52 protein-coding genes (2 of these 52 only partly in view) are annotated in these 56080 nt (G+C 70.1%); 21 read left to right on the top strand and 31 right to left on the bottom strand.

Going from position 1 to position 56080, the window contains the following annotated elements; genetic code table 11:
* The 7 genes from ACZZZB_RS09405 to ACZZZB_RS09375 all read right to left on the bottom strand — a co-directional run.
* On the bottom strand, positions 1–640 hold the beginning of the coding sequence (locus ACZZZB_RS09405) for a DUF5605 domain-containing protein (protein ID WP_463529522.1). 1103 nt of this gene lie to the left of the window's left edge; the window shows 640 of its 1743 coding nt (coding positions 1–640); its start codon is at positions 638–640; its stop codon lies off the left edge, out of view.
* An 89-nt stretch (positions 641–729) separates the two neighbouring features.
* Positions 730–3558 (bottom strand): family 78 glycoside hydrolase catalytic domain, encoded by a 2829-nt coding sequence (locus ACZZZB_RS09400; protein WP_191940053.1) that lies wholly within the window; start codon positions 3556–3558, stop codon positions 730–732.
* Entirely contained in the window at positions 3555–6032 is a 2478-nt protein-coding gene (locus ACZZZB_RS09395) for a beta-glucosidase (RefSeq protein WP_463529521.1), read from the bottom strand. Before ACZZZB_RS09395 ends, ACZZZB_RS09400 begins: the two co-directional genes overlap by 4 nt.
* Positions 6033–6261: 229 nt before the next feature.
* Positions 6262–7113 carry an ATP-binding cassette domain-containing protein gene (locus ACZZZB_RS09390; RefSeq protein ID WP_426738586.1) on the bottom strand — a complete coding sequence of 284 codons (852 nt, stop codon included), beginning with the start codon at positions 7111–7113 and terminating at the stop codon, positions 6262–6264.
* On the bottom strand, positions 7110–8969 hold the full coding sequence (locus tag ACZZZB_RS09385; RefSeq protein ID WP_137242779.1) for a dipeptide/oligopeptide/nickel ABC transporter permease/ATP-binding protein: 1860 nt from the start codon (positions 8967–8969) through the stop codon (positions 7110–7112). Before ACZZZB_RS09385 ends, ACZZZB_RS09390 begins: the two co-directional genes overlap by 4 nt.
* On the bottom strand, positions 8966–9907 hold the full coding sequence (locus ACZZZB_RS09380; protein ID WP_079704501.1) for an ABC transporter permease: 942 nt from the start codon (positions 9905–9907) through the stop codon (positions 8966–8968). The genes ACZZZB_RS09385 and ACZZZB_RS09380 overlap by 4 nt, the downstream gene beginning before the upstream one ends.
* Positions 9908–10068: 161 nt before the next feature.
* Positions 10069–11589: an ABC transporter substrate-binding protein gene (locus ACZZZB_RS09375; protein ID WP_085511321.1), complete on the bottom strand. Its 1521-nt coding sequence runs from the start codon at positions 11587–11589 to the stop codon at positions 10069–10071.
* Positions 11590–11836: 247 nt separating this feature from the next.
* Between ACZZZB_RS09375 and ACZZZB_RS09370 the strand changes: the two genes are divergently transcribed.
* Positions 11837–12397, top strand: coding sequence for a TetR/AcrR family transcriptional regulator (locus ACZZZB_RS09370; RefSeq protein WP_240043986.1), 561 nt, complete (start codon positions 11837–11839; stop codon positions 12395–12397).
* 96 nt (positions 12398–12493) lie between these two features.
* On the opposite strand, the gene ACZZZB_RS09365 is transcribed toward ACZZZB_RS09370, so the two are convergent.
* A complete protein-coding gene (locus ACZZZB_RS09365; RefSeq protein ID WP_137242776.1) occupies positions 12494–13624 on the bottom strand; it encodes a VanZ family protein in 1131 nt (376 codons plus the stop codon).
* 117 nt (positions 13625–13741) lie between these two features.
* Here ACZZZB_RS09365 and ACZZZB_RS09360 point away from each other — a divergent pair, with 117 nt between their 5' ends.
* The gene (locus ACZZZB_RS09360) at positions 13742–14341 is read left to right on the top strand and encodes an NAD(P)H-dependent oxidoreductase (RefSeq protein ID WP_463529520.1); all 600 of its coding nucleotides are present in this window, start codon (positions 13742–13744) and stop codon (positions 14339–14341) included.
* Positions 14342–14512: 171 nt separating this feature from the next.
* Here ACZZZB_RS09360 and ACZZZB_RS09355 read toward each other — a convergent pair whose 3' ends face one another.
* Positions 14513–15250, bottom strand: a complete 738-nt coding sequence (locus tag ACZZZB_RS09355) for a FadR/GntR family transcriptional regulator (protein WP_064295407.1) — start codon at positions 15248–15250, stop codon at positions 14513–14515.
* A 227-nt stretch (positions 15251–15477) separates the two neighbouring features.
* Here ACZZZB_RS09355 and ACZZZB_RS09350 point away from each other — a divergent pair, with 227 nt between their 5' ends.
* The 8 genes from ACZZZB_RS09350 (at position 15478) to ACZZZB_RS09315 (ending at position 24559) form a co-directional block, all read left to right on the top strand.
* Entirely contained in the window at positions 15478–16857 is a 1380-nt protein-coding gene (locus tag ACZZZB_RS09350) for an MFS transporter (RefSeq protein WP_240043985.1), read from the top strand.
* Positions 16854–18638, top strand: coding sequence for a dihydroxyacetone kinase family protein (locus tag ACZZZB_RS09345; RefSeq protein ID WP_463529519.1), 1785 nt, complete (start codon positions 16854–16856; stop codon positions 18636–18638). The genes ACZZZB_RS09350 and ACZZZB_RS09345 overlap by 4 nt, the downstream gene beginning before the upstream one ends.
* Complete coding sequence (locus tag ACZZZB_RS09340; protein ID WP_064295405.1) at positions 18635–19105, top strand: ribose-5-phosphate isomerase; 471 nt, start codon at positions 18635–18637, stop codon at positions 19103–19105. The genes ACZZZB_RS09345 and ACZZZB_RS09340 overlap by 4 nt, the downstream gene beginning before the upstream one ends.
* On the top strand, positions 19105–19959 hold the full coding sequence (locus ACZZZB_RS09335; protein ID WP_463529518.1) for a triose-phosphate isomerase family protein: 855 nt from the start codon (positions 19105–19107) through the stop codon (positions 19957–19959). Before ACZZZB_RS09340 ends, ACZZZB_RS09335 begins: the two co-directional genes overlap by 1 nt.
* The gene (locus ACZZZB_RS09330; protein WP_463529517.1) at positions 19956–20753 is read left to right on the top strand and encodes a sugar phosphate isomerase/epimerase family protein; all 798 of its coding nucleotides are present in this window, start codon (positions 19956–19958) and stop codon (positions 20751–20753) included. Before ACZZZB_RS09335 ends, ACZZZB_RS09330 begins: the two co-directional genes overlap by 4 nt.
* Entirely contained in the window at positions 20750–21622 is an 873-nt protein-coding gene (locus ACZZZB_RS09325; protein ID WP_079704514.1) for a phosphogluconate dehydrogenase C-terminal domain-containing protein, read from the top strand. The genes ACZZZB_RS09330 and ACZZZB_RS09325 overlap by 4 nt, the downstream gene beginning before the upstream one ends.
* 221 nt (positions 21623–21843) lie before the next feature.
* Positions 21844–22596 (top strand): SDR family NAD(P)-dependent oxidoreductase, encoded by a 753-nt coding sequence (locus ACZZZB_RS09320; protein ID WP_064295403.1) that lies wholly within the window; start codon positions 21844–21846, stop codon positions 22594–22596.
* Positions 22597–22606: 10 nt separating this feature from the next.
* The gene (locus tag ACZZZB_RS09315) at positions 22607–24559 is read left to right on the top strand and encodes a hypothetical protein (RefSeq protein ID WP_463529516.1); all 1953 of its coding nucleotides are present in this window, start codon (positions 22607–22609) and stop codon (positions 24557–24559) included.
* Positions 24560–24800: 241 nt separating this feature from the next.
* On the opposite strand, the gene ACZZZB_RS09310 is transcribed toward ACZZZB_RS09315, so the two are convergent.
* Positions 24801–25316 carry a GNAT family N-acetyltransferase gene (locus ACZZZB_RS09310; protein ID WP_229940045.1) on the bottom strand — a complete coding sequence of 172 codons (516 nt, stop codon included), beginning with the start codon at positions 25314–25316 and terminating at the stop codon, positions 24801–24803.
* Between the two features lie 242 nt (positions 25317–25558).
* Between ACZZZB_RS09310 and ACZZZB_RS09305 the strand changes: the two genes are divergently transcribed.
* Complete coding sequence (locus ACZZZB_RS09305) at positions 25559–25837, top strand: hypothetical protein (RefSeq protein WP_138945899.1); 279 nt, start codon at positions 25559–25561, stop codon at positions 25835–25837.
* Between the two features lie 10 nt (positions 25838–25847).
* Positions 25848–27167 (top strand): MFS transporter, encoded by a 1320-nt coding sequence (locus ACZZZB_RS09300; protein WP_229940044.1) that lies wholly within the window; start codon positions 25848–25850, stop codon positions 27165–27167.
* 24 nt (positions 27168–27191) lie between these two features.
* Here the strand turns inward: ACZZZB_RS09300 and ACZZZB_RS09295 are convergent, their stop codons facing one another.
* From ACZZZB_RS09295 to ACZZZB_RS09265, 7 genes are read right to left on the bottom strand one after another with little or no spacing between them, the layout of a single operon-like run.
* Entirely contained in the window at positions 27192–28247 is a 1056-nt protein-coding gene (locus tag ACZZZB_RS09295) for a HoxN/HupN/NixA family nickel/cobalt transporter (protein WP_191940065.1), read from the bottom strand.
* Positions 28248–28255: 8 nt separating this feature from the next.
* Positions 28256–28990, bottom strand: coding sequence for an urease accessory protein UreD (locus ACZZZB_RS09290; protein ID WP_229940042.1), 735 nt, complete (start codon positions 28988–28990; stop codon positions 28256–28258).
* 49 nt (positions 28991–29039) lie between these two features.
* Positions 29040–29864 (bottom strand): urease accessory protein UreG, encoded by an 825-nt coding sequence (ureG, locus tag ACZZZB_RS09285; protein ID WP_463529515.1) that lies wholly within the window; start codon positions 29862–29864, stop codon positions 29040–29042.
* Positions 29830–30564 (bottom strand): urease accessory protein UreF, encoded by a 735-nt coding sequence (locus ACZZZB_RS09280; protein ID WP_463529514.1) that lies wholly within the window; start codon positions 30562–30564, stop codon positions 29830–29832. Before ACZZZB_RS09280 ends, ureG begins: the two co-directional genes overlap by 35 nt.
* Before the next feature lie 9 nt (positions 30565–30573).
* Positions 30574–32277 (bottom strand): urease subunit alpha, encoded by a 1704-nt coding sequence (locus tag ACZZZB_RS09275; protein ID WP_463529513.1) that lies wholly within the window; start codon positions 32275–32277, stop codon positions 30574–30576.
* Positions 32258–32614, bottom strand: coding sequence for an urease subunit beta (ureB, locus tag ACZZZB_RS09270; RefSeq protein ID WP_229940040.1), 357 nt, complete (start codon positions 32612–32614; stop codon positions 32258–32260). The genes ACZZZB_RS09275 and ureB overlap by 20 nt, the downstream gene beginning before the upstream one ends.
* Before the next feature lie 11 nt (positions 32615–32625).
* Entirely contained in the window at positions 32626–32928 is a 303-nt protein-coding gene (locus tag ACZZZB_RS09265) for an urease subunit gamma (RefSeq protein ID WP_191940070.1), read from the bottom strand.
* Positions 32929–33132: 204 nt separating this feature from the next.
* On the opposite strand from ACZZZB_RS09265, the gene ACZZZB_RS09260 reads away from it, so the two are divergent.
* The 3 genes from ACZZZB_RS09260 (at position 33133) to ACZZZB_RS09250 (ending at position 37953) form a co-directional block, all read left to right on the top strand.
* Complete coding sequence (locus ACZZZB_RS09260; RefSeq protein ID WP_191940071.1) at positions 33133–34842, top strand: purine-cytosine permease family protein; 1710 nt, start codon at positions 33133–33135, stop codon at positions 34840–34842.
* 100 nt (positions 34843–34942) lie between these two features.
* Entirely contained in the window at positions 34943–36637 is a 1695-nt protein-coding gene (locus tag ACZZZB_RS09255; protein WP_194643115.1) for a purine-cytosine permease family protein, read from the top strand.
* Positions 36634–37953: a TetR/AcrR family transcriptional regulator gene (locus tag ACZZZB_RS09250; RefSeq protein WP_229940039.1), complete on the top strand. Its 1320-nt coding sequence runs from the start codon at positions 36634–36636 to the stop codon at positions 37951–37953. The genes ACZZZB_RS09255 and ACZZZB_RS09250 overlap by 4 nt, the downstream gene beginning before the upstream one ends.
* Here ACZZZB_RS09250 and ACZZZB_RS09245 read toward each other — a convergent pair.
* Positions 37907–38932, bottom strand: coding sequence for a diacylglycerol/lipid kinase family protein (locus tag ACZZZB_RS09245; RefSeq protein WP_229940038.1), 1026 nt, complete (start codon positions 38930–38932; stop codon positions 37907–37909). The genes ACZZZB_RS09250 and ACZZZB_RS09245 overlap by 47 nt on opposite strands.
* 170 nt (positions 38933–39102) lie before the next feature.
* Between ACZZZB_RS09245 and pdxY the strand changes: the two genes are divergently transcribed.
* Positions 39103–39951 carry a pyridoxal kinase PdxY gene (pdxY, locus tag ACZZZB_RS09240; RefSeq protein WP_229940037.1) on the top strand — a complete coding sequence of 283 codons (849 nt, stop codon included), beginning with the start codon at positions 39103–39105 and terminating at the stop codon, positions 39949–39951.
* 563 nt (positions 39952–40514) lie between these two features.
* On the opposite strand, the gene ACZZZB_RS09235 is transcribed toward pdxY, so the two are convergent.
* The 8 genes from ACZZZB_RS09235 to ACZZZB_RS09200 all read right to left on the bottom strand — a co-directional run bounded on the left by ACZZZB_RS09235 (position 40515) and on the right by ACZZZB_RS09200 (position 49695).
* Positions 40515–42023 (bottom strand): PucR family transcriptional regulator, encoded by a 1509-nt coding sequence (locus tag ACZZZB_RS09235; protein ID WP_229940036.1) that lies wholly within the window; start codon positions 42021–42023, stop codon positions 40515–40517.
* Positions 42020–43075: a DUF917 domain-containing protein gene (locus ACZZZB_RS09230; protein ID WP_229940035.1), complete on the bottom strand. Its 1056-nt coding sequence runs from the start codon at positions 43073–43075 to the stop codon at positions 42020–42022. Before ACZZZB_RS09230 ends, ACZZZB_RS09235 begins: the two co-directional genes overlap by 4 nt.
* 9 nt (positions 43076–43084) lie before the next feature.
* Complete coding sequence (locus ACZZZB_RS09225; RefSeq protein ID WP_463529512.1) at positions 43085–44233, bottom strand: DUF917 domain-containing protein; 1149 nt, start codon at positions 44231–44233, stop codon at positions 43085–43087.
* Positions 44230–45333: a DUF917 domain-containing protein gene (locus tag ACZZZB_RS09220; protein WP_124768045.1), complete on the bottom strand. Its 1104-nt coding sequence runs from the start codon at positions 45331–45333 to the stop codon at positions 44230–44232. The genes ACZZZB_RS09225 and ACZZZB_RS09220 overlap by 4 nt, the downstream gene beginning before the upstream one ends.
* Positions 45330–46883, bottom strand: a complete 1554-nt coding sequence (locus ACZZZB_RS09215) for a hydantoinase/oxoprolinase N-terminal domain-containing protein (protein ID WP_159876842.1) — start codon at positions 46881–46883, stop codon at positions 45330–45332. The genes ACZZZB_RS09220 and ACZZZB_RS09215 overlap by 4 nt, the downstream gene beginning before the upstream one ends.
* A gap of 67 nt (positions 46884–46950) precedes the next feature.
* Complete coding sequence (locus tag ACZZZB_RS09210; RefSeq protein WP_463529511.1) at positions 46951–48303, bottom strand: purine-cytosine permease family protein; 1353 nt, start codon at positions 48301–48303, stop codon at positions 46951–46953.
* 313 nt (positions 48304–48616) lie between these two features.
* Positions 48617–49345 (bottom strand): alpha/beta hydrolase, encoded by a 729-nt coding sequence (locus ACZZZB_RS09205; protein ID WP_192018987.1) that lies wholly within the window; start codon positions 49343–49345, stop codon positions 48617–48619.
* 62 nt (positions 49346–49407) lie between these two features.
* Positions 49408–49695: a hypothetical protein gene (locus ACZZZB_RS09200; protein WP_463529510.1), complete on the bottom strand. Its 288-nt coding sequence runs from the start codon at positions 49693–49695 to the stop codon at positions 49408–49410.
* 53 nt (positions 49696–49748) lie between these two features.
* Here ACZZZB_RS09200 and ACZZZB_RS09195 point away from each other — a divergent pair, with 53 nt between their 5' ends.
* On the top strand, positions 49749–50303 hold the full coding sequence (locus tag ACZZZB_RS09195; RefSeq protein ID WP_192018989.1) for a GNAT family N-acetyltransferase: 555 nt from the start codon (positions 49749–49751) through the stop codon (positions 50301–50303).
* Between the two features lie 160 nt (positions 50304–50463).
* Positions 50464–50667 carry a hypothetical protein gene (locus ACZZZB_RS09190; RefSeq protein WP_124768057.1) on the top strand — a complete coding sequence of 68 codons (204 nt, stop codon included), beginning with the start codon at positions 50464–50466 and terminating at the stop codon, positions 50665–50667.
* Between the two features lie 69 nt (positions 50668–50736).
* Here ACZZZB_RS09190 and ACZZZB_RS09185 read toward each other — a convergent pair whose 3' ends face one another.
* Together ACZZZB_RS09185 and ACZZZB_RS09180 are read right to left on the bottom strand one after the other, a co-directional pair.
* On the bottom strand, positions 50737–51645 hold the full coding sequence (locus ACZZZB_RS09185; RefSeq protein ID WP_137242748.1) for a cation diffusion facilitator family transporter: 909 nt from the start codon (positions 51643–51645) through the stop codon (positions 50737–50739).
* Positions 51646–51714: 69 nt separating this feature from the next.
* The gene (locus ACZZZB_RS09180; protein WP_191940084.1) at positions 51715–51927 is read right to left on the bottom strand and encodes a hypervirulence associated TUDOR domain-containing protein; all 213 of its coding nucleotides are present in this window, start codon (positions 51925–51927) and stop codon (positions 51715–51717) included.
* A 143-nt stretch (positions 51928–52070) separates the two neighbouring features.
* On the opposite strand from ACZZZB_RS09180, the gene ACZZZB_RS09175 reads away from it, so the two are divergent.
* Positions 52071–52277: a hypothetical protein gene (locus tag ACZZZB_RS09175; protein ID WP_191940085.1), complete on the top strand. Its 207-nt coding sequence runs from the start codon at positions 52071–52073 to the stop codon at positions 52275–52277.
* A gap of 50 nt (positions 52278–52327) precedes the next feature.
* Complete coding sequence (locus tag ACZZZB_RS09170) at positions 52328–53602, top strand: threonine/serine exporter family protein (protein ID WP_463529509.1); 1275 nt, start codon at positions 52328–52330, stop codon at positions 53600–53602.
* Between the two features lie 51 nt (positions 53603–53653).
* On the opposite strand, the gene ACZZZB_RS09165 is transcribed toward ACZZZB_RS09170, so the two are convergent.
* The 3 genes from ACZZZB_RS09165 to ACZZZB_RS09155 form a co-directional block, all read right to left on the bottom strand.
* Positions 53654–54742, bottom strand: a complete 1089-nt coding sequence (locus ACZZZB_RS09165; RefSeq protein WP_463529508.1) for a GrpB family protein — start codon at positions 54740–54742, stop codon at positions 53654–53656.
* Positions 54743–54827: 85 nt separating this feature from the next.
* Complete coding sequence (locus ACZZZB_RS09160) at positions 54828–55133, bottom strand: helix-turn-helix domain-containing protein (protein ID WP_071261530.1); 306 nt, start codon at positions 55131–55133, stop codon at positions 54828–54830.
* A gap of 5 nt (positions 55134–55138) precedes the next feature.
* Entirely contained in the window at positions 55139–55486 is a 348-nt protein-coding gene (locus ACZZZB_RS09155; protein ID WP_371742765.1) for a type II toxin-antitoxin system RelE/ParE family toxin, read from the bottom strand.
* A 174-nt stretch (positions 55487–55660) separates the two neighbouring features.
* On the opposite strand from ACZZZB_RS09155, the gene ACZZZB_RS09150 reads away from it, so the two are divergent.
* Positions 55661–56080, top strand: the 5' portion of a protein-coding gene (locus ACZZZB_RS09150) for an NADPH-dependent FMN reductase (RefSeq protein ID WP_192018993.1). It continues 165 nt past the right edge of the window; the window shows 420 of its 585 coding nt (coding positions 1–420); its start codon is at positions 55661–55663; its stop codon lies beyond the right edge, outside the window.

Below are 56080 nucleotides of genomic sequence, written 5' to 3'. Positions count from 1 at the left end.
GCGGGCGATGACGGGTGCCGTCGGCGTGGGCGAAGTGGAAGCCGTCGACGCGCACCGGTCCGTGACTGCCCGCCGCCGCGGCCGACACGGTGAACGCGCCCGCGACGCCGTCGAGTGATCGGGCGGTCGAGCTCGTGGTGAACGACCACTCGCCCTGCTCCTCGGCGAGGAGGCGCACCAGGTACCGACCGTCGCCGTCGTAGAACCCGCCGACGGTGAGCTCGCGTGCGCCGTTCGTGAACGTCGCGCCGAGTTCCACGTCGACGAACGGGTTGCCGTGCGACGGCCCGTCCAGCCGGATCTCCACGACGCCGTACTGCGGGACGTCGCCGGGGACCGTCAGGGTCGCCGAGCCGCGCGGGACGTCCTGGCCCTCGTAGTCGGGAGCGGGCTCGATCGCGGCGCCGTAGGGGGCGCGGGCGTCGGGACCGTCGTCGACCTGTGCGAGCGCCGCCCAGAGACGATCCTTCGCCGCGTCGTCCTGCAGCTCCGGCACGATCGCCGACAGCTGCCCGAGCCGGATGCTGCGGAACTGTTTGGCCATCGGCGACGCGGCGATGCCGGGCAGGAACTGCTCGAGGACGGTGCGACCCGCGGGGCTCTCGATGACGTCTCCGAAGGCGGAACTGCGGTCGAACATGGATCTCCTGTGATCAGCCGAGCGGGTCGGCGGCGGGTGCTAGTGGTGCAGGCGGTGCGAGTGTTGCACGTGGAACAGTCGAGCGGGGGTTATCGCGCAACTCCTGGTGCCGGAGTGGCTGCGGCCAGCGCCGCGTCCACCTCGTCGAGCATCGACGGCGGCGTGAACATGAGGAGCTGACGGACGGTCCGACCCCGACTCCACTGGGTGCCGCGGCGGATGTCGTCGGCTTTGGCCTGATCGTGGGCACCCACCGAGCTGAGGAGGGCGTCGTACGCGGCAGGTCGGTCGATGATCTCGGAGAGCGGCGAGTCGAGGCCGAGCGTGATGTCGTCATCGGCACTCGAGCCGGCGTCCGTGACCTCGATCGTCCAGTCGTGGCGACCGGACCCGACGGTCTCCTCGGGGGCACCCGGCAACGCGACCGTCGCCGTCGTGTTCGGCGGCACGACCGCCGACACCCGGAGGGACGACCCTTCGCGTCGCCACGCCACCGATGCCTCGCCGTAGGGGGTGAGGTGTCGGGCCTCGGCGTGGTCGAGTCCGTCGATCGGCCGCGGTGCGATCCGGAGTTCGCGGTAGCCGGGAGCCGCGGGAGCGAGGCCGGCCACGGTGCGGTGCAGCCAGTCGGCGACGGCGCCGAGCGCGTAGTGGTTGAACGAGGTCATCTCACCCGGGTTGACCGAGCCGTCCTCGAGCAGGCTGTCCCAGCGCTCCCAGATCGTGGTCGCGCCCTTGGTGACGGGCGAGAGCCAGGATGGGTTCTCGGTCTGGAGCATGAGGCGGCCGGCCGCGCGGAGGTGTCCGCCGTCGGCGAGCGCGTCGGTGATGAGCGGCGTCCCCACGAAACCGGTACCGATGCGGTAGCCGTCGGCGCGGACGAGGTCGGCGAGGCGGTCCGCGAGGCGTTGCCGCAGGGCGGGGTCGTCGACAAGGCCGAACCGTAGGGCCAGGGCGTACGCGGTCGGTGCATCGGACATCATCCGGCCGGCGGGCGTCACGTACTCGGCGGTGAAGGCCGCCCGACTCCGCTCGGCCAGTTCGCCGTACCGCTCGGCGTCCGCCGTCTCACCGAGGAGCCGGGCGGTGTCGGTGAGGATCCGGAGGGATCGCGCGTGATAGGCGCTCGCGACGATGTCCGAGTCGACCCTGGCCTTCGCTGGCTGGTCCGGCGGCGCGCTCGGGTCGAGCCAGTCGCCGAGCTGGAAGGTGTTCGACCAGAGACCGTCGGTGCTCACCCGGAGGACGGCCTCCACCCAGGAGCGCATCGACGGGTACTGCTCGCGCAGGATCCCGAGGTCGCCGTAGCGCTCGTGGAGCACCCACGGCACGACGGTCGCGGCGTCGCCCCAGGCTGCGGTCGGCCCGCCACCGGCGAATCCGGACAGCGCGGCCGGGACCACCATGGGGACGACACCGTCCTGGTGTCCCTGCTCGAGTGCGAGGTCGCGCAGCCAGGAGTCGAGGAAGGCGGAGCTGTCGTAGAGGAAGCTCGCGGTCGGGGCGAAGACCTGCAGGTCACCCGTCCAGCCGAGCCGTTCGTCGCGCTGCGGGCAGTCGGTCGGGATGCTCAGGAAGTTGCCGCGCATGCCCCAGACGACGTTCTCGTGGAGGCGGTCGAGCAGCTCGTGCGAGGAGGAGAACCATCCCGTGCGCGTGAGGTCGCTGTGGAGGACGACGGCGGTGACCGACGCCGGGTCGAATGCGCCCGGCCAGCCGTCGATCTGCGCGTAGCGGAAGCCGTGGAAGGTGAAGCGCGGCTCGATCGTCTGCTCGCCGTCGCCCGAGAGCGTGACGTGGTCGGTGGCCGCGGCGTTGCGGAGGGGACGCAGGGCGAGTTCGCCCTCGTCGAGGACCTCGGCGTGCCGGAGCGTGAGCGTCGTGCCCCGCGGGCCGGCGACGGTGAGCCGGAGGCGGCCGACGAGGTTCTGGCCGAAGTCGAGGATGGTCGCGCCCGACGGCGAGGTGAGCACCTCCGCCACCGCGCGCTCCTCGATGCGACGGACAGGCGCGGCGATGCGGGCCTCCGGCACCGGGTGCGCAGCGTCGTCGACGAGGGCAGGGGCCCAGGTGGACGCGTCGAACGCCGTCGTCGACCAGCCGGGTTCGGCCAGGGTGGTGTCGATCGCTTCGCCGGCGTAGATGCCGCTGTCGACGAGCTCGGCACCGTCGGCCGCCGACCAGCTCGCATCGGTGACGAGCGTCTCCGTCGTCCCGTCGAGGTAGTCGAGCTGCAGCTGGGCGGCGAAGCGTGGCTGGTCGCCGTAGATCCGCTCGGCGAACTGGAAGAACCCGTAGCGCTCGGTGTACCAGGCGCCGGCGACGGTCGCGGCGAGGACGTTCTCGCCCGGCTCGACGAGCGCGGTGACGTCGACGGTCTCGTGCACGAGGCGGTCGCCGTAGGCGGTCCAGCCGGGAGAGAGGACGTCCTCCGAGGTAGAAACCCCGTTGAGCTGCGGTTCGGCGGCACCGAGCGCGGTCCAGAACAGCCGGGCGCGACGGACGGGCCCGCCGACCGTGAAGGTGCGGCGCACCCGGATCGGCTGCGCCGGACGCTCGGGCGCCGCGAGACCGATGAAGTGGGCGGTCCAGGCTCCGTCGGCGAGGAACGCGGCCTCGACGACGGTCGGCTCGCTCCAGGGGGTCTCCTCACCCGCGGTCGACGCGGCACGGACCTCGACGGTGCGCACCTCGTCCGGCGCGAGTGGTGGGAACGGCCAGGAGACGAGGACGGAGTCGCGGCCCTCGACACGCGCCGTGGCACCACTGCCGTCCCGGAGCTCGGCCCAGGCCTGCACCCAGTCGGAACCCGAGGTCTCGACGGTCCAGCTCAACCGAGGCGTCGGCGTCGCGACCGCGGGGCTGTCGTCCCGGGTCCCCGCCCGCAGCCGGCCGATCCGCGCGACGTGCGCGGTCATCGGGAGGTCCCGGCCGCGATGGTGACGACGTGCTCGTCCACGAGGTCGACGACGGACGACCCGATCCGGAGCGTGACGTCGCCTGGCTCGACCTGCCAGCCGTCCGCCCAGTGGGCGAAGACCCGGGCCGGCAGCGCGACCTCCCAGGCGACCGATTCGCCGGCGCCCGCGCGGACGACGGCCGATCCGACGAGCCAGCGCACGGGGCGGTCGACCGAGGAGTCCGGTCGCTCCGCGTACACCTGCACGACGTGCTTGCCGGCGCGGTCGCCGGTGTTCGTCGCGGTCCCGGAGACGCGGGCGTCACCGGAAGCGACGTCACCCGAGACCTCGCCACCGTCGATGGACCAGCTCGTGTACCCGAGCCCGTGGCCGAACCAGTAGGCGGGCGTGGCACCCGAGCGGAGCCACGCGCGGTAGCCGATGTGGATGCCCTCCTCGTAGCGGAGCACGCCGTCCATCGGGGTGACGTCGAGCACCGGGACGTCGTCGAGCGCCGCAGCCCAGGTGGTGCTCAGACGACCACCGGGTTCGGCGACACCGAGGAGCACGTCGGCCAGGGCGTTGCCCATCTCCTGTCCGCCGAACCAGCCGAGGAGCACGGCGGCGACCTCGTCGCTCCAGGGGAGCAGGACCGGGGCGCCGGAGTTGACGATCACGACGGTGCGCGGGTTCACGGCGGCGACGGCGCGGACGAGCTCGTCCTGACGGCCAGGGAGGGTGAGGTCGCTGCGGTCCCAGCCCTCCGATTCGACCTTCGAGTTCGTGCCGACGACCACGACGGCGACATCGGCCGCGCGGGCCGCCTCGACCGCCTGGGCGATGAGGGCGTCGGGGTCGGAGTCGTCGGGAGCGCGACCGACGGTGACGCTGATCGCGCCGAGACCGTTCTCGCTCGGGGAGAGGTCGAACTCCGCGCGGAGTTCGACGGCGACGTCGGCCTGGGCGGCGAACGCCCCGGTCGCCGACGGCGGGGCGAGCAGCGCCGCGCCGAGGTCGTTCCCGACGACCACGGGTTGCTCGTCGACGAGGAGGACGCCGTCGACGAAGAGTCGGCCGTGGAGCCCCGTGGCGAAGCCGAGTCGCAGTTGCTCGGTGGCCTCCGGCGTGTAGGTGGTGGTGAGCACGAGCTGCGACGCCGTGGTGACCGGGGCGTCGCCGCCGAACCAGACGAGCGCGGTGGACCGGCGGTCCTCGGTGAAGAGTTCCGCGCCGTCGGCATCGAGGAACGTGGCGACGAGACCGGTGTCACCCGTGCGCGGGTTGGTGAGGCGCTCGAGCGGGAGTTCGGCGACGCCCTCCTGCACGATCGCGCCGACGGCGTAGTCGATCGTCGCCTCGGGGAGCGCGAGTCGGAGTCCCTCGAGTGGGCTGACGGTGTGCTCGGGGAGGACCGTGGCGCTGCCGCCGCCCTGGGTGCGCGAGTCGCGGGCGTTGTGCCCGATGACGGCGACGCGGGTGAGCGTGGCGGCGTCGAGGGGCAGGGTGCCGTCGTTGTCGAGCAGCACGACGCCCGCGGTCTCGGCCTCGCGGGAGAAGGCGACCCCGTCGACCGGGGCCGGCGCCAGCGCTTCCTCGCCGAGGGCACCGACGCGGACCGCGAGCGCGAGGAGCCGGGCGACCTTGCGGTCGACGTCGGCTTCGGCGACGCGGCCGTCGCGGACGGCCTCGACGAGGGTCGCGCTCCATGCGGGAGCAGGGCCGGGCATGGCGAGGTCCTGCGACGCCGGTGCCGAGCCGAGGCTGCGGACGCCGGTCCAGTCGCTGACGACGACGCCGTCGAAGCCCCACTCCGAGTTGAGCGGCGTCTCCAGGAGGTCGTTCTCGCTCATCGTGACGCCGTCGACGGAGTTGTAGGCGCTCATGATGGCCCAGGTGCCGGCCTCGGTCACCGTGCGCTCGAACGGTGCGAGATAGAGCTCGCGGAGGGCACGCTCGCTCGCATGCACGTCGACCGTGAAGCGGTCGGTCTCGGAGTCGTTGGCGACGTAGTGCTTGGGGGTCGCGGCGACGCCGTTGTCCTGCAGGCCGCTGACGTAGGCGGCCGCGAGCGATCCGGTCAGCTCCGGGTCCTCACTGAACGCCTCGAAGTGCCGCCCGCCGAGCGGGGAACGGTGGAGGTTGATGGTCGGGCCGAGGACGACGTCGACGCCCTTGCGGCGGGCCTCGGCCGCGGCGACGGCGCCGTATCGGTAGGCGAGCGACGGATCCCACGATGACGCCAGCGCGGTCGCTGACGGGAGGTTGATCGACGGCGAGCGCTCGTCCCACAGTGGACCGCGGACGCCGGCCGGGCCGTCGGACAGGACCATGGCGCGGAGGCCGATCTTCTCGAGCGGGACCGTGGTCCAGAAGTCGGCACCGGAGACGAGCGCGACCTTCTCCTCGAGGTCGAGCCGGGCGACGAGGGCGTCGATCGCCGCGGTGTCGACGGGCTTCGTGACGGCGGCGTGCCGGGGAGTGGTGATGGTCATGCGATGTGGGTCCGTTCTGGGGTGGCCCTTCGACAAGCTCAGGGACCGGATGGTGGGTCTCAGGGACCGGATGTGGGTCTCAGGGACCGGATGTGGGCCCTTCGACAAGCTCAGGGACCGGATGGGGGTCTCAGGGACCGGATGTGGGTCTCGGGGACCGGTTGGTGTGGGTGGTGCGCCCGGCCGGCCAGGTTCCTGGCCCCGGCCGACCGGGCGGTCGAAGCGACGGTCAGGCGGCGGACTCCGCCGCACGCTGCTCGTCGATGAGGCGGCGTCGCTCCACCCGGCGGTCCTCCTGGCGGTCCGGGTCGGGGATCGGTGCCGCCATGAACAGGCGCTGCGTGTAGGGATGCGCCGGGTGCGCCGTCACCTGGTCGCCGTCGCCGGACTCGACGATCTCGCCGTGGTACATGACCGCCACGCGGTGGCTGATGTGCCGGACGACCGCGAGGTCGTGCGAGATGAACAGGTAGGCGACGCCCGTCTGCTCCTGGATGTCGATGAAGAGGTCGAGGACCCGCGCCTGCGTCGACAGGTCGAGGGCCGACACGGGCTCGTCGCACACGATGAGCTTCGGATCGAGGGCGAGCGCCCGGGCGATCGCGATGCGCTGCCGCTGGCCGCCCGAGAACTCCCGGGGGAGCCGTGAGGCCGCGCCGGTCGGCAGCTGCACCTGGTCGAGCAGGGATCCGACGCGCTTGCGGGCGTCGGCACCGGAGACACCGCGGACGGTGAGCGGCTCGGTGAGGATCTGCTCGATCGTGAGCGAGGGGTTGAGCGAGGAGTACGGGTCCTGGAACACGACCTGGATCTCCGAACTCAGCGCTCGGCGCTCCTTGCGCTTCAACTGCCCGATCTCCTGGTCGCGGTAGCGGATGCTGCCGCCGGTGACCGGGGCGAGGCCCAGCACGGCGCGACCGAGCGTGGTCTTGCCGGAGCCGGACTCGCCGACGAGACCGACGGTCTCACCGGGCTTGATGTCGATCGACACCCCCTTGAGCGCCTTGAACGACTGGGCACGGAACCCCTTGCCCGGGTACTCGACTTCGAGGTCCTTCACCTCGAGCAGTGACGACGTCATCGGGTCTCTCCTGTCAGGTTCGTCGCGAGTGCCGGTCGGGCGGGACCCTCGTCGAGGATCGCGCCGAGCAGTGACTGCGTGTACGGGTGCTGTGCGTGGTTGAAGATCGAGCGCACCGGCCCGGTCTCCACGATGAGGCCGTTCTGCATGACCGAGACCCGGTCGCAGAGGTCGGCGACCACACCGAAGTTGTGCGTCACGAGGAGCATCGCCATGTGGCGCTCCGCCTGGAGGTCGCGCAGCAGGTCGAGGACCTCCGCCTGCACGGTCACATCGAGGGCGGTGGTGGGCTCGTCGGCGATGATGATGTCCGGGTCCGTCGAGACGGCGCCGGCGATGAGCACACGCTGCGCCATACCGCCCGAGACCTCGTGCGGGAACGCGGCGAAGGTGCGCTTGGGGTTCGGGATGCCGACCCGCTCGAGCAGTGCGAGCGCCTTGTCCGTCGCCTCCTTCTTGCTGAGGCCGAGGGTGACGCGCAGGGGTTCGACGAGCTGGCTGCCGATCGTGAACGCCGGGTCGAGGTTCGACATCGGCTCCTGCGGGATGTAGCCGATGCGCTTGCCGCGGATGGCCGTGTACTCGCGCTCCCCGAGGGTGTCGAGTCGGGTGCCCTCGTAGCGGATCGTGCCGTCGGTGACCCGCCCGCCGCGCGGTAGGAGCCCGAGGACACCCCATGCGGTCTGGGTCTTGCCCGAGCCGGACTCACCGATGAGGCCGTGGACCTCGCCCTTGCGGATGTCGAGGTCGACGCCGTGGACGACCTCGGTGACCCGGCCGCCCTCCTGGTCGTAGCCGACGCGGAGGTCGCGGACGCTGAGGACGAGCTCCTCGGCGCGAGCGGAGGCGCGGGCGTCGTCGTCGTGGCGGATGGGTGGGACGCCGACGATCTCGTCCTCGCTGATCCCGGAGGTGCTGATCGACTGCGTGACGATCGTGTTGGAGCCCGTCTTCGACGTCGTCACGATCTTGCGACGGCGCCGACGGACGGACACGGTGCGCTCGAGCTCGTCGCGCATCGCGTTGGCGAGCAGGGTGAGCGCGATGCAGGTGAGTGCGATCGCGAGCGACGGCCAGACCATGAGGATCGGTGCCTTGTAGATGTTCGTGAAGCCGTCGTTGAGCATCGACCCCCAGGTCGGCACCGACAGGTCGCCGAGACCGAGGAACTCGAGGCCGGACTGGATCGCGATGGCGATGCCCGCGATGATCGCCGACTGGATGATGATCGGTGCGCGGACGACGGAGAGGATGTGCTTGCCGATGATGCGCGGGTCGCTGAGGCCCGAGACCCGGGCGGCGTCGACGTAGAGTTCCGAGCGGACGGCCGTGACCGCCGCGTAGACGAGGCGGAAGTAGGAGGGCGAGAGCAGGATGCCGAAGATCGCCATCGAGATCCAGACCGACGGGCCGAGGACGGCGCGGGCGGCGAGGAGGACGACGATGCCGGGCAGCGCCATGATGAGGCCCGTGAACCAGGACGACACGGAGTCGAACCAGCCCTGGTAGTACCCGGCGATCAGTCCGGCGACGACCCCGATGACGATCGCGACGACGAGGGCGAGGAGCGCTGCGGCGACGCTGATCTGGGTGGCGGCGAGCAGCCGGGAGAACACGTCGCGCCCGGCGCTGTCCGCTCCGAGGAGGTGGTCGGCGCTCGGAGGCGCCAAGACCTGCTGCAGGGACGCGAGGTTCGGGTCCTGCGGGGCGATGAGCGGTCCGAGGATCGCGACGACCCCGATGAGCACGAGGAACACGAGGGACGCGGCGCCGATCGGGCGCTTGAGGAGCCGACGCAGGAGGTTGACGCGGACCTGCGGGGTCGGGACGGTGAGCGGGGTTTCGATGGCGGTCATGACAGTCGCACCTTCGGGTTGAGCGCAGCCTGCGCGAGGTCGATGAGCAGGTTGACGACGACGACGATGATGGCCGTCGCGATGACGACCCCCATGACGATGGGGATGTCGCCCTGGGTCGTGGCCTGCACGGCGAGCTGACCGATGCCCGGGAGGGCGAAGATCTGCTCGATGATGACGGCGCCGCCGAGGAGGCCGATGAACTGCACGGCGAGGACGGCGAGGGCCGGGCCGCCGGCGTTCCGCAGCACGTGCTTGTAGATGACGCGGCCCGTGCCGAGCCCGCGACTGCGGAGCGTCCGGACGTAGTCCTTCGACATCGCGTCGACGACCGAACCGCGCACCTGCTGCGAGACCGTCGCGATGGCACCGATCGCGAGGGCGATGATCGGCAATGTCACCGAGGCGACCCAGCCGGAGAAGGACGTGGTGATCGGGATGTACCCGGTGGCCTTGAACAGGCGGAGGTTGATCGCGAAGGTGATGACGAGCACGAGCGCGATGAGGAAGCTGGGGATCGCGAAGCCGATGACGGAGATGAACTGGACGACGTTGTCGATCCATCCACCGCGACGGGCGGCGAGGACACCGAGGATGACGGACACGATCGCGGCGATGATGGTCGCGCCGAGCACGATCGAGAGGGTGACGGCGAGGCGGCCGGTGACGCCGGAGGAGACGAGCTGGCCGGTGAACCACGAGCGGCCGAGGTCGCCCTGGAAGGCGGAGGTGATCCAGTCGAAGTACTGCACCGGCAGCGGGCGGTCGAGGCCGAGTTCAGCCGCCTTCTTCGCGACGGTCTCGGTGGTGGCGCTCTGGCCGAGGATCCGGCGGGCGATGTCGCCGCCGCCGAGGTAGAGGAGGGAGTACGCGATCACGGAGATCACGAAGATGAGGACGACGCCGGACACCAGGCGTCTGAGGATGAATCCGAGCATGGGTCACTCCAGGAAGTGGGTGAGTGAGGGGTGTTGGGGCCGGCCCGTCCGAGCGCTGGGCACTCGGGCGGGCCGGGGTCGAACCGACGTGCAGCCGGCCGGTCCCGGTCCCTTGAGCCGGTCGACGGGCGAACCCCTCGACCGGCTCAAGGATCAGCGGACTACTTCGGCTGGATGTCGTAGATGGACGGGTACGCGTTCGTCGGGATCATCTTGACGGTCGTGTTGGCGTCCGTCGCGAAGCTGCCCTGCACCCGGTAGAAGGGGGCGAACCAGGCCTGCTCGACGATGTAGGCGTTGAGTTCCTTGGCGACCTTGCCCTGCGTCGCCTCATCGCCGTACTGGATCTGCTTGATGTACTCGTCGACCTTCGGGTCGTCGTACTTGAAGGGGTTGAAGACGGCGTTCGGGGCGATCATGAACTGGATGAGCTGCCAGTCCGGGTTCTGCTCCAGCGCCATGAAGGAGACGGGGAACTTCGGGGCCAGGAGGTCGGCGATGAAGTTGTTGCCCGGGTCCGTGTACTCGGCGGTGATGCCGACGTCGGCCAGCTGCTGCGAGATCAGCGTGTAGGTGGTGGCGCCGAGCACCGTGGAGGACGGCATCGAGAGCGTCAGGCCGTCGGCGTAGCCCGCCTCGGCGAGCAGTTCCTTGGCCTTCTCGGGGTCGTAGCCGTAGCGGTCGTCGAGCGACTTGTCGTAGGCGGGGGAGTTCTCCGGGAAGACCTGACCCGTGACCGTGCCGTTGTCGTTCTGCAGCGCCTTGAGCAGCGCCGGGCGGTCGAACGCGTAGTTGATGGCCTGGCGGACGCGGACGTCGGCGATCGCCGGGTTCATCGTGCCGGCGCGGTCGAGGAGCAGCATGCCCTGGAAGTCGAGCTCGTTGGCGTTGACGGTCCAGCCGGCGCCCTCGACCTCGGCGAGGTTGTCGTTGTTGGCGAGCTTGATGCCGTTGACCTCGCCCGACTTGACGGCGTTGAGGCCGGCGGTCGCGTCCTGCAGGACGTTGATGGTCAGCTTGTCGTAGTGCTGCCAGTCCTTGTTCCAGTAGTCGGGGTTCGCGGTGTAGCTGTAGCTCGTGCCGGTGACGGTCGCGGCCGTGTCGAGCACGTACGGCCCGGAGCCGACCGGGTTGGTGGCGAGGTCGGGGCTGTCGAACGACTCGGCGCTGGCGATCAGGCCGGGGTCGCGGGTGAGGTAGTTGAGCATGGCCGGGTCGGGTGCGCTCAGGGTGATGACGACGGTGGTGTCGTCGGGTGCCTCGACGGAGGCGACGCCCGCGAAGTAGCCGGCGTCGGGGGAGGTGCCGGTCTTGAAGCGCTCGAGGTTCTGCTTGACGACGTCGGCGGTGAGCTTCGACTTGTCGGTGAAGGTGACGTCGTCGCGGATCTTGAGCGTCAGGACGGTGTTGTCGTCGTTGTACTCGTAGGAGGTCGCGAGCGACGGGACGATCTCGCCGTCGGCGGTGGCGACGAGCAGGGTGTCGAAGACGGCCTGGTAGAAGGGCGAGCGGTTGCCCCACTCGGAGCCGGCCGGGTCGAACGTGGTGGGGGGAGTGATCGCACCCAGGATCAGGGTGCCACCGGAGCCGCTGTCAGAGCCGGAGGTGCTACCGGAGCATCCGGTGAGCACGAGTGCAGCAGCGGTGACCGCGACGGCTGCGGTCGTCTTCCATCGGAACATCTTTGTCCATTCGCTGTGAGCAATCCCTCATCGGATCGCTGGTGATTGAGGACGCTAGCATGAAACCCGAGTGGTCACTAGCTTTTTGTTTTCGACCATGTCACAGTTGGATCACGACCAGGCCGCGGCGTTCGACGGGGAACGCGCTATCGTGAAGCCGTCCGAAGGGGGAGGTCGTCCGATGACATCGGTCAAGACCGGGAACAAGCCGCAGGGGAAGCCCCGCGGTGCATATGCGAAAACCGGTATGAAGCGCGTCGCGATCCTCGACGCCGCGCTCGCCGTCTTCGCCAACGGGGGATACCGCGCGGGTTCGCTTCGGGAGGTGGCCGCGCAGGTGGGGATGAGCGAGGCAGGACTCCTGCACCACTTCCCGAACAAGAGCGCGCTGCTCGCCGCCGTGCTCTCCCACCGCGACGACCTCTCGGCGACGCTCGTTCCGATGGACGGCGACGACCCGATCGAGACGCTCCGGGGGTTGGTCGCACTCGCCCGGTACAACGCTTCCGTGCCCGGCGTGGTCGCGCTCTACTGCACGCTCTCGGCGGAGGCGACGTCGCCCGACCACCCGGCGCACGACTACTTCGTCGAGCGCTACGAGGGCACACGCGGGCGGCTCGAGCGCACCTTCGGGCTGCTCGTCTCCGCAGGACGGGTGCGGGCCGACTTCCCCACCACCAGCGCGGCCTTCATGACCCTCGCGCTCATGGACGGCCTGCAGGTGCAGTGGCTGCTCGCACCGGAGTCGGTCGATATGGCGGACGAGCTCCACGCCTTCCTGTCGGGGCTCCTCGGCGCCGAGCTGTAGCGGCCGAGCGGTCGGCGCGGCAGCAGGAGATCCGCCCGGTGGCAGGAGCCTCTGGGCGAGTGCGTCCTGCTCCGGCGTTGATCTCCTGCTGTCGCGCTACGGCGTGGTCGTGCGGGCGTCGCGCAGGTCCGCGCCGACGGAGACGTACGAGACGCCGCGGCGGTGCCGGGTGAACGGTACGGAGACGACGGCCGTGGTGACGATGATGAAGCTGAGGATCCCGATGATCCCGACGATCGTCTGGGTGAGGCCGCTCGTGGCGTCGGGTATCTGCGCGGCGGTCGTCGTGGCGATGTACGGCAGGGCCACGACGGACCCGCGGTAGAGGCGCCGCGCCGCCGATCCGCGTCCGTCCGGCCACTGCGGAGCGAGCCAGACGAGGCGTTGCCCGAGCGACGCACCGCTCCCGATGAGCGCCGGCAGCACGATCACGAGGACGACCGTGCCCGCACCGATGCTGAGCACCTCGGGCAGCGTCGGGTCGTTGGCGGTCCCGGTCGCACCCGTGAGCAGGACGCGTGGGACGACGAACACGAGCGACAGCACCGTGATCGAGAGGTTCACGGCGAACGCGTCGAGCACCATGCCGAACCAGCGTCGCCAGACGGTGATGGGTCGCGCCCGGTCGCGAGTGGCACGAAGGGCTCGCGCGCTCGGCATCCACCCGAGGACGATCGGAGCGATGAGTGCTCCGATCGCGGCACCGGCCGTGTTCGTGATCACGTCGTCGACGTCGGCCACCCGGTAGGCGCATTCGTACAAGCCCCAGATGCCCGTGTACTGCGTCGACTCGATCAGGAGGGAGACGAGCGCCCCGAGCAGAATGGAGACACCGAGCCCGCGGTTCCAGTACCGCCGCGCGATGGCGCCGAACGGGATGAACAGGATCACGTTCAGGACGACCTGGAGGAACGCGTGGCTCGTCAGGGTGCTCAGGACGGAGAGCCCGGCGGTCTCTCGTGCGATGTCCCCGATCGAGTGCCCGGGGATCAGCTCGAGCGCGCCGTGGGCCGTGCTGCAGTTCGCGCGCTCGTCCGGCAGTGGCAGCAGCGTGTACGCCACGAGGGCCACCGCGTAGACACTGACCGCCGCAGCGCCGATCACCCGGGGGAGTGACATCTGGCCGTAGCGACGGAGCTGCACGAGGAGGATCGGGCCGAGGACGGCGAAGAAGATCAGCGTGCCGCCGACGAGTCCGACCCACGCCTGCCATGTCCATCCGCTCATTCCGACAACTGTAGGGCGCTCGCCGCGCCGTCGGCATCAGTCGGCGGACGGACCCCGGTCATCCTGCGGAGGGTGCCGAACGGCTGATCCTGCGTCCGATGCAGGCGATGATGGAGTGTGCCGACGCTCATCGTGACCACCCATCCCGACCCCGACTCCCTCACCCATCACCTCGCCCAGCGGCTTGCCCAGGAGCTGCGATCGACCTCGGACTCGACCAGCGTCGAGGTCGCGGACCTGGCTGCGGAGGGCTTCGACCCGCGGTACACGCTCGCCGACCGCCACACCTACCGCGTCGGCGGTGACTTCACCGTGGACGTGGCCGCCGAGCAGGAGCGGCTCGACCGGGCCACCGACCTCGTGCTCGTCTTCCCGGTGTACTGGTGGTCGGCGCCCGCACTCCTCAAGGGCTGGTTCGACCGCGTGTTCGTCAATGGCTGGGCGTTCGGCCTCGACGCGGACGGCGGGATCGTCCGGAAGCTCGACCGCCTGCGCGTGCACCTCGTGCCGATCGCTGGTGACGACGCCGGGGTGTACGACCGCCACGGCTACGAGCAGGCGATGCGGACGCAGCTCGAACACGGCATCGTCGACTTCTGCGGCGCTCGCCGCGGCGTGACGACCTTCGTCCACGACTCGGAGGGCGAGGATGCCGATGCGCGGACGCGGGCGGTGGAGGCCGCGGTGGACGCGGTCGTCGGAGCGATCCGCGCCTGACCGCCCTTCGACAAGCTCAGGGACCGGACCCGGTCACTGAGCCGAACCCCGGTCACTGAGTAGCCCCCTCCGGTCACTGAGCTTGTCGAAGTGCGGCCCCGGACGGGATCCAGTCTCTGAGCCGAACCCCGGTCACTGAGCCGAACCCCGGTCACTGAGCCTGTCGAAGTGCTACGCCGTGAGGGTGCGGTTGAGGCGCTCGGTCGCGGTGTCCATGTGGTGCTGCATCGCGGCCGTGGCCGCGGCGGGGTCGCCCGACATGATCGCCTCGTAGACGGCCTCGTGCTCCTCGAAGGCGCGCTGTGCGTCGACGTCCTCGTGGATGCCGCGCTCCACCCAGATGCGGAGCAGCGAGCGGATGCTCTGCAGGAGGTCGGACAGCACGCGGTTGCCGGTGGCCGAGGCGAGCTCCAGGTGGAACTTGAGGTCGGCTTCGATGAACTTGGTGCGGTTGGCACCCGCCTCGCTCATCGCGGTGAGGTGGTTGCGGAGCCGGTTGCGCGCCATGTCGTCCATGCGCGTCGCGGCGAGGCCGGCGGCGAAGACCTCGAGCTGCCCGCGCACCTCGATGAGTTCGCGGGTCCGTGGTTCGCCGAGCATGAGGCCCCAGCTGAGCGTCTCGGGGAGGAGCTCGGAGACACTGCCGCGGAGGTAGGTGCCGCTGCCCGGGCGGACGTCGACGACGCCGAGGATCTCGAGCGCCGCGAGTGCCTCGCGGACGGCTGAGCGCCCGATGCCGAGGGACGCGGCGAGCTGACGTTCCGGTGGGAGGCGGGTCCCCGGGGCGATCTCGCCGCTGGTGAAGTGGTCGAGCAGGCGCTTCGCGACGGCGGAGACGGCGGATCCCACGGCGACCGGTCCGAGGCTGGACGAGATGTCGTCGGTCGGCCGATCCGGGAACGCAGGCATGGGTTCACTGTATCGCGGCCCTTCGACAAGCTCAGGGACCGGGAGGGGTGCTTCAGGGACCGGGAGGGGTGCTTCAGGGACCGGGTGGGGTGCTTCAGGGACCGGGAGGGGTGCTCGGGGGACCAGCGATGCTTGAATTGGTCAACCGGTTGATGTATCGTTCATTCCGGTCCGGCCCGGACCACGCCCTGCCCGCGGCATCGATGCCGCTCACCCGAGGAGTCATAGTGGACACCACCGCCCCCGCGGCCAATCCGGCTGTCGAGCGATCAGCCATCCGGAAGGTCTCGATCCGTCTCGTGCCGTTCGTGGCGCTGATGTTCTTCATCAACTACCTGGACCGCACCGCGATCGGCTTCGCCGCCCCCAACGGCATGAACGAGGACCTCGCGCTCTCCGCCGCCCAGTTCGGCTTCGCGTCCGGCGTGTTCTTCATCGGCTACATCCTGCTCGAGGTGCCAAGCAACCTCGCGCTCAACAAGTTCGGTGCCCGCCGCTGGCTCGCCCGCATCATGGTCACCTGGGGCATCGTCGCGGTCCTGTTCACCTGGGTCGCCAACTTCGAGCAGCTCGCGATCCTCCGATTCGTGCTCGGTGTGGCCGAAGCCGGCTTCTTCCCCGGCGCGATCCTCTTCCTGAGCCTCTGGGTCCCGGCCAAGCACCGCAGCAAGATCCTCGCCCTCTTCTACCTGGCGCAGCCGCTCACCACCGTCATCGGCGCACCCCTCGCCGGATGGCTCATCGGCCAGCACGGCGTGTTCTTCGGCCTCGAGGGCTGGCGGTTCATGTTCCTCGGCGTCGGTCTCCCGGCCATCCTCATCGGTGTCATCGCCTGGTTCTACCTGAAGGACCGCCCCGCGGACGCCAAGTGGCTGACCACCGAGGAGCAGGTCTGGCTCACGGCGGCCCTGGCCCACGAGAAGGCCACCACGGAGCAGAAGCAGGGCCACGTCAGCCTCAAGCACGCGTTCACGAGCGGTCGTGTCTGGATGCTCGCGTTCATCTACTTCGGCTTCATCTACGGCCTCTACGCGCTCGGCTTCTTCCTCCCCACGATCATCGAGGGCTTCCAGGCCAGCTTCGGCGTCGAGTTCAACGTCATGCAGAAGGGCCTCATCACGGCGATCCCGTACGTGCCGGCCGCCATCGCCCTGTACTTCTGGTCTCGTGACGCGACGCGTCGTGGTCTCAAGACCTGGCACATCGTGATCCCCGCGATCGTCGGCGCCGTGAGCATCCCGCTCGCGCTCTTCGCCAACTCGCCCGCCCTCACCATCGCGATCATCGCGGTCACCGCCATGGCGATCTTCGCCGCGCTGCCGAACTTCTGGACGCTGCCCACGCAGTTCCTCACCGGTGCGGCAGCGGCTGCAGGCATCGCGCTCATCAACACGGTCGGCAACCTCGCCGGGTTCTCGGCGCCGTACATCACCGGTGCCGTCGCGGACCTCACCAAGGTCGGCGACACCCCGCAGTACGTCGTCCCGATGTTCATCGTCGGTGGCTTCATGATGATCTCCGCGACGCTCATGGTGATCCTCTCGAAGCAGCGGAGCTCTCGCGAGCTGCGCGTCTCGCACGACGACCTCACGGGTAAGACCCGATGACACGCCTCTTCAACGATCCGGCGGACTTCGCCGACGAGATGATCGACGGCTTCGTCGCCGCGAACCGCAACCAGGTCCGGCGCGTGACCGGTGGCGTCGTCCGGAGCACCCGGACGCCCGAGGGCACGGTCGCGCTCGTCATCGGCGGAGGCTCCGGCCACTACCCGGCGTTCGGCGGCATCGTCGGCCAGGGCCTCGCTCATGGCGCGGCGATGGGCAACCTGTTCGCGTCGCCGTCCGCCCACCAGGTCGAGTCGGTCGCGAAGGCGGCGCAGCGTGGCGGCGGCGTCCTCCTGAGCTACGGCAACTACGCGGGCGACGTGCTCCACTTCACCCAGGCGCAGGACGCGCTGAACGCGGCGGGCATCCCCACCCGCAGCGTCGCCGTCACCGACGACATCTCGAGCGCGCCCCTCGCCGAGAAGCACAAGCGTCGCGGTATCGCGGGCGACCTCACCGTCTTCAAGTCCGCTGCCGCCGCGGCCGAGGCGGGCTACGACCTCGACGAGGTCGTCCGCGTCGCCACCCACGCGAACGAGCGCACCCGATCCTTCGGCGTCGCGTTCAGTGGCTGCACCCTGCCGGGCGCGACCGAGCCGCTGTTCACCGTGCCCGAGGGTCGCATGGCGGTCGGCATGGGCATCCACGGCGAGCCCGGCATCGACGAGACCGACGTGCCGACGGCCGATGAACTCGCCACCCTGCTCGTCTCCTCGCTGCTCGCGGAACTGCCCGAGGGTGTCTCCGAAGCCACGGGCGCTCGCGTCGGCGTCATCCTCAACGGGCTCGGCTCCGTGAAGTACGAGGAACTGTTCGTCGTCTACCGTGCGGTCGCCGCGCAGCTCGAGGCCGCAGGGGTGGAGATCGTCGATCCCGAGGTCGGCGAGCTCGTCACGAGCTTCGACATGGCCGGCGTCTCGCTCACACTCTTCTGGTTGGACGAGGAGCTCGAGGGCTTCTGGGCTGCCGGTGCCGACACCCCCGCCTACCGCAAGGGAGTCGTCGCAGCGGCCGAGCAGCTCGACCCCTCGGAGCTCGTCGCCGAGACGGTTGCCGAGATCCCCGAGTCCACCGACGCGTCCCGCGCCGCCGCCGCGGTCGTGGTCGATGCCCTCGACGCGCTCGTCCAGGTCATCGACACGAACGTCGAGGAGCTCGGACGGATCGACGCCGTCGCGGGTGACGGCGACCACGGCATCGGCATGCAGCGCGGTGCTCGTGCCGCCGTCACCGCCGCACACGCCGCCGCTGATGCCGGGGCCGGTGCCCACACCGTCCTGCACCTGGCCGGCGACGCCTGGGCGGACCGCGCCGGCGGCACGTCCGGCGCCCTGTGGGGCCTCGCGCTCCGCTCGGTCGGAACGGCCCTCGGCGACGAGGTCGCACCAGGTCGCACCGACGTCGCGACCGGCGTGCAGGCCGCGGTCGACGGCATCATGTCGTTCGGCAAGGCCGAGGTCGGACAGAAGACGATGGTCGACGCGCTCGTGCCGTTCACCACCACCCTGAGCGCAGCCGTCGCCGACGGTTCCGACCTCGTCACCGCCTGGACTGCCGCCGCTGCGGCAGCCTCCACCGCTGCCGCTGAGACAGCGGACCTCCTGCCGAAGATGGGCCGCGCCCGTCCGCACGCCGAGAAGAGTCTCGGTACCGTCGACGCCGGTGCCTACTCGTTCGGCTTGATCGTCACGGCGATCGTCCCCGTCCTCGAGCGCGCCGGCGGCACCACCGCACCGGACGGCTCCACCAGCACCACCACCAACGAAGGAGTACACGCATGACCGATCAGCTGCGCATCGTCATCGGCTCGGATGACGCCGGGTTCGACTACAAGGAGATCGTCAAGCGCGACCTCGAGCAGCACGACGGCGTCGCCTCGCTCGTCGACGTGGGCGTGGACGCCGATGGCCACACCGCTTACCCGCGCGTCGCGATCGCCGCCGCGGAACTCGTCGCGTCCGGCCAGGCCGACCGCGCGCTCCTCTTCTGCGGCACCGGCCTGGGCGTCGCGATCGCGGCCAACAAGGTCGCCGGCATCCGCGCCGTCACGGCACACGACAGCTTCTCCGTCGAGCGCGGTGTCCTCAGCAACAACGCGCAGGTCCTGACGATGGGCCAGCGCGTCATCGGCATCGAGCTCGCCCGCCGCCTCGTCCGCGAGTGGCTCACCTACCGCTTCGACGAGACCAGCGCGAGCGCCGAGAAGGTCGCCGTCATCGGTGAGTACGAGGCGACGGGCTCCTGCTGATGACCACCCCGTCCCCGTCGGCCGTGCCTGCGTCGACCGCGCCCCGCGTGGTCGGCGTGAGCCTGAAGATGTACTTCGGCCACGCGCAGACCCTCGAGTGGATCGAGCAGGTGGGCGCCTTGGCCCGTCGGCACGAGGCCGTGGTCGATGGTCGCGTGCGACTGTTCGTCATCCCCGGCTACCTCGCGGTCGTGCCGTCGGTGGCGGCCCTCGCCGGGACGGGCGTGCTGGTCGGAGCACAGGACCTCGCGAGCGCGGACCGTGGTGCGTTCACCGGTGAGGTCGGCGGCCCCGAGCTCGCCGAGGTCGGCGTCGCCGTGGTCGAGGTCGGCCACGCGGAGCGCCGCTCGCTCTTCGGCGAGACCGACGATGTCGTCGCCGAGAAGACCGCCGCGGCCCTCCGCAACGGCCTCTCGCCGGTCCTCTGCATCGGCGAGGTCGAGCGCACGACACCCGAGGCGGCTGCGACGGAGTGCGTGCGCCAGCTGGACTCCGCGCTCGCCGATGCCGTCGCCGGGCCGATCATCGTGGCCTACGAGCCCGTCTGGGCGATCGGTGCGGCTGAACCCGCGTCTGCCGAGTACGTGCGAGCCGTCGGCGCGATCCTGAAGCAGTCGATCGCCGAGCGGCCCGACCGGGTCGGCAGCTCCGTGATCTACGGCGGCAGTGCGGGTCCCGGTCTGCTGACCGCCCTCGGTGACGACGTCGACGGCGTGTTCCTCGGACGCTTCGCCCACGACGTCGCGGCGCTCGAGGCCGTGCTCGACGAGGCCCTTCGACAGGCTCAGGATGGCACCCTTCGACAAGCTCAGGATGGCACCCTTCGACAGGCTCAGGGACCGAGGACAGCATGATCGGCTTCGGCACCTACACCTTCTTCTGGGAGGGCTCCGAGCTCGCACCCGAGCGCTTGAGCGTCATCGGCATGATCGAGCGCACGGCTGAGGCCGGCGTCGAGCTCTTCCAGATCTGCGACGACGCCCGCATCGAGTCGATGTCCGACGATGAGCTGCGCCAGATCGCCGAGGTCGCCCGCGAGCGCGGGGTCACCCTCGAACTCGGGACGAAGGGGATCGCGGTCGCGCACCTCGAACGCTTCCTCCACATCGCCACCGTGCTGGGCGCGAAGCTCCTCCGCAGCATGGTCACGTCCGGCGACGACCGGCCGTCCCACGCGGACGCCGTCGATCGACTCCGCGCGGTGCTCCCGGCGTTCGAAGCGGCCGGCGTGACGATCGCGCTCGAGACCTACGAGCAGCTGTCGTTGCAGGAGCTCGTCGACCTCGTGACCGTCGTCGACCACCCGAACCTCGGCATCTGCCTCGACCCCGCCAACACCGTGGCCCGGCTCGAGCACCCGCGTGACGTCATCGAGCGAACCGCTCCGTACGTCCGCAACATCCACGTCAAGGATTTCGCGTTCACCCGCCGGGGCGGCTGGGTCGGCTTCACCCTCGAGGGCGCCCCGCTCGGCACCGGCCTGCTCGACTACCCCGCCCTCACCGCCGTCGTCCGACCGGACGAGCGCGGTGTCAACCAGATCATCGAACACTGGCTCCCGCTCGGCGACTCCATCACGGAGACGATCGAGCTCGAGCGCACGTGGACCGCACACAACCTGCAGTACCTGAGAGAAGGAAGATCATGACCGACACCACCACCGTCGCGGACCAGCTCACCATCGCCGTCATCGGCGCGGGCGGCAAGATGGGCATGCGCGTCTCCAACAACCTCGTGAAGACCAGCCACACCGTCTTCTACAGCGAGGTCTCGCCCGCCGGCCAGGAGCGTGTGACCGAGGCCGGTCGCGAGCTCACCGAGACCGACGCGGCCGTCACCGACGCCGACGTCGTCATCCTCGCCGTCCCGGACCTCGCCCTGAAGGCCGTGTCCGCCGGCGTGGTCCCGCTCATGAAGTCGGGCGCCGTGCTCCTCACGCTCGACCCGGCCGCAGCGTACGCGGGTCTGCTGACGCGTCGCGACGACGTCATCCAGGCCGTCACGCACCCCTGCCACCCCTCCGTCTTCGTCGAGCGCCACACGCCCGAGGAGTACGCGGACACCTTCGGTGGCATCGCCGCCCTCCAGGACGCCATCGCGGCGATCGAGTCCGACGACGCTGAGAAGCAGGCGCAGGTCGAGGCCGTCGTCCGGGCGATCTTCGCCCCCGTCGGCGAGGTCCACTGGGTCACGGTCAAGCAGCTCGCGCAGCTCGAGCCGACCCTCGTGGAGACGATCGCCTGCATGATCGGTGCGCTCCTCAAGGAGTCGCTCGACGAGGCCGTCAACACCATGGGCGTGCCGGAGCCGGCCGCTCGTGCGATCCTCCTCGGCCACACGCAGGTCGCCCTCGCGAACTCGCTCAAGGGCGACAACCCGTTCTCCGACGCGTGCCTCATCGCCATGGACTACGGCCGCAGCGCGATCATCAAGGACGATTGGAAGAAGGTCTTCCAGGACGACGAGCTCGACAAGAACCTCGCCGCCATGCTCCACCTCGACAAGATCGAGCGGTAACCCACTTCCCGAACTGTTCGCAATTCAGGACGTGCCCGGCGCGTCGGCCCGTTCCACCCCCGATCCGGGTCAGCGCGCAGCGGCCGTCCTGAATTGCGAACGCCACATGCGGTCAACCGGTTGTGCCGGATAGGCTGCAGACGATCCGATGCACCACCCGCGACAGCCACTGCGACACCCGCGACACCACCCCCGCAACACCGCACGAGAGACAGGCGACGATGACTGGACGACTTGCAGGAAAGACCGCGCTCGTGACGGGTGCCGGATCGGGGATCGGACGCTCGGTCGCCGAACGGTTCGCGCGGGAGGACGCCGCCGTCGTCTTCTCCGACCGCGACATCCAGGCCGCCCGCGATGCTGCGGCACCCTTCCCGACCGCCATCGCCGTGCGACTCGACATCGCCGACGAAGCGAGCGTCGAGGCCGCCTTCGCGGTCATGGACGCAGCAGGCAAGACCCCGGACGTCGTCGTCGCGAACGCCGGCGTACAGCTCTTCGGCCAGGACGCGAAGATCGCCGACCTCGACCTCGAGGTCTGGCAGCGCACGGTCGACATCAACCTCACCGGCACCTTCCTCACGACGAAGCACGCCGTCCGCGCCATGCTCGGCCGGGGCGGCTCGATCATCCTCACGGGCAGCCCGACCGGTCTCAACGGCGAGGGCGCCGACTTCACGGCGTACAGCTCCACGAAGGCCGGGATCCACGGCCTCGGCCGGACCGTCGCCGCGGCCTACGCCGATCAGGGGATCCGCGTGAACACCGTCGTCCCCGGCTACACGGAGACCCCGCTCGTCACCGCGATCTCCGGTGACCCCGAGTCCCGCGCCGCGATCGTCGGGCGCATCCCGCTCGGTCGTCCCGGCCAGGCCTCGGACGTCGAGGGCATCATGGTGTACCTCGCCAGCGACGAGTCGAGCTTCGCCACCGGAGCGACCTTCCGGGTCGACGGCGGCATGACGAGCCTCTGAGCCGACGATCATGACCTCGCGTTTGGGAACCACCTTCCGCGTCGCATCCGACCTGCTGCTCGACCGCGAGCGCGACGCCCTCGCCGTCGGCCGGGGGCCCTGGTCGGCCTCGCTTCGCGGCTCGGAGCTGGACGACATCGCCTTCGACGGCGAGCTCGTGCTGCGCAGCATCCGCTTCGTCGTCCGCGACCAGGACTGGAAGACGTTGCCCGTCATCGTCGACGCGGTCGACCACACGACGAGCGGCTTGCACCTGCGCGGCCGGGTCGGCGACGACGGCGAGACCGTCGCATGGTCCCTGTCGGTCGACCTCGGAGCGTCGACACTGCGGGTCGCCGTCCGGGCCGAGGTGACCGCCGCGTTCCGGCGCGCGCGCATCGGTCTCATCGTGCTGCAGTCACCGGCCCTCGCAGGCACCGAACTCGTCGTCGGCCACCCGGAGGGGTCCACGACGACGACCCTCCTTCCGGAGCGCGTCGCTCCGCATCAGCCGGCGCTCCGCATCCAGTCCCTCGCCTGGACCGGCGACCGCATCGCGACCACGGCCCGCTTCAGCGGTGACGTCTTCGAGATGGAGGACCAGCGCAACTGGACCGACGCCTCGTTCAAGACCTACTCGACGCCGCTCTCGATGCCGTTCCCCGTGGCCCTGGCAGTCGGTGACGTCGTGGAGCAGTCCGTCGAGGTCAGCTGTGCGCGGGTCGACGCTGCCGAGCGCGCCGAGGCCCCACTGGCGACGCCGCTCGCCGTGACCGTCGTGCCCGAGACGGAGGTCGCGGTGCACGGAGAAGACCCGGTCCTGGAGTCTGTCGACGGGCGGATCGGCGCGCCACTCGACAGCGTCGTCCCCACGATCTCGACCTCGGTGTCGAGCGACCCCGACGGTGGACGCGCTGGTGCGGTGGTCCCGGACCCGATCGCCGGGATCTTCGTGGAGATCGACCCGACGAACCCGGACTGGCCGGCCATCCTCGACCGCGCCGTGCGCCAGGCCGGCACCAGGCCCCTCGACCTCCGACTCGTGCTCGGGACGGGTGAGGAGGCCGAGCCGGTGCTGCGACGGCTCCGCGAGGCGGCCGTGCCCGTCGTGCGCGTCGGGGCGTTCCATCGCCGTACCCACCTCTCCGAGGTCACGCTGCTGACCGCGCTCGGCGACGTCCTGCAGGCCCTGTGGGCCGAGAGCCCGACGCCGCATCCCGAGCTCGTCGGCGGCACGCGCGCGCACTTCACGGAGCTCAACCGCAACCACGCGCGCCTCGAGCGCTGGACGGGCCCCGTGGCGTTCAGCATCACGCCGTTCATGCACGACCGCGGCGGGCACCAGCTCGTCGAGTCGCTCGGCATGCAGGCCGTCGTCGTGGCGGACGCCGTGAGGATCGCCGACGGACGCCCGCTGCACGTCGGGCCGGTCACGCTCGGCGCCCGCTACAACGCGGTCGCGACCACGCGGGCCAGCGCCGGTGACTCCCGCGACCCGGAACTCCGCGCGGGCTTCGGTGCGGAGCACGTACCCGGCGCGACGGATTGTCGGCAGTCGGCGGAGGCGCTCGGTGCCTGGGTCGTCGGCAGTGTCGCGGCCCTGGCCGTCTCCGGTGTCGAATCGCTGTCGTACTTCGAGGCGACCGGAGCTCGTGGGCTCGTCGCGGCCGACGGGACGCTCACGGCCGCCGGCCGGGTGCTCGGGTGGATCGCCGAGCTCAGCGGACGGCAGCGCGTCGCGGTCGAGATCGGCGGGGTATCGCTCGGTGCCGGGTCACCCGTCTCCGGGTCGCCCGTCTCGTCGGCCGGTGTGACCGCGATCGCCGCCGTCGATGCCGCAGGCGAGACCGTCGTGATCCTCGGCAACCTCGGCGAGACACCGGTCCGGGTCGTCCTGACCGGCGCGTCCGAGCCGCGCGCCGTGGAACTCGCTGCGGGTGCGGTCGCCCGGGTGGTCGTCTCGGGTCCCGTCTCCGGCTCGTAACTCCTGCATCCCGGGCGCGTACCCGGGTCCGGGATGCTCCTGGGCGGTGTTCTGACCGACCAGCAGGAGTTGTGCGCAGAGCATCCGGTCCGAGCTCCTCAGCCGGCAGGACGCCTCGCCGAGCGTCCCGCCGGTTCACAACTCCTGCAGTTCGTCGCGGGAGCGCAGCGGCACGCCGGGGCTGAGCCGATCTGCGAACGTGCGACCGACGCGAGCAGGAGTTGTGAACCGGCGGGAGGGCTCAGGCGAGCGTGCGGCGCAGGATGGCGAGGTCGAGCCAGCGGCCGAACTTCGTCCCGACCTCCGGCAGCAGGCCGACCTGCTCGAACCCGAGCTTCGTGTGCAGGGCGATCGATGCGGTGTTCTCGGCCTCGATGAGGGCGAGCATGACGTGGTGGCCGTCGGTCGTGGCGCGTTCCAGCAGCTCGACCATGAGCGCCTTGCCGAGGCCGCGCCCCTGCGCGTCCGGGTGGACGTACACGGAGTTCTCGACGGTGTGGCGGTACCCGTCCTTCGCGGCGTACGGGCCGTAGCTGCCGTAGGCGAGGACCTCACCCTCGGGGAGCGCGTCGTCGGGGCCGTCGGCGATGGCGACGAGCGCGACCCGGCCCGGCTCCTGGTGGCGGGCGAGCCATGCCTCGCGCTCGGCGAGGTCGGGTGTGACCTCGGTCCAGATCGCGACACCGTTCGCGACGGCGTCGGTGTGGATGGCGAGGACGCCAGGCAGGTCGGCAGGTTCGGCGAGACGGATGCGCATACATCGATCGTAGAGCGCCCTTCGACAAGCTCAGGGACCGGTGATGTTGGGCTCAGGGACCGGTGATGTTGGGCTCAGGGACCGACGGTGTTGGGCTCAGGGGTCGGCCGTAGGGAGCCGGGGCGCCCTTCGACAGGCTCAGGGACCGATGGTGTGCGGCTCAGGGACCGACGGTGTCGGGCTCAGGGACCGGGAAGCCCAGGGCTCAGGGGCCTGTTGCCCGCGACGGGTAGATTCGAGGCATGTCCTCTTCCACTCCGCTCCCGATGGAGCAGCTCACCGCCGTCCTGAACGCCGAAGTCGCCCGCTACGCCGCGCGCGGATGGACGGTGTCGTCGGTGCAGGGCCAGCAGGCCGTGCTGCAGCGACAGAAGCGCATCGGCTGGTTCTGGAACCTGATCCTGACGCTCATCACCGGCGGACTCTGGCTCATCGTCGTGATCATCCGCGTCGTGAACCGCAAGGTCGAGTCGCTCATCGTGACGGTCGACGCCTACGGTCGCATCTCCACGCGACGCTGACGGTCGGAGCATGAGCGAGCGCGGCGAGAGCGATCCCCGGGAGACCGACGCCAGAGCTGTCATCGCCGCCGAGCGCGCCCGCGTCCAGCGGCGGACGCTCACGGTCGTCGTCATCAGCCAGGTCCTCGGCGGCGCCGGTCTCGCCGCCGGGGTGACGGTCGGGGCGCTCCTCGTGCAGGACGTCCTCGGCAGCATGAGCCTCGCGGGCGTCGCAGCCGCGCTCCTGACCCTCGGCTCCGCGCTCACCGCCTTCCTCGTCGGGCGCGTCACCCAGCGGCTCGGCCGGCGCATCGGGCTCGGACTCGGATTCGCGGCGGGTGGCGTCGGAGCGATCGGTGTGGTCGTGGCCGCCACCACCGCCCTGGTGCCGCTACTGTTCGTGTCGCTGTTCGTCTACGGTGCCGGGACCGCCACGAACCTGCAGGCCCGCTACGCGGGGACCGACCTCGCGACCCCGGCCCGACGTGGTTCGGCGATCAGCGTCGCGATGGTGTCGACCACGCTCGGCGCCGTCGCCGGACCCAACCTCGTCGAACCCTTGGGAGCGTTCGCGACCGGCCTCGGCCTCCCGTCGCTCGCCGGGCCGTTCCTCCTCGCCGCGGTCGCCTACCTCGCGGCCGGGACGGCGTTCCTCGTGCTGCTCCGACCCGACCCGTTCCTCCTCGCCCGCCGTCTCGACGCCGAGCTCGCGCAGCTGGAGGTGGAGCGGACCGCTGCGGAGCAGGTGGGGTCGAAGCAGACATCGCCGACGACCGCCGCACGCCCGCGTCCCGGCGTCGGCGCCTACGTCGGCGCCGCGGTCATGGTGGTCACGCAGATCGCGATGGTCGCGGTCATGACGATGACCCCGGTGCACATGCGCGCCCACCACCACGGCCTCGGCGAGGTCGGGCTCGTGATCGGGATCCACATCGCGGCGATGTACCTCCCCTCGCTCGTGACCGGGGTCCTCGTCGACCGGATCGGCCGCACCCCGATGGCGATCGCCGCCGGCGTGACCCTCCTGCTCGCCGGTGTCACGGGAGCCCTCGCACCGGCGGACTCGCTCGGCCTGCTCATCCTGGCGCTCGCCCTCCTCGGACTCGGCTGGAACTTCGGGCTCATCGCGGGCACCGCGCTGGTCGTCGACCACACCGTGCCCGCCAACCGGGCACGCACCCAGGGCACGCTCGACGTCCTCATCGCGCTCGCCGGTGCCGGAGCCGGTGTCATGTCCGGCGTCGTGATGGCGGGGGTCGGTTACGGTGCGCTGTCGATCGCGGGCGGCGTGCTCGCCCTCCTGCTGATCCCCGTGCTGCTCTGGGCCCGCCGGGTCACCCCACGTGGCTGAGCGGTCGTAGCCACGCGTCCGGTATCAGGGACGGGAGCGGCCCGCCAGCCAGGCGATGGCCCAGATGAGGATGAAGAGCGCCACGATCGCGAACCCGAGGTCACCGAGGTCGATGGCGGCGAGTGTGCTCAGGAGACCACCCGGAACCAGCTCGGAGAGTGCCGTCGAGAGGCTGAGGAGTCCGATCGCGAAGGCGATGACGACGGACAGGGCGGTAACGACGATGTTGTAGTCGATCCGTCGCTCCGGCCGGCGGTGTGCCCACCGATAGGCGCTCGTCATCGCGAGTCCGTTCGCGGCGTCGAAGGTGACCATGCCCGCGGTGAAGAGCAACGGGATCACGAGCACCGCGTACCAGGGAGCGGTGGTCGCCGCGTTCGCACCGAGGACGAGGAGGGCGATCGTGCTCGCCGTGTCGAAGCCGAGGCCGAACAGCAGCCCGACGAGGTACATCTTCCACGGCCGGTCGACCCGCCGACTGATGGGCGCGAGGACGCGGGCGAGGAATCCGCGACGCGCGAGTGCGGCATCCGCATCCGTCACCCGTTCGGCCGCGGTGCCCCGGGATGCGCGGACGCGCAGGAGCGCTCGGAGCGGGGCGATGTTGAGGGCGCCGATGAGGACGAGGAACACGCCGGCCACCGCGGGTCCCCACACCGCGGTCACCGCGTACAGCGGCGACGACTCGCTCGTGATCTGCGACGCCAGTGCGCCGATGCCGACGGTCAGCAGGATCACCGTGCCGACCACGACCGTCGAGTGGCCGAGCGCGAACCAGAAGCCGACGGCCACGGAGTCGCGACCGTCGGCCACGAGCTTGCGGGTCGTGTTGTCGATCGCGGCGACGTGGTCGGGGTCGAACGCGTGCCGGACGCCGAGCAGGAACGCGGTCACGGCGAGACCGACACCGAAGACCCCCTCCGAACCGAGGACGAACCGACCGGGCAGGACGACGAACGCGAACACGCCCCAACCGAGGAGGAGCAGCGCACCGACGGCGACGATGACGACGAGGAGGGAGCGCCGCGCGCCGGGTACCGGTGCTGGAGCGAACGTGGGTTGGACGGACGACGAAGACATGGGACCTCTCAGGGGACGACGACGGGAGTGGGTCGGGGAACAGGGCTGAGCGCGTCTCGCCAGACCGACCAGGTCTGGTCGAGCGGGCTCGCGTGGGTGTCGGCACCGAGGAAGCGGCTCACGGCGCCGGGTTCGTCGAGGTCGAGCACGGTGCCGGCGGGGCCGATGGGCGGCGGGCGGAACCCGAGCGCGCTGACGGTGTCGAGGACGCGGTGCTCCCCGAGGACACCGACCATCGGTGCTCCACCCTCGACGACGAGGCGTTCGTGGAGGATCGGCCCGTCGTCGTCGCCCGCGGCGAGGGTCGTGTCGATCCATCCGCCGCGCTCGCCGGAACGACCGAGCACGAGGGTCTCCCGGAGCAGGGCGACACCGCCACCGGTGAGCCGGACGTCCATCCGCCGCACGACGGCGGCACCGTCGCTCACGACGAACGGCAGTCCGGCCCACGCGAGGGAGGCGTCGCGACTGACGCGCACCGTGACCGTCCACGTGGAGGGTCGTCCGTCGGCCCGGTACGCCACGGTGCCGCCGATCTCCTCGAGGTCGAGCGTGCAGCCGTCGCCGACGTCGACCTCGATCGACACCTCGTCGCCGCCGAGGAGGAGCGCACCACCCGCGACGAGGGCGATGCGGGCGGAGGACGGCCCGCGTTCGACGAGACGCGGCACGACGGCTCCCGCTCCGAGGACCACGCGTGCGCGTTCGACGCCGCTCGAGACCTCGATCCGTGTGCTGCTCATGGTCGTCGTCGCCATCCTCGCTGCGTGTCAGTGCCCGGTGCCCGGATGATCAGTGCTGGTGCGCGCCGACCGTGGCGTCGTCGTGGGCGTGGGCGGTGTGGGCGTCGTCGTGCGCGTGACTGTGGGTGTGTCCGCCCCCGTCCTCGTCGGCGTGGAAGTGCGGTGCCATCGGGCCGGGGTCCTGGGGCACGTGCGTGCCGGCGCGGTGCGCCGACAGCATCGAGAGCACCCAGGCGCGCAGGGTCGCGACGGACGCCTCGTCGGTGCGGGACAGTGCGAGGACCGGGCGCCCCTCGCGGGCCGCCGTCGCATCGGCGACCATCAGTTCGACGTCCACGCCGACGTAGGGCGCGAGGTCGGTCTTGTTCACGATGAGCAGGTCTGCGCCGGTGATGCCGGGGCCACCCTTCCGCGCGACGTCGCCGCCACCTGCGACGTCGAGCACGAACAGCTGTGCGTCGACGAGCGCCGGAGAGAAAGTGGCCGTGAGGTTGTCGCCGCCGGACTCGATGATGACGACGTCGAGCGGCGTGAAGTCGCGTTCGAGGTCTTCGGCCGCGAGCAGGTTGGCGGTGACGTCGTCGCGGATCGCCGTGTGCGGGCAGGCACCGGTCTCGACCGCGCGGATGCGCTCGGGCTCGAGGACGCCGGCGGAACGGAGGAACCGGGCGTCCTCGTCGGTGTAGATGTCGTTGGTGATGACGCCCAGTCGGAGTTCCTGGGCGAGCACCCGGCAGACCGTCGCGATGAGCGACGACTTCCCGGTGCCGACGGGCCCGGCGACCCCGAGTCGCAGTGCGCGTCCGGCGGTCGAGGTGGACGGGATGGGCGTGGTGGGTTCAGGCACGGAACAACCTCCGGTCGAGGAGGGCATGGGCCTCGGCCCAGCCCTCCGATTGTGGTGAGCCGGACGCGGGGATCGCCTCCGGGGTGGTGATGGCTGCGAGGTCGACGACGAGGTGCTCCACGGCGGCACACGCACGGAGGACGGCGACGGTCGCGTCGGCGGGGTCGCCGGGCTGCAGCTTCAACATCGCCGCAGCAGCGGTCTGTGCGTCGTCGTAGACGCTGACCCGGACGAGGTCGACGGCGGTGAGGCCCGAGGCGGCCGCGATCATCCCGAGCACGACGGGCCGGGAGACCGCTCGTCCCGCGGAGCGGTGCAGAGCGATCACGGCCGACTCCGGCCAGACGATCGCGGCCAGGCGGAGCAGACCGCGGCCGAGCACCCGCGCCGCCTCGCGCATGGCCGGGCTCGGCGTGCGGGCGGCCCAGGCCCGTTCGATCGATCGGAGCACCACTGCCTCATCGTCGTGTCGTGCCGTCAGGACCGCGTGTCGGACGACGACCGCTGTTCCGGCGTCGACGAGGGTCGTCGTGAGGGCCCGACCCTCGAGGAAGGCGCCGAGTCGCGCCGCGCGGAGCCCGCCGGCGAAGGCGGGTTCCAGGCCGGCGGAGTGCGCGTGCCCGCCCGAGGGGAGGCGCGCGTCCGCGAGCAGCATCGCGACCGTCGTCGAGGCCGGCGCGAGGAGCGTCGAGGTCGTCGACGCGTGCGCGCTGCGGTCGTGGATCATGCCGTGCACTCAGAACATCGTGTAGAGCTGGGCGAGCGGGAGGCTGGAGGCGGGCGCCGGCACGACCGGTTCGCCGTCGATCGAGATACCGAACGTGTCCGCGTCGATATCGATCCGCGGGAGCGCGTCGTTGTTCTTGAGGTCGTGCTTCCGGACGTGCCTCGTGGGTCGGACGGCGGCGAGGCGTCTCCGGAGCCCCAGCCGTTCGGCGAGCCCATCGTCGAGGGCCGCGGGCGAGACGAAGGTCGTCGAGAGGTCGGCACCGATCACATCCAGGAACGCCGGGCGCATGAGCACGGGCTGCGGTGTCGGGATCGACGCGTTCGGGTCGCCGAGCGCTCCCCAGACGAGGCCGCCACCTTTCATGACGACCGCGGGACGGACGCCGAAGAACCGGGGGTCCCACAGCACGAGGTCGGCCATCCGGCCCGGCTCGACGGAGCCGACCTCGTGGTCGATGCCGTGCGCGATCGCCGGGTTCACGGTGTACTTCGCGACGTAGCGTCTGGCGCGCTCGTTGTCGGCCGGGAGGGATTCGCCGAGCGGCCCCCGGCGGGCCTTCATGACGTGGGCGACCTGCCAGGTGCGGGTCACGACCTCGCCGATCCGGCCCATCGCCTGCGCGTCGGAGGCGACGACCGACAGGGCCCCGAGGTCGTGCAGGATGTCCTCGGCGGCGATCGTGGAGGCCCGGATGCGGGATTCGGCGAACGCGAGGTCCTCGGGCACCGAGGGATTCAGGTGGTGGCACACCATGAGCATGTCGAGGTGCTCGGCGACGGTGTTCACCGTGTGGGGGAGGGTCGGGTTGGTGGACCCGGGGATGATGTGGGGGAGTGACGCGATCGTCAGGATGTCCGGCGCGTGTCCGCCTCCGGCTCCCTCGACGTGGAAGGCGTGGATGCCGCGGCCGTCGATCGCGCCGACCGTCGACTCGACGAAGCCCGCCTCGTTCAGCGAGTCGGAGTGGAGTGCGACCTGCAGCCCGAACTCGTCGGCGGCGCGCAGGCTCGCGTCGATGGCCGCCGGCGTGGCACCCCAGTCCTCGTGCACCTTGTAGCCGGCCGCCCCGGCGAGGGCCTGCTCGGCGAAGGCTCCGGCGGAGACGGTGTTCCCCTTGCCGAGGAGGAGGACGTTGACGGGCAGGTGGTCCAGTGCACGATGCATGGTCGTGAGATGCCAGGCACCCGGGGTGACCGTGGTGGCCTTCGACCCCTCGGACGGGCCCGTGCCACCGCCGACGACGGTGGTCACACCGGTGGCGAGGGCCTCGTGGATCTGCGAGGGGGAGATGAGGTGGACGTGGGAGTCGATGGCGCCGGCGGTGAGGATGCGGCCCTCGCCGGAGATGACGTCGGTCGACGGTCCGATGACGAGGTCGGGGTGGACGCCGTCGGCGATGTCGGGGTTCCCGGAGCGGCCGAGCGCGACGATCCGTCCGTCACGGATGCCGACGTCGGCGCGGACGACACCCCACCAGTCGAGCACGATCGCGTTCGTGATGACGGTGTCGAGAACTCCGTCCGCGCGGGTCCTCGTCGACTGCGCCATCGACTCCCGGATGGACTTGCCGCCGCCGAAGACAGCCTCCTCGCCGCCGACGGTCAGGTCCCGTTCGATCTCGATCCAGAGGTCGGTGTCGCCCAGGCGTACCTGGTCGCCGGTGGTCGGGCCGTAGACGGCGGCGTAACGTTCACGGTCGATGCGGACCATCGAGTTCCCCTCGGTCGGTGCGGGCGATGCGGATGCCGGGCACGAGACGCAGCCCGCTGAGTGCGACGGCGTCGAGGCTTCTCGACGCTCCGGGTTCGAAGCGCTGCGAGGTCCCGGACGGGATGTCGAGTCGGAAGCCCCTGGCGGCCTCACGATCGAAGTCCAACGCCGCGTTCGCATCGGGCAGATGCAGATGCGAACCGATCTGGACCGGCCGGTCGCCGGTGTTCACGATGACGAGGGTGATGCGTTCGTCGTCGCGCCGGTCGGCGTTCAACTCGATCTCACCGGGCCGGACCCGGATCGCCCCCGGGCCGCTGCGTGTCGTGCCTGCCATGTCTGCTCCCGTCAGTCGATCGGATGGTGGAGGGTGACGAGCTTGCGCCCGTCGGGGAACATCGCCTCGATCTGGACGTCGGCGATCATGTCGGCGACGCCGTCCATCACCTGATCACGGGTGAGGACGCGGCGGCCGTCGTCCATCAGTGTGGCGACCTCGACACCTTCACGCGCCCGCTCGATCACCCAGGTGCTGAGCAGGGCGACGGCCTCGGGATGGTTGAGGCGCACGCCTCGTCCGAGGCGGTCTCTCGCCACCATGCCGGCGACGGCCAGCAGGAGTTTCTCGGTGTCACCGGGGGTCAGATGCATGTCAGGATTCTGCCACCGAGGTGCGGCTTCGACGAGGGTGATCGTGTCGCAACGACTCCACATCGTTGATTTCCCGGGGTTTCCGCGCGAGGAGTTAACGAGACTGTGACATCTGCGAAATGTCAGAGCAATGCCACACCCACACGATGGCTCCAAGCGTTCCAACCACCACTCCCCATCCGCCGCACCGCCGATCGGAGACCCATGTCCAGCCGCCTTGATGTCGCACCACCGTCCGAACCGACCGATCCGAACCAGCCAGACGTGGCCGCCCAGGGCGCCGCGATCTCGGCCACGAAGGAGAGCCTGGAGGACTACACCCTCCGGTTCGCGCCGCGCAGCTACCGCAAGTGGGGAGCGGGTGTCGTCGCGACGAGCGCCCTCGGCGGCATCGCCTACCTCGCCGACTTCTCGATCGGCGCCAACATCGGCATGGCGCACGGCACCACCAACGCGCTGCTCGGGATCGCCGTCGCCGCCCTCGTCATCTTCGTCACGGGCCTCCCGCTGGCGTACTACGCCGCGCGGTACAACATCGACCTCGACCTCATCACCCGCGGCTCGGGCTTCGGCTACTCCGGCTCCATCATCACCAACGTGATCTTCGCGACCTTCACCTTCATCTTCTTCGCGCTCGAGGGCTCGATCATGGCGCAGGGCCTGGAACTCGGCCTCGGCATCCCGAGACAGATCGGGTACGCGCTCTCGACGCTCATCGTCATCCCCCTCGTCATCTACGGCATGAAGGTGCTGTCGAAGGTGCAGGTGTGGACGACACCGCTCTGGCTCGTCCTCATGGTCATCCCCTTCGGCTACCTGATCGCAACGCACCCCGACTCGGTGGGCGACTTCTTCGCCTACCAGGGCGAGAACGGTGACGGCGGACTCAGCCTCGCGTCGGTCATGCTCGCCGCCGGTGTCTGCCTGTCACTCATCGCGCAGATCGCGGAGCAGATCGACTACCTGCGCTTCATGCCGCCGAAGACCCGCGAGAACCGCGTGTCCTGGTGGCGTGCCGTCATCATCGCCGGCCCCGGCTGGGTCGTGTTCGGCGCGCTCAAGCAGGCCATCGGTCTCTTCATCACCGTGTACCTCATCGCCACGCTCGACCCGGCCGCGGCCGCGACGGCGAACGAGCCCGTCCACCAGTTCCTCGGCGTGTACGAGCAGATGATGCCCGGCTGGCTCGCCCTGACGCTCGCGGTCGTCCTCGTCGTCATCTCGCAGGTGAAGATCAACGTGACGAACGCCTACTCCGGATCCCTCGCCTGGACGAACTCGTTCACCCGGGTCACGAAGACCTACCCGGGGCGGATGGTGTTCGTGATCGTGAACCTCGCGATCGCGCTGCTGCTGATGGAGCTGAACATGTTCGACTTCCTGAACACCATCCTCGGGTTCTACGCGAACTGCGCGATGGCGTGGATCGTGACGGTCGCGACCGACATCGCGATCAACAAGTACGTGCTGAAGCTCTCGCCGAAGCGGCCGGAGTTCCGCCGAGGCATGCTGTACGCCTGGAACCCGGTCGGTGTGGTGTCCCTCGCCCTGTCCGCCGGGGTGTCGATCGCGGTGTTCTTCGGTGCCTTCGGGCCGGCCGTGCAGCCGTACTCGCCGATCTTCGCCGTCATGATCGCCTGCATCGCGACGCCGCTCATGGCGATCATCACCAAGGGGCGGTTCTACCTGCGACGCACGGACGACGGCATCGACCTGCCGATGTTCGACGCCGACGGCAACCCGTCCGGAGAGCTGCTGCGGTGTCACGTGACCGGCCTCTCGTTCGAGCGTCCCGACATGGTGCGCTCGGCCGAGGACGGCCCCGGCGGCGAGCCGCAGTACATCTCGTCGCTCGCGCTCGCCACCGATCGGACCGGTCGGTACGTCCTGCCGGCGCAGCCGAAATCAGTCTGAAACGTGCCTCTGCCAGGATCGACGCGTTCGGTCCTGGCAGCGGCGCGTCCGGTGGCAGGACCGTTCCGGACGGCTCGCTGACGACGAGGGTGGAGGCGACATGACGACGTCGAGACCGCCACGCGCCCAGACCGGCCCGGCCCGCTTCGCGACGGAGGACGGACTCGAGGACTACGCGCTCCGCTACGTGCCCCGCAGCTTCCGCCGATGGTCAGCGGGCGCGGTCGGGGCCACCGCGCTCGGGAGCATCGCGTTCCTCGCCGACTTCTCCATCGGCGCCGGGATCGGCCTCGCGCACGGCGCGCTCAACGCGATCGTCGGGATCCTGCTCGCCTCGGTGCTCATCTTCATCATCGGGTACCCGATCGCCCGTCACGCCGCGCGGTTCAACCTCGACCTCGACCTCATCACCAGGGGCGCCGGTTTCGGGTACGCGGGCTCGGTGATCACGAACGCGGTGTTCGCGTCGTTCACGATCATCTTCTTCGCCCTCGAGGGCGCCATCATGGCGCAGGGGCTGTCCGTGGGGATCGGGATCCCGCTCCCGATCGGGTACCTCATCGCGACGATCGTCGTCATCCCGATCGTGATCTACGGCATGCGCGCACTCGAGCGCGTGCAGCGGTGGACGACCCCGCTGTGGTTGGGCCTCGCGCTGCTCCCGGTCGGGATCCTCGTCCTCGCCGACCCCGGAGCGGTCTCCACCTTCCTCGAGTTCCCCGGGAGCGACGGTGGTCCGTCCGGAGGGTCGCTCCTCGACCCGGCGTCCGTCGTCCTGAGCGCGAGCGTCTGTTTCGCCCTCATCCCGCAGCTGGCGGAGCAGATCGACTATCTCCGGCTGATGCCGCCCCGAACCGCTGCGACGAAGCGGGGCTGGCGCACCTCCTTCGTGCTCGCCGGCCCCGGCTGGGTGATCTTCAGCGGCGTGAAGCAGCTCATCGGCGTCTTCCTCGCGGTCTACCTCGTCTCCGTGGTGGATCCGACCCTCGGCTCGTTGGCGACCGAACCGATCAGGCAGTTCCTCGGCGTGTACGAGACGATCATGCCGCGCTGGGTAGCCGTCGTGCTCGCCCTGCTGCTCGTGATCCTGGCCCAGATCAAGATCAACGTCACGAACGCGTACTCCGGCTCGCTCGCGCTCACGAACGTGACCACGCGCCTGTTCCGGCGGTACCCGGGTCGGGCGGCGTTCGTCGTCGTGAACGTCGGCATCGCGCTCCTGCTCATGCAGTTCGACGTCTTCACGCTGTTGACGACGGTGCTCGGATTCTCGGCGCACTTCTCACTGGCGTGGCTCGTCACCGTCGCGGTGGACCTCACCGTCAACCGACGTCTCCTCCGGCTCTCGCCGGCGACGCCCGAATTCCGCCGCGGAATGCTCTACTCGTGGAATCCTGTAGGAATGGTGTCGTTCCTCCTCGCGACCGCCCTGTCGATGGCGGTGTACTTCGGTGCGCTCGGGCATGCCGTGGCACCGTACTCGGTGCTCGTCGCGATCGGTGTCGCGGTCGTCGTCACACCGCTCATGGCGATCCTCACGCGCGGCCGGTTCGCCCTGCGTCGGAGTGACGACGGCATCGACATCCCACGCTACGACCGCGACGGCACCGCATCGGTCGAGCGGCTCCGCTGCCACGTCACCGGGTACCTCTTCGAGCGGCCAGACATGCTGCGTTCGGCGGAGCGCGCGCCCGATGGTGGCGTCCAGTACATCTCGTCGCTCGCGCTCGCCCTCGACCGTTCAGGCCGGTACGTCCTGCCGGCGGACCCACCGCGACGCAGGAGCCGGGCGTGACGGCCGTCGAGCCGTCGATCGGATCGAGCTCCGCCGAAGCGATCCTGCAGGCCGCCGCAGACCTCCTTCGCGAACACCCGTTCGACGACATCGGCTACGGCCAGCTCGGTGCACAGGCCGGCGTGTCCGAGCGCACGGTCTTCCGACAGTTCCCCACGCGAGAGCACCTGCTGGAGCGCCTCGCCGCGTGGATCTCGCAACACGGCTTCGAGCCGCCGAGGTTCCACAGCATCGCCGGGCTGCGCGCCGCGGTCCGGTCGGCGTTCCGTGCCTACGACGAAGCACCGGGGCAAGCCGCTCTGCTCGCCCGCGCCGAGACGATGGCGCCGGTGGGCGCCCAGGACGCCCGCAACGGGACGACGGTGCTCGCCACGGAACTCGACCGCCTGTTCCTGCGGGTCGCCCCTGGCCTGTCCTCGGTGGACCGGCGCCGCGGGGTGGCGTCGCTCCTGCTCGCAGCAGGACCGACGCACTGGGCGCGCATGCGCTCGGCGTTCGACTTCGACGGCGCGAGCAGCGCCGCGGTGTTCGACGCCGTCCTCGACACCACCCTCGCTTCGCTGCGTCTCGGTGCCACCGTCGTGGATGCGGACGGCGGGGTCGTGCCCGGAACCACTTCGACCGTCGAGCTCACCATGTCCGATGCCGTCCCCGAGCCGATGGACCCTCTCGGCGACCGCCACGACGAGCGGAATCCGCGCACCACGGAGCTGATCCTCACCACCTTCATCGAGCTCATCGAAGAGCTCGGCTCCGACGACGTCTCGTACAAGCTCATCGCCAGGAGGTCCGGGCTCGGTGAGCGCACGATCGCGCGGTACTTCCCGACGAGGTTCGACCTGGTGACGAGCCTTGCCCGTCATCTCGCCGATGAGGTCTTCGCCCCGTCGGACTCGTCGTCCGTGTTCGAGCTGCCGCTCGTCATCCGCGAATCGATGCTCCGTTTCGGTGAACGCCACGAGCTCGCGCACCTCGCCGCGGAGGCCTCGACGCGCACCTCGCACGGCGGTCTCCCGGCGCAGGCGCGGCGCATCGCGTCCCTGGTCGACGCGGAAGCCGTCGGGCTGGAGTCGGGTGTGCGTGCCGTCGTCATCGCCCGCCTGACGCACCTCGACAGTCCGGCGGCCTGGGCGACCCTCGCCCGGTGGCACGGTCGCGACGTCTCCGCGATCGCCGACGCCGCGGCCTGGGCGCTCGAATCAGCGCTCGACCCGCTCCGCGACAGCGCCCTGCATCAGGCGCGACGCGCGACCGGTACCGAGACGGGTGTCACCGGCCGGCCGGCTCCTCCGCCGCAGCCGGAACGCGGACGGTGAGGGCACCCGGCTCGATCCAGGCGTTGATCGCGACGGCCTTGCCGAAGCCGTCGCCGTCGAGTTCGATCTCCTCCGGCTTCGACATGCGGGCGACGAAGCGCTTCGCGGTGCCGTACCGGAGGTCGCCTTCGTCCTTCTGCTTGCCGGCGAGGGCCTTGCCCGCCTTCGTGCGACGGAGGACGCCGTTCACCCAGGCGACCTTCGCCCAGATGCGGATCCACCCGAGGATCCCGCCGGGGCGCATGAACATGAGGTCGAACAGGCCGTCGTCGACGACCGCGTCCGGCAGCAGCAGGATGTTGGCCGGCAGCGAACCGCAGTTGCCGATGATGACGGTGTGGACGGTCGCGCGGGTCTGCGGCTCGTCGTCGATGCGGAACCGCAGGTGCAGTTCGTCGGGGTCGCGCAGCGACTTCACGATCGCGTCGACGTAGGCGGCCCAACCGGCCTTCGCCTTGAGGTCGTCGTCGGTGTTCTTGATCATCTTCGCGTCGATCCCCATGCCGGCCATGACGACGAACACGTGGCGGTCGCGGGAGTGGTCGGCACGCTCGATATCGATGACGCCGAGGTCGATGGGCTTGTCGTCGCCGGTGAACGCCGTGACGACGGAGCCCGGGAGGTCGTTCAGGGTGAGACTCAGGTTGCGGGCGAGCAGGTTGCCGGTGCCGGAGGGGAGGAGCGCGAGGGGGATCCCGCTGCCCCGCAAGGCCTCTGAGACAGCGCGGACCGTGCCGTCGCCGCCGGCCGCGATGACGAGGTCGACCTTCGCGGCGATCGCCTCGGCGGTGACGCCCTGGCCGACGTCGTCGATGCTCGTCTCGAACCAGAGCGACTCGCCCCAGCCCGCGTCGGCGGCGGAGCGGTCGACCGACTCCCGGAGTGCGTCGAGGTCGACCTTCACGGGGTTGTAGATGACGGCGGCGGTCTTGGTCGCCGTGGTGTCGCTCGGCGTGGTCGTGCTCTCAGGAGTCGTCATCCGATCAGCATAGGAGCGGAGACGCGGACGAGGGGGATCCCGCTCACGGGTTGACGCGGCACGTGGGTTCTGTAGGCGGCGGAAGAGTATCGTTGAGTCCTTGCAGGCACCGTCCATGCCCGCCACGAACGCAGTGTCCGCGGCGGCCTCCCCATCGTGATTGCGACATCGTGAAGATCCTCTCCATCCAGTCAGCCGTGGCCTACGGGCACGTCGGCAACTCCGCGGCCGTGTTCCCCCTCCAGCGCATCGGCGTCGAGGTGATCCCGGTCAACACGGTGAACTTCTCGAACCACACCGGGTACGGCGCGTGGCGCGGGCCGCTCATCTCGCCCGAGCAGGTCGGCGAGGTCATCACCGGTGTCGAGGAGCGCGGTGCGTTCCCGCAGATCGACGTCGTGCTCTCGGGCTACCAGGGCGGCGTCGGCATCGGAGACGTCGTCGTGGACGCGGTGCAGCGGGTCAAGGCGGCGAACCCCGACGCGCTGTACGCGTGCGATCCGGTCATGGGCAACGCGAAGTCCGGGTGCTTCGTCGCCCCGGAGATCCCCGACCTGCTGCGCGACCGCGTCGTGCCGAACGCCGACATCATCACGCCGAACCAGTTCGAGCTGGGCTTCCTCACGGGCACCGAGCCCGCTTCGCTCGAGTCCACGTTGGCGTCGGTCGAACTGGCGCGCGCGATGGGCCCGTCGGTCGTCCTGGTGACGAGCGTCGAGCGTCCCGACCGCGACCCCGAGACGATCGAGATGCTCGTCGTGGACGACGCCGGTCGGTGGATCGTCCAGACGCCGTTGCTGCCGTTCAAGGCGAACGGTTCCGGCGACGTCACGGCCGCCCTGTTCGCCGCACACTACGGCGAGACCCGCGACGCGAAGCTCGCCCTGGAGCGCACGGCGTCGAGTGTGTTCGACCTCGTCGAGCTCACGTACCGCTCGGGCCAGCGGGAGCTGCAGCTCGTCGAGGCGCAGGAGTTCTACGCGAACCCGCGGATGCAGTTCACCGCGACGGCGGTCTGAGCCGCTGAGGTCCCCTTCCGGTCCCTGAGCTCCCTTTCCGGTCCCTGAGTTTCCTTTCCGGTCCCTGAGTTTCCTTTCCGGTCCCTGAGCTTGTCGAAGGGCGGGGTTGTCCGTGTGCACTTCGACAGGCTCAGTGACCGGGGAAGGTGTCTCGAACGGTTTTCGGTCCCTCAGCTTCCTTTCCGGTCCCTGAGCTTGTCGAAGGGCGGGGTTGTCCGTGTGCACTTCGACAGGCTCAGTGACCGGGGAAGGTGTCTCGAACGGGTTTCGGTCCCTGAGCTCCCTTTCCGGTCCCTGAGCTTGTCGAAGGGCGGGGTTGTCCGTGTGCACTTCGACAGGCTCAGTGACCGGGGAAGGTATCTCGAACGGTTTTCGGTCCCTGAGCTCCCTTTCCGGTCCCTGAGCTTGTCGAAGGGCGGGGTTGTCCGTGTGTACTTCGACAGGCTCAGTGACCGGGGGCGGCTCAGTGACCGGGGAAGGTGTGTCGAACGGTTTTCGGTCCCTCAGCTTGTCGAAGGGCGCACTTCGACAAGCTCAGTGACCAGGGTGCTTCAGCGCTTCACTCACCGCACGGCGCGGCAGGCGAGGTGGAGCGCGAGGCGCACCTCCGGGTCCGCCATGTCGACGCCGAGGAGCTCCTGCGCGCGGGTGATCCGCGTCGCGACGGTGTTGCGGTGCAGTCCGAGTGCGGCGGCCGTCGGCGCGACCGCGGACTCGTGGTCGAGGTAGGCGGACAGCGTCGTCAGCAGTTCACCGTTGCCGGTCTGCAACGGTGCGAGGAGCGACCGCGCCGCCGGGACGAAGGTGTCGTTGCCGGTCCAGGCGAGCAGGAGCTGTTCCAGGCCGAGGCCGTCCACCCGCACGAACCAGCCCGTCGTCGACCGGTTCGCGGCGATGCGCACCGCGTCGGACGCCTCGCCGAGTGACGACGTCAAGCCCGCCGATCCGCTCGCCAGCGACCCGACGGCCGTCGCGACGTTGAACGAGCGCCGCGCCTCCGCGTGCAGGTCGCGGAGGGCGGCGATGTACCGCTCGACCTGCGGTGGCTCCGGCGGTTCGCCGAAGGTCAGCCAACCGCTCACCCCGCGGCCGCTCGTCGTCGCGTGGGAGTCCACGGCGATCCGCCCGAGCGCGCCGGTGACGAAGCGGAGGAGTTGTAGGGCGTCCACCCGGCTCCGGCCGACGATGCGGAACGCGAGGTGGTAGCCGGTCGTCCGCCAGCCCCGCTCGAGCATGCGGCGTTCGACGTCCGGGTCGGGGCGGCCGCGGAGGTCCACGAAGTCCCGCAGGACGCCGGACGACACGGACGCGTCACTGACCTCGGCGACCTCGTCGATGAGGATCCGCGCCGCGACGGCGGGCATGGCGACTTCGGCGGCGACCGCGAGCGCACTCAGCTGTCGGTCGTCGAGTCCGTCCCCGAAGAACGCGACCCGGAGGCCCTCCCGGCTCGGGCTGTCCACCCGGACCGATGCCGCCGCGCCGCGCCCGGCCTTCGTCAGGTCGACCCAGGGGCCGAAGTCGATCGCCGCGTGTACCTCGGACGGCAACCGCCCGCCGGCCTCGAGCAGGACCCCCTCGCTGTCGATGAGGGCGATCCCGTGGCCGATGCTCGTCGAGAGGTGGCGGAGCAGGTCGGCCAGGCCCTCGGCGTGGTACTCGATGGACTGCGCGACCTTGCGGACGTACCCGAGGGTCAGGGAGTCCCGTGCCTCGACGAGCTGCCAGCACGCTTTCGCGAGCAGCATCGGTCGGTCGACGTGCAGGAGTGAGAAGCCGAGTCGGTCGGCGAGCGCGCGCGTCCCCGCGCCGAAGCCGTCGGCCTCCGGGATCGCCAGGGCGAGGAAGCCACGATCCCGGGTGCGACGGACGAGTGCGTCCTGCTGCCACGGCCTCGTGGGTGGGGCTCCGGTCACCACGGCCAGTCGTCCGGCGCCGTCCTCGGGGAGGGCCGCCTCGTTCGTCTCGACCACGACGCCGGCCCAGTTGGCGTCGGCCGGGCCGGCGATGAGCCGCACGCCGCCGTTGTCGGGGTGGACGAGGAGCGCACCCAACTGCAGGCGATCGCTCATGCCGGGACCTCGTCGGTTCGGACCTCGTCGAGCTCGTCCAGGCCGTAGGCGGACGGGAGCACGTGGCGGAGTCGCTCCGGGGAGCCGGACCACCAGTCCGGACCGTCGACCCGGATGACGGCGACGTGTCTCGCCATCGAGATCGCGGTGACCTCGAGGATGTCCCGCGAGACGGCGTCGACTACGACGATCAGGTCCGGCGCGGCGGCTTCGAGTCGTCCGTCGGTCATGAACGCGAGCGTCTCGGAGCGTGCGACGAGACGGTGCAGCGCGCCACTGCTCCCGTCGATCCCGAAGGTGAGCACGTGCGGGTCGCGGGAGTCCGGCTCGATGCTGCTGATCCGTCCCTCCGCGAGGAGCCGTCCACCCAGCGACTCGGCCAGGGCGGTCAGCGGGCCGTCGATCCGCGCGAGGAACGCACCGCCCAGCTCGAGTGCCCGGGCGGCGTTCCCGACGATGGCGTGCGCGCGGAGGTCGCCGACGGTGAAGCCCGCGAACACCATGCCGCCACTGCCGCCGGCTTGCACGATCGCCGCGCGGACGACGCGTTCGATGTCGAGGGCCCGCTCGGTCTCGACGAGGGCGACCCCGCCGGCACCGGTGTCGCAGGTGACGACGATGCCCGGGACCTCGTCCACGAGGATCGACATCTGGTCGAGCGAGGGGACGGCACGTCCGGTCAGATCAGCGTCGACGATGGTCCGCCCCGCGGCGAACGCGAAGGGGGTGAGCCCGTTGACCCCGCCACCCTCCAACGAACAGATGGCCGGGATGCGGTGTCCGAGCCAGCGCTCCGCGGCCCCGATCAGCCGCCCGAACGGATCCGTGCCGGGCAGGCGCTCGCTGAGCAGCATCGTGGAACCGACGAAGCCGACGGCGAGACACGGGGTCTCCGGGTCGAGGTCGTCGACGCTGTGGAGGTCGAACGGCCAGGCACGCTCGTCGCGGAGCGCCAGCTCGAGCATCGTCGTCGCGCCGCCACCTCCCGAGCCCAGGATCGCGAACCCCGTCGCCAGGGCGGGGAGGCGATCGCGCTCGAGGAGGGTCGGCATGCCCTCAGCCTAGGCTCGGACCGCCTGACCAGCTGCGAACGCATCCGCGGCTTCCGCAGCCGCTGCCTCGCCCTCGACCGGGACGAACGGCTCCGTCAGCCCGAACGCGGTCGGCCCGAAGGCGCGCAGTGCGTCGGGCGTGCGCATGAGTGCCGGCGTCGAGATCCCGAGGACCCGCACGCGTTGGCCGTAGCGGAGGCCCTCCGTGGTGATCGGCTCGGCGGTCTCGTGGTCGACGATGCAGATGAGGTCCGGCACGATCGCGACGACCTCTCCGTTCCACCGGGCGATGAGGTTCTCGTTCTGGAACGAGATCTCGAGGCGTTCGGAGCTCGACGGGTCGGCCGACCAGATGACGGCCGTGCCCTTGGCGAAGCCCTCGGTGGTGCGACGCTCCACGTCGGCCACCTTCCCGACGAACAGCTCCCGCACGTGGGAGTAGAGCGTCGTGGACAGCGTGTCGGCGATGGCGGCGAACGGCGAACGGTGCTCCTCGCGCGCGACCCGGATCGCCCGGCCGAGGGCCAGAGCCATCGAGATCGTCCGCGGCACCGCGGTGCGGCGCACGTCCGCCCCGGTCATCGCGTACTCGGCGATGTGCGCGACGCCGCCGAGGCGGATCGCGATGCCGCGCGCCAACCACTCCATCTGTCGGTCGTCGTCGCCGGTGTCGATGATCACGCGCTCGCCGCGTTCCCCGGCGATGGCGAGCGGCGAACCGTGCACGCCGTACACCGCGAAGGTCTCCATGGAGAGCTCCGGGAAGGCCCGGCCCATGCCGTCGGCGTCGACGACCGGCAGCCCGGTCTCGGCGGCCACGATGAGCGGGATCATCGAGTTGATGCCACCGCACTCGATCGGCATGGTCGCGTCGGCGGTGCGCCCGAGGTGCTCCTCCAGTGTCCGCAGGGCGAGCGTCGGTTCGAACCCGGCCGGGATCTTCTCGACCATGACCGTTGGAGCGCCCATCTGCGCAGTGGGGATGACGAAGAGGTCGTCGGCGAGGTCGTCGGGGTCGAGGATCGTGATGGAGCGGTCGCCGAGCACCTGCTTCACGAGCATCATGCCGATGTACGGGTCACCTCCGCCGCCGGTCCCGAGAAGGGTGGCGCCTCGAGCGAGGTCGGGCAGGTCGTCCGCGGTCACCGTCCAGCTCATGCGGCGACCTCCGGCGCGTCCGGCGCAGGCGTCTCGGCCGTGCCGTCGAAGCGGTGCGAGGGCACCTCGTACCCGAAGTACCCCGGCCCGACCATCGCCAGCGCCTCAGGACTGTGCCAGCGGTCGTCGCTCGGTGCCGAGATCACGCGGACACGCTGTCCGTAGCGGAGCCCCTCGGTAGTGATGGGCTCGCCGGAGTCGTGCTCGAGCACCATGATGAGGTCGGGCGTGGTCACGAGGGTGACGCCGTCGAGCGCGGCCATGAGGTGCTCGTTCTGGAACGACAGCTCGAGGCTCGCGTCGACGCCGTCGATCCGGGCGCGACCGCGGGCGAACCCGGTGGTGGTCGCGCGCTCGACGTCGACGACCTTGCCGGAGAACAGTTCGCGACCGCCGAGCAGCTGCACGGTCCGCTCCACGGGGTCGGCCTTCTCGGCTCGGGCCGCCTCGATGCCGTCGCCGATCTCGCGGCACAGCGACAGCGAGTCGGCGACGAGCGCCTCGCGGGCCTGCGCGCCGGACATCGGGAAGCCGGAGATCATGACCGAGCAGCCCATCTCGACACAGGCCACGCGGGCGATGCGTTCGGTCCAGCTGTTGTCGACGGTCGTGAGGACGCCGGTGTTGCCCTTCTCGTCGCTGAACGCGAGCGGGGAGGCGTCGATGCCGTACAGGGTCGGGAGCACCATCTGCAGCTCGGGGAAGGCCCGCCCCATCCCGTCGGCGTCGATGAGGGGGAGTCCGAGCGCTGCGGCTGCGGCGATCGGGATGGTCGAGTTCACACCGCCGACCTCGGCGCACGCGATGTGCGTGACCGGGCGACCGAGAGAAGCACTGAGGGCGTGGACCGGTGCGACGACCTCGGTGAGGCTCGGCAGCTTCTCGACCATGACGGTCGGGGCGCCCATCATCGCGACGGTGAGGACGAGCGCGTCGTCGGGGACCTCGTCGAGGGTGACGACGGTGACGTCGCCGTGCTCGCGGAGTGCCTGCGCGGCGAGGAGCGCGCCGATGTACGGGTCGCCGCCGCCGCCGGTCCCGAGGACGGCCGCACCGCGGGCGAGGCCGGGAATGAGCTCGGCCGAGATGGTCCAGCTCATCGGAGGCCTCCCATGTCGAGGTCGCCGACGGCCTTCACCCGGATGCGCGTGGCGTTCCCGGGGAGATAGGGGATCGGGACCTCGTCGAAATCGACGATCGCGACCGACGCGGGGGAGGCGCCGGCCGCGATCGCCTTGTCGATCGCCTCGGCACGGACCTCGGCGATCGCCTCCTCGCGTCGGCCGGGTTCGATGGCGTAGACCTTGTCGATCTCGCCCCCGACCTGCGCGATGGAAGCACCGATGGCGTTCGCCACGGCGTAGTTGTCGGGCCGGTGGACGGCGCCGAAGATGGGGAGTTCGTCTGAGAGCAGGATCGACCCGCCGCCGACCGCCACCACGGGGATCGGCTCTGGAGAGGTGCGCATGCGGTCGACGGCCTCGGCGATGCGTTCGCCGATCCGCTCGAGGACGCGCTCCACGAAGACCGGGTCGAGGTGGGCGACCTTCGAGGCGTCACCGATCGACGCGCGACCGGCGGCCACGGCGATGTCCGTCGCCGTGAGGGTGCTGCCGCCGAAGACGAGGGCCTCGGTCATGAGCTTGTACCCGACGGATGCCGGGCCGACCTCGGCGGTCTCCTCGTCGACGATGCTGCCGCCGCCGATGCCGATGGACAGGACGTCGGGCATGCGGAAGTTGGTACGGATCCCGGCGACCTTGACCTCGTTCGCCGTCTCGCGGGGGAAGCCGTTGATGAGCAGGCCGATGTCCGCCGTGGTGCCGCCGATGTCGACGACCGCGCAGGTTGCGAGTCCGCTCGTGAGTGCCGCCCCTCGCATCGAGTTGGTGGGGCCGGAGGCAAACGTCGCGACGGGGTAGAGGCGCACGTAGTCCTCGTCCATGAGGGTGCCGTCGTTCTGGCTGAGGAAGATGGGCGCCTCGATGCCCTGCTTCCGGACGGCGGCGGTCAGCCCGTCGACGATCTCCGAGGCGAGCTCGCGCAGGGCTGCGTTGATGATCGTCGCGTTCTCGCGCTCCAGGAGGCCGATGCGCCCGATCTCGTGCGAGAGCGAGATGGCCACGTCCGGGCCGAGGACCTCGCCGACGATCCGCGCCGCCTCGACCTCGAGGTCGTGGTTGACGGGGCTGAAGACGGAGGAGATCGCGACGGAGCGGATGCCGTTGACACGCATGTCCTCGGCGTGTGCCCGCAGCTCGTCGGGGTCGATCGGCGAGATGGGGCGTCCGTCGAACTCGTAGCCGCCATGCGCGAGGTAGCTGCGTGCACTGATCGCCTCGACGAGCTCCGCCGGCCAGTCGACGAGCGGCGGCAACGCGCGGGTCGCCGGGAGCCCGAGCCGCAGTGCCGCGGTGGGTGCGAGCCGCTTGGCCTGCACGAGGGCGTTGATGAAGTGCGTCGTGCCGATCATCACCGCGGTGATCTGCTCGCCGTCGAAGTGGTGGCCGCTGCGCAGTTCGCCGATCGCCTGGACGATCCCGTCGGTCACGTCCGGGGTGGTCGCGTGCTTCACGGCCGCCAGGGTGGTGGTGCCGTCCATGAGCACGGCGTCGGTGTTGGTGCCGCCGACATCGATACCGATGTGCATATGAGGGGTTCGCTTTCTGTTGGTGCGGTGGAGCGGTGTGCGGTGGAACGGTGCGCCGGGCGCCGGGTCAGTTCGTGGCGGGGGAGGTGGCGTCCGCCTGCTCGGGTGCGGCGATCTGCGAGGTGTGGGCGACGCCGACACCGCGGACCAGGCCGAGCTTGCCCGCCGCGATGTACAGCACCATCGAGAGGATGAGCGACAGGACGGCTGGGATGCCCCAGGTGACGAAGTACCCGGTGATCGCGGACCCAGCCCAGATGATGATGGTCGCCGGAACGATGCGCGGCGCGGTCGTGGGCAGGCGGCCCGAGGCGCGGGTCTCGTCGAGCTCGCCGCGCCAGCGCTTCACGATGAAGTACTCGGCGACCATGATGCCGGCGATGGGCGGGAAGGCGACGCCGAGGATGATGAGGAAGCCGGAGAACTGCCCGAGGATGCCGACCGCCGCGAGGATGGAACCGACCACACCGAGCACGATGGTGGTGGTCACGCGGTTGAGGTTCTTGCCGAACGCGGTCGAGATGAAGTTGACCAGCCCGAGCGTCGACGAGTACAGGTTCCAGTCGTTGATCTTGAGCGTCCCGGTGATGACGATGATGAGGCCGATGAGCCCGACCGACGACGTGACGATCGCGACGACGTTGCCCGACGCTGCGGCGTGGGCGAGCAGGACCCCGGAGAGGCCGATGACGAACTCACCGAGCGAGACGCCGACGACGGTCTGCTTGATGACATCGGCGCGGGACCGGTTGAAGCGGGTCATGTCGGCGGTGATGATGGCGCCGACGATGAGACCGCCCGCGACGATGCCCGTGCCGGCCCAGACGCTCATGGTGGGGCCGGGTGCCGGGCCGGTGACGAGTTCCATGAAGTCGTGCTGGGTGAGTTCGCTGATGATCGACCAGCCGACGAGGATCAGGAACAGCGGGACGGTGATGTTCGCGAGCCACTGCATGCCCTTGAACCCGTAGGCGACGATGGCGGTGACGGCGAGACCGAAGATGAGGCTCCAGGCCCACACCGGCATGAAGCCGGGGAGGAGGGCGTCGAGCGACTCGGCGGAGATGGCGCTCTGGATGCCGAACCAACCGATGAGGCTGATGCCGATCGCGAGTCCGACGAGTGACGCGCCGATCTCGCCGAAGCCGGTCCAGCGGGCGAGGAGGGCGGTGTTGAGGCCCTCCTTCTGGCCGATGATGCCGACGATGCACATGATCACCTCGAGGATGATCGAGCCGAGGAGCAGAGCGAGGAACGCCTCGCCGAAGGTCATGCTGTAGCCGAGGGTGGCGCCGAGGAGGAACTGGGACAGGGCCGACACCTGTCCGAAGCGTTGGACGGCGATGCCGAACCAGGGCTTCTGTGCGTCGGGACGGACGCGGGACAGGGCGAAGTCGTCTGCGTGTGCCATGCGAGCCATGCTGGTCTCCAGAAGTGGGGGAGGGAGCGGTGCGGGTGGCGGCAACGTTACTGACGGCTCGCCCGCAGCAGAATGTGCATCATGCAGGAATGTGCGCGCGATATCAGCACTCTGCACAGGCACCCCGTCTCACCAGGTCGCTGAGTGACCCACCTGGTCCCTGGGCGACCCACCTGGTCCCTGAGCGACCCACCCGGTCCCTGAGCGACCCACCCGGTCCCTGAGCCTGTCGAAGGGGGTGTCCTCCGTGTGCACTTCGACAAGCTCAGTGACCGAGGAAGGCGGCTTGGTTGGTTTCGGTCCCTGGGCCGGCTCAGAGCGAGGCCTGGATCACCTCGAAGGTCCGTGCCCCGTCGAGCGCCGCCATGTCGTGGCGGATCCCCGGGAACCGCGTGACGGTCCAGCCGAACCGTTCGTAGCGCTCGACGTCGGCTCTCGGAAGGACGAGCTTCGCGTCGTCCGACAGCACCAGCGTCGAGGGGACGATCGGTGCCGACGGCGTGACCGGGTTCGCTGCGACGTCCTGCAGCACCTCCGCGATCATCGACCGGTCCCACGCGGCATGCGCGGCCTCGGCGAGCGCGACGTTCGCGGGCCCCGTCGCGGGGTCCGTGCGGTCGTACAGCCAGGCCAAGAGCCGCGGCAGTCCTGGGATCGCCCAGAACAGGCGGGCTCCGAGACCGCGACCGGGGAGTTTCAGCCCGAACCCGGGATCGAGGTAGATCGCGTGCGCCGGGTGGAGCGGCCCCACGATGTCGATGAGGAGCCGCCCGCCGAGGGAGTGGCCCACGATCGCGTCGAGGCCGGTCGGCAGCGTGTCGACGAGGTCGGCCGCGAGTGAGGCGATGTCGTAGCGCTCGCCCCGGGTCCGATCGGCGCGTGGGCTGGAGCCGTGACCGCGCAGGTCGACGAGCAGGAACGTGTACCGCTCCGGGTCGGACGCTGCGACGACGTCGGTCCAGGCGGCTCCGTCGGCCAGGAACCCGTGGATGAGGGCGATTCGGATCGGGCCGTGCCCGCGTTCCTCGACGTGCAGTCGCATGGCCCTCCTCCGTCGGTGCTGGGGACGACTCTACGCGGCGAGGCCGCGCTGCGTCGCTGCACTCAGGAGCGCACGAGCAACCAGGCGAACGCGGCGAACGACACGAGTCCGAGTGCTGCGCCGACGATCGACCCGATGAGGCTGAAGGTGGGCCAGCGGGCGCCGGGTTGGCGACTCATCCTGATGCCCTGGGCGGCGAACAGCAGCGGCACGAAGCAGGCGAGCACCGAGAACGTCCATGACCCGCCGTCTCTCGCCGTCGCGGCGACGAGGTAGATGGAGAACGCGGCGATGGCGATACTGAGGATCGCGCACGCGCGCGCCGAGATCGGTTCGTTCTTCGAAGCCATGGGCTCAGGGTATCGAGTGGGGCAGCCGCCGACCAGAGAGCAGAATGGAAGGCATGACCGACGCGCCGCCGACCCTGACGGAACGACTGACGCTCACGCGTCCCACCGAGCGCGATCTGCCGGAGCTCCACGAGCTCCATGCCGACCCCGCGGTCTGGACGCACCTGCCGTCCGCCCGACACACGGCGCTCGCCGAGACCCGTGAGCTCATCGAGCGGTACCAGGCCGGCTGGGAGGCGAACCGTCTCGACGTGTGGGTGGCGCGCGACACCTCGACGGGTGCGTTGGTCGGCATCGGTGGCCCGAGCCTGCGTGGCGGGGTCGCCTGGAACCTCTACTACCGCCTGGCGCCCGCGGCGTGGGGGCGCGGATACGCGCAGGAGCTCATCGCGGCCGCGCGAGCCGCCGCATCGGCGTCGGCACCGGATCTGCCCGTGGTGGCGTTCCTCCTGGAGCACAACGAGGGATCACGACGGGCTGCCGAACGCGCGGGGTTGGAGGTCGTCTGGCGTGGCCCCGACGCGGGCAACCCGGATCCCGATGCCGTGCGCCTCGTGTTCGCCGACCGGGCGCTCAGCGACGAGGCGCTCCGCGTGTTCGTGGGCTGAACCACCGCTGCACCCGATCTCCGAGCGTCTCGAAGGACGCCGCTTCCGGGCGCGACCGGGTATTTTCGGTCAACCGGCCGCGAAACGCAAGCAGTCTGTTCACCGGAGACGTTCCTCGATACGGTTGGAAGATATGTCAGCCACGGTCGAGATGGAACACATGAGTCAGGTAGAACGCGAACGCCCGCTCCTGCGCAAGGGGAGCGAGGCGAGTTTCGTCCGGTGGGCCTTCGACGGTCGCTCCTGGTGTGCCGACCTCGTGAGCGGACAGTACCGAGGCGCGACGAAGACCGGTTGGCTCCTGCAGACCGAGAACGAGCAGCGGGAACTGTCCAACCAGGAGTGGGCTCCCTGCATGGCGTGAGCCGGCACTGAGTCGCCCGACACTGCACGGAAATCCAAGAATTTCGAGCAGTTTTGGGCAGGTCAAGGCTCAGACGGTGATCGACGGCTCGTCGCTCACCGAGAGCGTGAGCACGGCCTTGCCGATGAGGTCGTCCTGCTCGAGGTCGCCTTCGAGTCGGCGGAGCTGACGCGCGACGTCGTTCTCGCGGTCGTCGCCGACGAGGTCGACCGACGCGACGAGGAAGAGGCGTTCCGGCCCGCTGAACTCGAGGTACAGCGCCGTGACCCGCTCGATCTCCGGGTGCGTCAGGAGCGCGGTGATCGTCTGCGCGCGGTAGGCGGGGCTCGGCGAGGCCCCGAGGAGATAGCGCCGGTTGCGGTTGATGAGCAGCAGCGCGACCCCGCCGAGCAGGACGCCGATCGCGATCGAGCCGATCGCATCCCACACCGGGTCGCCGGTCACCTGGTGGAGGCCGATGCCGGCCCCGGCGATGATGAGGCCGAGCAGTGCTGCGGAGTCCTCGAAGAACACCGAGCGGAGCGTCGTGTTGGAGCCGTTCACGATGTAGTCGAAGAAGCCGCGGCCGTACTTCTTCGCCGTGCGCCGACCCTCGAGGATCGACTGGGTGAAGGAGAACCCCTCCAGGAGGAAGGCGACGCCCAACACGAGGTAGCTGAGGGCGTAGTTCTCCATCGCCTCCGGTGCGGTGAGGCTCTGGATACCGTGCTGGATCGAGACGACCGCACCGACGGTGAAGATCCCGAAGGCGGCGAACAGCGAGAAGATGTACGCGTCACGGCCATAGCCGAGCGGATGTGCGGCGTCGCGTTGCTTGTCGGCCCGTTTGTCGGCGATGAGGAGGAAGATCTCGTTCCCCGCGTCGGCCCACGAGTGCGCGGCCTCAGCCAGCATCGACGCCGACCCGGTGAGCGCGGCGACGATGGACTTGGCGATGGCGACGATGACGTTGGCCAGGAAGGCGATCACGACGGTCATGCGCCAACGCTACGCCCAGCCGGAGTGCGCCGCGTACGCCCGGACATCCGGACGACCGCGGTCCGGGCCTCAGGATTTCAGGACGCGTAGCGCGGAGCCCTTATGTGCGGCCTTCGCGCCGGTCTTCTCGGACTCCACGATGAACGCGGGCTCGTCCTTCGACGCCGTGAAGTGCTGGTCGTCGAACTGGAAGTCCGCGGTCTTCCGCTCGACGACCTTCCCCTGCGTCCGCCCCTGCGAGGTGCCCCACGACACGCGGTCACCCACTCGTACGTCTGCCATGCTGCCTCCTCGGCGCTCAACGCCGCGCGCGCGACGTGACAGCGACGATGCCAGCGTGTCGGCGGCCGGACAAGCGCTTGCGCCGCGCGAGCGCAGGGGATATCCCCCGAGGTCCAGGGGCTCCGCGGGCATAGCGTGTCCCCATGGCCTCGTTCACTCCGGGAAGACCCCGACTCGCGCTCGGCATCGGCATCGTGGGAGTCGTACTCGGGGTGGCGCTCATCCCGGTCGCCATCGCGAACGCCCACGGCGACTTCGGCTTCCATTTCTGGTGGATCGTCATCGTCCCGATCCTCGCCGGCCTGTACTTCGGTGTGGCAGGAGCCGTCGCCCTCCGCAACCGCCGCTGAGGCGCACGGCAGCCGCGGGCACCCCTCGAATCTCGCGTACCGTTGGCGGGATGAGTGATGACGCCGCGACCGATGAGCACCGCAGAACCGCTGCGCACGCCTACAGTGCGCTCGGCTGCCTGCTCCTCGATGCCGGCACCTCCGTCACCGACGTCCGCGACTCCCTGGAGCGCGCCACGGTCGCATCGGGCGACGAGGGCCTGGCCTTCTCGGTGCTGCCGCAGCTCATCATCGTGAACGACGTGCGCACCGGCGCGGTGCTCGCGGCCGGCAACACGCACTGCGAGCTGTCGTTCCGGGGCGCGGCGCGGGCGAACCGGCTCATGCGCGAACTCGAGCTCGGACACTGGCCGGTCGGTGATCTGCCGGCCCGTATCCAGTCGATCCGGGAGACGCCGCGCCCGCATGCGTCGATGCACTGGGTGGTCGGGAACCTGCTGCTCGCGGGAGGGCTCGCACTGCTGTTCCGCTGCCCATGGTGGGCGATCGTCGCATCCATGCTCGTCGGTGCCTTCGTCGGCCTCGTCATCACCCTGCTGGCGCGGTGGCGGGGAGCGGTCGCGATCGCCCCGTTCGTGACGGCGTTCGTCTCGACGACGCTCGTCGGGACGCTCGCATCGGCGATGGATCTCGGCCCCGTGCCGCTGTTCGCCGTCTGCGCGCCGATCGCGATCCTCGTGCCCGGCGCGCTTATCACCAACGCCCTGCTGGAGTTGACCGCGACGGACATCGTGACGGGCTCGGCACGCCTGATGTACGGGCTCATCGTGCTCGCCTTCATGGCGGCGGGGATCTCGGCCGGGGCGCTGCTCACCGGCCTGTCGATCGACCCCGACTCGACGGCGCTCGTCGGTCAGGTGGTCCGCGGGAGCTCGGACCTCGTCGGGTGGGAGTCGGTCCCGCCGCTGTGGTTCACGTGGATCGGCGTCGTGATGCTCGCGGCCGGGATCGGGATCGCGTTCGGTTCGGGCCGCTCCCTGACGCTGCTGACCATCTGTGTGATGGCGCTGACCTACGCGGGCATCGTCCTGTTCGCCCCGCTCGTGGGGAACGCGGTCGCGACGGGGCTCACCGCCGGGCTCGTGTTCGTCGTCGCTCGCATCGTCGAGCGGTACTCGGCGGCGGTGCCGTCCAACGTCACGTTCCAGCCGGCCCTGCTCATGCTCGTGCCGGGCACCGTCGGGCTGGTCTCCCTCGCGACGCTCGAGGGCTCAGCGGTCACGGCGGCGCTGACGGTCTTCATCAGCCTCTGTGTCGGCGTCAAGACGGCGGCGGTCCTCACCGGTGTCGTCATCCCGCCGGTGCGTGCGGCCGCACGTCCCTGAGTCGCCCGGAATGGTCCGAAACCGCGCCGAATTCGTGCAGATTCAGGCGACTCAGCGGTTCAGTGCTGCCCGCGCCCGCGCCTTGATCGCGAGGATAACCTCGGTCTTCGCGTCGGCGTAGTCGTTCATGTCGTCCCAGGACCTCCCGAGCAGCTCCCGCTTGGTGCGCTCGTACAGCGCGCGGTCGTCGGCGTCGGAACGCAGGTGGTCGCGGAGGAGGAGGTACTCGTCGATCTCCGGTGCGCCCTGCTCGTAGAGGTGCACGTGGACGTCGCGCTCCGGCGTCCGCACCATCCGATGGCGGGGCTCACGGACGCGCAGCACGTAGCCGGCGGCCAGCAGGGGGTCGAGGTAGTCCTCATCCGCCGTGATGTCCTCCACGGCGACCACGATGTCGACGATCGGCTTCGCCGCGAGTCCGGGCACCGAGGTCGAGCCGATGTGCTCGATCGCGACGGCACTGGACCCGCCCGCGCTCGTTCCGAGGGCGTCGATGATCCGCTGCCGGTGCTCCCGGTACCGTTCGGGCCACTCCGGGTCGGCGTCGTGCAGCTCGACCCGGACCGGCTCGGGGCCTCCGACCAGCTCGAGTGTCGTGACGTCCGGGCGGCGGGGACGTCGGCGCAAGCCGTTCTGGATGGCTCGGATGTTGTCGCCGAGCACCCCCGAGGCCAGCAGTCCGGAGCCGAGCGGCCCGGACGGATCGGTGCCGAGTGCCGGCAGGAGGCGGAGTGCCGACCGGACCGCGTCGCTCAGGTGGTCGAGCTGCCAGGCGATCTCGGCCGCGCCGGCTCCGGCCTGATGCAGCTCGGCGGCTTTCGCCGCGTAGGCGGCGGCGCCGAGCGCGTGGGCTCCCATGTGCGCGACACCTGCTGCCTGCCCGGCCGACCACGCGGCGGCTTTGGCTGCGGGTGAGGACACCACCTGCGACGCTCGGTTGGCGACGAAGCGTCGGCGGATCTCCCCGGCGGTGTCGAGGTCACCGGCTGCGAACGCCCGCGCACGGGCGATCGCGTCGCGTGGACGATCGTCGTCCGGGGCCTCGGCTTCGAACAGCGGCAGTACCCGTTCGGCGCAATTGGCGGCCCACGAGGCGACGAGACGGCGGTCGGCTTCACTGAGGGACTGCGTCGAGAGCATGCTCCACCCTTGCAGACCCGCCGGGCCCACCGTGGGGTGTCGCCGGTTACGGCGATTGGGAGGCGAAGCGCTGGGGCCTCCTCCGTTAGGCGACCTGGACGCGCTGGTCGCCAGAGACGTACTCGATGACCAAGCCGCCGCCGACGGCCTCGAGGTACTTCCGGATCGTGCCGATCTTCGCGTTGTCGAGGTCTCCATGCTCGATCTTGGAGACCTGGCGCTGTCCGACACCGATGCGCTCGGCAAGCTGAATCTGCGTCAGACCCATTGCTTCACGCAGCTCCCGCAGCTGATGCGCTCGGATTTCACCAAGCATCCGGGTTTTGTGGGCATCCACGCGTTCGCGGTCGACAGGGCGCTCCGCGAGAAGCTGCTCACGTGTCAGAGCCATGATGCTCACTCTCCTTGGGACTTCATTCGTTGTACGTGGGCGTCGAACAAGTCGTCTGCGACAGGAATGTTCTTCGTGTACCAGGTCTTCCAGTTGCCGGCTTTGTCGCCGGCCACGAGCAGAATCGCCTGCCGACTGGGATCGAAGGCGAACAGTATCCTCAGTTCGGATCGCCCTGACGAGCCTGGCCGCAGCTCTTTCATGTTCTTGTGTCTGGAGGCCTTCACCGTGTCTACGATCGGACGACCCAGTTGCGGGCCGCGCTCCTCAAGTAGCTCGATCGCGGCGATGACCTGCTCGTAGGAATCCGAGTCGAGAGACGTCAACCAACGTTGGATCGGTTCGAGGTCCACGCTCCACAAGGGTTGAGTCTAGACCCTGCGAGGTCTGCGTGCAATGCATGCCGCGCCTGGCGGCGTGACGGACCAGACGGCGGTCGGCTTCACTGAGTGACTGCGGCGAGAGCCTGCTCCACCCTCGCACACCCGCCGCGGTCGGAGCATGGGCAGGCGGGTTAGCGTAGAGGGATGGCCGCCTTGAACCTGCCCGTGATCTCCTGCAGCCTTGATCCGGCGAGTCGGAGCCGGACCCTCGCTTCGGCGAGCAGCGAGCTGCTGCGCGAGCAAGGTCATGACTCCTCCGTCATCGATCTGGCCGAGATGGAACTGCCGCCGTTCGACAACGACCGGGTCTTCGAGAGCCCTGCGTTCCGTCGGCTGCATGCGTTGATCACTGCTGCGGACGGCGTCGTCCTCGCCTTCCCGGTCTACAACTGGGCACCGGCCGCAACGGTGAAGTCGCTCATCGAGGCGACCGGCGCAACCGGTGAGGACGGCAGGGTCGCCGCCTGGTTCGACAAGGTCGTGACCTTCGTCTGCGCCGCCGGCCTGCCGCACAGCTACATGGCCACCGCCACGCTCGGGCAGTCGCTCATGCTGGACTTCAAG

The organism is Plantibacter sp. AC185, assembly GCF_979258065.1.
The sequence above is the reverse complement of the archived record's forward strand: the minus strand, read 5'-3'. Positions and strand labels throughout refer to the sequence as shown.

Coding starts and splice junctions, on each gene's coding strand:
- ACZZZB_RS09400 (WP_191940053.1), bottom strand. CDS start 3,558: ATGACCGCGCACGTCGCGCGGATCGGCCGGCTGCGGGCGGGGACCCGG.
- ACZZZB_RS09395 (WP_463529521.1), bottom strand. CDS start 6,032: ATGACCATCACCACTCCCCGGCACGCCGCCGTCACGAAGCCCGTCGAC.
- ACZZZB_RS09390 (WP_426738586.1), bottom strand. CDS start 7,113: ATGACGTCGTCACTGCTCGAGGTGAAGGACCTCGAAGTCGAGTACCCG.
- ACZZZB_RS09385 (WP_137242779.1), bottom strand. CDS start 8,969: ATGACCGCCATCGAAACCCCGCTCACCGTCCCGACCCCGCAGGTCCGC.
- ACZZZB_RS09380 (WP_079704501.1), bottom strand. CDS start 9,907: ATGCTCGGATTCATCCTCAGACGCCTGGTGTCCGGCGTCGTCCTCATC.
- ACZZZB_RS09375 (WP_085511321.1), bottom strand. CDS start 11,589: ATGTTCCGATGGAAGACGACCGCAGCCGTCGCGGTCACCGCTGCTGCA.
- ACZZZB_RS09370 (WP_240043986.1), top strand. CDS start 11,837: ATGAAGCGCGTCGCGATCCTCGACGCCGCGCTCGCCGTCTTCGCCAAC.
- ACZZZB_RS09365 (WP_137242776.1), bottom strand. CDS start 13,624: ATGAGCGGATGGACATGGCAGGCGTGGGTCGGACTCGTCGGCGGCACG.
- ACZZZB_RS09355 (WP_064295407.1), bottom strand. CDS start 15,250: ATGCCTGCGTTCCCGGATCGGCCGACCGACGACATCTCGTCCAGCCTC.
- ACZZZB_RS09345 (WP_463529519.1), top strand. CDS start 16,854: ATGACACGCCTCTTCAACGATCCGGCGGACTTCGCCGACGAGATGATC.
- ACZZZB_RS09340 (WP_064295405.1), top strand. CDS start 18,635: ATGACCGATCAGCTGCGCATCGTCATCGGCTCGGATGACGCCGGGTTC.
- ACZZZB_RS09335 (WP_463529518.1), top strand. CDS start 19,105: ATGACCACCCCGTCCCCGTCGGCCGTGCCTGCGTCGACCGCGCCCCGC.
- ACZZZB_RS09330 (WP_463529517.1), top strand. CDS start 19,956: ATGATCGGCTTCGGCACCTACACCTTCTTCTGGGAGGGCTCCGAGCTC.
- ACZZZB_RS09325 (WP_079704514.1), top strand. CDS start 20,750: ATGACCGACACCACCACCGTCGCGGACCAGCTCACCATCGCCGTCATC.
- ACZZZB_RS09320 (WP_064295403.1), top strand. CDS start 21,844: ATGACTGGACGACTTGCAGGAAAGACCGCGCTCGTGACGGGTGCCGGA.
- ACZZZB_RS09315 (WP_463529516.1), top strand. CDS start 22,607: ATGACCTCGCGTTTGGGAACCACCTTCCGCGTCGCATCCGACCTGCTG.
- ACZZZB_RS09310 (WP_229940045.1), bottom strand. CDS start 25,316: ATGCGCATCCGTCTCGCCGAACCTGCCGACCTGCCTGGCGTCCTCGCC.
- ACZZZB_RS09305 (WP_138945899.1), top strand. CDS start 25,559: ATGTCCTCTTCCACTCCGCTCCCGATGGAGCAGCTCACCGCCGTCCTG.
- ACZZZB_RS09300 (WP_229940044.1), top strand. CDS start 25,848: ATGAGCGAGCGCGGCGAGAGCGATCCCCGGGAGACCGACGCCAGAGCT.
- ACZZZB_RS09295 (WP_191940065.1), bottom strand. CDS start 28,247: ATGTCTTCGTCGTCCGTCCAACCCACGTTCGCTCCAGCACCGGTACCC.
- ACZZZB_RS09290 (WP_229940042.1), bottom strand. CDS start 28,990: ATGAGCAGCACACGGATCGAGGTCTCGAGCGGCGTCGAACGCGCACGC.
- ureG (WP_463529515.1), bottom strand. CDS start 29,864: ATGCCCTCCTCGACCGGAGGTTGTTCCGTGCCTGAACCCACCACGCCC.
- ACZZZB_RS09280 (WP_463529514.1), bottom strand. CDS start 30,564: ATGATCCACGACCGCAGCGCGCACGCGTCGACGACCTCGACGCTCCTC.
- ACZZZB_RS09275 (WP_463529513.1), bottom strand. CDS start 32,277: ATGGTCCGCATCGACCGTGAACGTTACGCCGCCGTCTACGGCCCGACC.
- ureB (WP_229940040.1), bottom strand. CDS start 32,614: ATGGCAGGCACGACACGCAGCGGCCCGGGGGCGATCCGGGTCCGGCCC.
- ACZZZB_RS09265 (WP_191940070.1), bottom strand. CDS start 32,928: ATGCATCTGACCCCCGGTGACACCGAGAAACTCCTGCTGGCCGTCGCC.
- ACZZZB_RS09260 (WP_191940071.1), top strand. CDS start 33,133: ATGTCCAGCCGCCTTGATGTCGCACCACCGTCCGAACCGACCGATCCG.
- ACZZZB_RS09255 (WP_194643115.1), top strand. CDS start 34,943: ATGACGACGTCGAGACCGCCACGCGCCCAGACCGGCCCGGCCCGCTTC.
- ACZZZB_RS09245 (WP_229940038.1), bottom strand. CDS start 38,932: ATGACGACTCCTGAGAGCACGACCACGCCGAGCGACACCACGGCGACC.
- ACZZZB_RS09235 (WP_229940036.1), bottom strand. CDS start 42,023: ATGAGCGATCGCCTGCAGTTGGGTGCGCTCCTCGTCCACCCCGACAAC.
- ACZZZB_RS09230 (WP_229940035.1), bottom strand. CDS start 43,075: ATGCCGACCCTCCTCGAGCGCGATCGCCTCCCCGCCCTGGCGACGGGG.
- ACZZZB_RS09225 (WP_463529512.1), bottom strand. CDS start 44,233: ATGAGCTGGACGGTGACCGCGGACGACCTGCCCGACCTCGCTCGAGGC.
- ACZZZB_RS09220 (WP_124768045.1), bottom strand. CDS start 45,333: ATGAGCTGGACCATCTCGGCCGAGCTCATTCCCGGCCTCGCCCGCGGT.
- ACZZZB_RS09215 (WP_159876842.1), bottom strand. CDS start 46,883: ATGCACATCGGTATCGATGTCGGCGGCACCAACACCGACGCCGTGCTC.
- ACZZZB_RS09210 (WP_463529511.1), bottom strand. CDS start 48,303: ATGGCTCGCATGGCACACGCAGACGACTTCGCCCTGTCCCGCGTCCGT.
- ACZZZB_RS09205 (WP_192018987.1), bottom strand. CDS start 49,345: ATGCGACTGCACGTCGAGGAACGCGGGCACGGCCCGATCCGAATCGCC.
- ACZZZB_RS09200 (WP_463529510.1), bottom strand. CDS start 49,695: ATGGCTTCGAAGAACGAACCGATCTCGGCGCGCGCGTGCGCGATCCTC.
- ACZZZB_RS09195 (WP_192018989.1), top strand. CDS start 49,749: ATGACCGACGCGCCGCCGACCCTGACGGAACGACTGACGCTCACGCGT.
- ACZZZB_RS09190 (WP_124768057.1), top strand. CDS start 50,464: ATGAGTCAGGTAGAACGCGAACGCCCGCTCCTGCGCAAGGGGAGCGAG.
- ACZZZB_RS09185 (WP_137242748.1), bottom strand. CDS start 51,645: ATGACCGTCGTGATCGCCTTCCTGGCCAACGTCATCGTCGCCATCGCC.
- ACZZZB_RS09180 (WP_191940084.1), bottom strand. CDS start 51,927: ATGGCAGACGTACGAGTGGGTGACCGCGTGTCGTGGGGCACCTCGCAG.
- ACZZZB_RS09175 (WP_191940085.1), top strand. CDS start 52,071: ATGGCCTCGTTCACTCCGGGAAGACCCCGACTCGCGCTCGGCATCGGC.
- ACZZZB_RS09170 (WP_463529509.1), top strand. CDS start 52,328: ATGAGTGATGACGCCGCGACCGATGAGCACCGCAGAACCGCTGCGCAC.
- ACZZZB_RS09165 (WP_463529508.1), bottom strand. CDS start 54,742: ATGCTCTCGACGCAGTCCCTCAGTGAAGCCGACCGCCGTCTCGTCGCC.
- ACZZZB_RS09160 (WP_071261530.1), bottom strand. CDS start 55,133: ATGGCTCTGACACGTGAGCAGCTTCTCGCGGAGCGCCCTGTCGACCGC.